Genomic DNA, 57079 nt, shown 5'->3' on the forward strand with positions numbered 1-57079 from the left:
GAAGGCGCCGAAAGCCGGCCAGGACCTCCGCTACGATCTGCCGACCATCGGGCCTCGCACGGTCGAAGGTCTCGCCACAGCCGGGCTCGCCGGCGTCGCCGTCGCATCGGCCCACACCCTGCTGGCCGATCCGCAAGCGACGGTCACGGCCGCCGATCGCGCCGGCGTGTTCATCACGGGCGTCACTGCGTGACGGCGCAGCCGCCGGCAGGCCGGGGCCTCCGCAGGATCTGCCTGGTGGCCACCGAGGAGTCCGGCGATCGCCTCGGCGCGCGGCTGATGAAGGTGCTTCGCCAGCGGCTCGGCGACACCGTCGAATTCACCGGCGTCGGCGGCCGCGACATGACCGGGGAGGGGCTGGCCTCGCTGTTCCCGATCGAGGAGCTCTCGATCATGGGCTTCACCGGCGTGCTGAAGCAGTTGCCGAAGATCCTGCGCCTGCTGCGGCAGACCGTGGACGCCGTGATTGCGGCGCAGCCCGACGTGCTCGTCATCATCGACAGTCCCGACTTCACCCAGCGCGTCGCCAAGCGCGTTCACGCTCGTGACGCCGCGATCCCGATCGTGAACTACGTTGCGCCCACGGTGTGGGCGTGGCGGCCGGGCCGTGCGCGCGCGATGCATTCCTACATCGATCATGTGCTGGGCCTGCTGCCGTTCGAGCCGGAAGCGTTTCGCAAGCTCGGCGGTCCGCCCTGCACCTATGTCGGTCATCCCCTGATCGAGCAGTTGTCGTCGCTGCGCCCCAATGCGGCGGAGCAGGCGCGCCGTGACGCCAAGCCGCCGCGGCTGCTGGTGCTGCCCGGCAGCCGGCGCAGCGAGGTCGCCCGTCATATCGCGGTTTTCGGTGAGACGCTGGCGCGCTTGCAGGCGCAAGGCATCGCGTTCGAAGCGGTGGTGCCGACCACGCCGCATCTCGAAGCTGCCGTCCGGGCAGGGGTGGCGAGCTGGCCCGTGGCACCTCAGATCATCACCGGCGAGGCCGAGAAGCGCGCGGCGTTCAGGAGCGCCCATGCAGCGTTGGCGAAGTCGGGCACGGTCACGCTGGAGCTCGCGCTGTCAGGCGTGCCGATGGTGACGGCCTATCGCGTCGGCGACGTCGAGGCCTTCATCCTGCGCCGGATCATCAACGTGCAATCCGTGATCCTCGCCAACCTCGTGATCGGCGAGAACGTGATCCCGGAATTCCTCCAAGAAGCCTGCACCGCCGACAATCTTGCGCCGGTGCTGGTCGATCTTCTCAGCGACGGCCCGATCCGCACGCGCCAGGTCGCAGCGTTCAATCGCCTCGACGACATCATGGCCACCGGCACCGCCTCGCCAAGCGAGCGCGCTGCTGACGTCGTGCTTGAGACCATGCGCGGTGACTTCCGGCCAAGCTGAGGCGTCCGGCGGGCGTCAGCCGTCCGCCCGAGGCGATCCGCTCCATCCATCTCCCGGAGGCGCCGGCTTGGGACGCCATGCGATCGTGCCCTCGGTGCGGGCGCGCACGTCGGGCGAGGCCAGGCAGCTGACGAGCGCTTCATATCCCCGAGAGCCCGGATAGGGCGCGACCTGGATCGGCGGCGCGTGATTGGCCGGGCAGAGGATCATCGTTTCCTCCGCCACGGTCGATGAGAGGTCGAGCATCGTCGATGAGCGCGTCAGCAGGATCAGCATGCGTTGATCTCCGCTGCTTGCCAATCGGCGCAGCCACGCGCCGAGCGCGTGCTGGGTCGGCGCGTCCAGGCCTTGTTCGATCAAGTCGATCACCAAAGGCGAAGCGGGCGGCTCCTGTACAGCGGTGATCAGCGCGAGCAGCGCATCCGACGACGATGCGCCGTCGGCGAGCAGCGCGCTCGTGGTTTCGTCGACGCGCGACTTCAGCGCGGCGTCCGCACGGAGGCGGGCGCGCTCTGCGGCTGCGCCATCGGCGGATCGATGAAGTCCGAGCCATGACGCATCGGGCAGGATTTCGGCGAGACGCTGGGCCAGCCTGGTCTTGCCGCTCCCGAGCGGCCCTGTGATCCAGGTCAACGGACGCAGCTCGAGCGTCACGGTCTCACCGCCCCAAGGCCATGGCAGGATCAGATCGACCTTGGTGTTCGTCGTCGGTCGGCGCTCATCTGGCCCGTGCGGACGCGCAAGCTCGCGACGAAACTGGCGTAGCCTAGCGAGCGTCTCCACAAGGCCAGCGATCCTCGCCTCGAGCGCGACCTGATGCGCGGCGAGCAGAGAGGTCGATGTTTCGGATCGTCCGCTGAGCAGCGACTGGATCTGCGAGAGACTGAGGCCGAGCGCACGCAGTGCGATGATGTCCGTCACGCGTTCGACTTGGCTCTGATCATAGGCGCGCCATCCCGCCGGCGTTCGGCTTGGAGCGATCAGGCCGCGCTGCTCGTACAGCCGAAGCGCCTTGACGGAAGTGCCGAGCCGACGGGCCAGCTCGGAAGGACTGACATAGCGGATTGGGCAACTCACGATTCGTCTCCGTGGCTCCACGTTTCCGACGCTTATCAGGGCGGTCCCTGGGCACGGATCAAGAGAATTGTGGCCGCGCATGCGCTCAGTGCAGGTGCTTCAGGAAAAAGGCGACCGTCCGCGCGAGCGCGTCGGCACTCTCGGGGCGTTTTGCGTCGAAGTCGAAACCATGGTCCATGCCGGGATAGACGACCAGATCGGCCTCTCCACCATGGGCCTTAGCCTCTTCGACCAGCACCTTGCCCGATGACAGCCGTACGGTGCGATCAGCATCGCCGTGCAGAGCGAGCAGGGGCGGCAGATGAAACGCGCCTGGCTCCGGAACGTCGAGACGCCCGGCGTAGAACACGGCCAGCGCCGAGATGCGTGGATCCGACGCGGCGGTGGCAACGGCGACGAAGCCACCATTGGAGAAGCCGAGAAGCCCGATCCTGCCAGAGAAGCCTTCGCGGCGCGTGAGCAGGGACACCGCGGCGCGGACGCGCTCCGACCATGTCGCAACATGAGCAGAGAAATAGGCCTGCCGGATTGTCCGATCAGCGGAGCTCATCTGGCCGAGGTCGGTGGCGTCGTAGTAGGAGACGAGAGCTGCATCGATGCCGTTTGCGGCCAGCGCCTGGGCATAGCGGGAATACGCGGCGGCATACCGCTCGAGACCCTGTGCGCCATGGAGGATGATCACGGCCGGCCGCGGACCTTCACGCTGACCGGCAAACAGCTTGATCGTGATGGACGCGTCGGCCGCGGTTACGGTCAGCTCTTGCGGGACTATATCCACCGCAGGGGTCGGCGTGGTGTGAACGAAAACCAGCACGATTGCAGCGATCCACCACGTTCCGAAAGTCGCGAGCCGCTTCGCCATCGCTTTTGCCTTATGAGTTGAACGACGAGAGCCGTAGGGTGGGCAAAGGCGCAGCCGTGCTCTCTCCACCCATGAGATCGCAGAGGCGCCGTGCCCACCATCTAGCCGCTGAGTTGCCGAACGACGGTGGGCACGCTGCCGCCTGGCGGCGGCTGCTTTGCCCACCCTACGGCTGCTCACCAGCTTCAGCGGACGCGCATCCGACTGCAACAAAAAAGGCCCGTCCAGCGTGGACGGGCCTTTGATCATTGATCCCTGCTGTTTGATCAGCCGCGCTTGTCGAGGTCGACGTAGCTGCGCGTGGTGACGCCGGTGTAGAGCTGGCGCGGACGGCCGATCTTCTGCTGCGGGTCCTCGATCATCTCGCTCCACTGGCTGATCCAGCCGACGGTGCGGGCGACCGCGAACAGCACGGTGAACATCGAGACCGGGAAGCCCATCGCCTTCAAGGTGATGCCCGAGTAGAAGTCGACGTTCGGATAGAGCTTGCGGTCGATGAAGTACTGATCGCTGAGCGCGATCTTCTCGAGCTCCATCGCGACCTTGAGCATCTGGTCGTCGGCGTGGCCCGTCTCCTTGAGCACCGCGTGACACATCTTCTGCATGATCTTGGCGCGCGGGTCGTAGTTCTTGTAGACGCGATGGCCGAAGCCCATCAGACGCACGTCGCTGTTCTTGTCCTTCACCTTGGCGATGAACTCGGGGATCTTGTCGACGGTGCCGATCTCGGCCAGCATGTTCAGAGCGGCCTCGTTGGCGCCGCCATGCGCCGGGCCCCACAGGCAGGCGATGCCGGCGGCGATGCAGGCGAACGGGTTGGCGCCCGACGAGCCGGCGATGCGCACCGTCGAGGTCGAGGCGTTCTGCTCGTGGTCGGCGTGCAGGATGAAGATCTTGTCGAGCGCGTCGGCGAGCACCGGGTTCGGCTTGTACTCCTCGCACGGCACGGCGAAGCACATGTTGAGGAAGTTCTCGGTGAAGGACAGCGCGTTCTTCGGATAAACGAAAGGCTGGCCGATCGAATATTTGTAGGCCATCGCCGCCAAGGTCGGGATCTTCGCGATCATCCGGATCGAGGCGATCATCCGCTGCTTGGGATCGTTGATGTCCGTGGAGTCGTGATAGAACGCGGCGAGCGCGCCGACCGACGCCACCATGACCGCCATCGGATGGGCGTCGCGGCGGAAGCCCTGGAAGAAGCGGGCCATCTGCTCGTGCACCATCGTGTGATGGGTCACGCGATAGTCGAAATCCTTCTTCTGCGCGACGGTCGGAAGCTCGCCGTACAGCAGCAGATAGCAGGTCTCCAGGAAGTCGCCCTTCTCGGCGAGCTGCTCGATCGGGTAGCCGCGGTATTCCAGGACGCCGGCATCGCCGTCGATATAGGTGATCTTCGACTGGCAGCTGCCGGTCGAGGTGAAGCCGGGGTCATAGGTGAACATCCCGGCCTGGGCGTAGAGCTTGCCGATGTCGATGACGTCGGGACCCACGGTGCCGCTCAGGATCGGAAGATCGAAGTTCTTGTTGCCGACGGTGAGCGTCGCGGTCTTGCTTGCGGAGTTTGCGTCCATCGTTTGTCCCCGATGAGATCGTTAGGCGTGATCGTTAGGCTTTGGCCCTTGTTCTTTGTGAGAGATCGCAGGCGGGTGGACCTTATCTAGTGCGGTAGCTCTGATTTTGCCGTCAGCGTCGTCCGCGGCACTGTTGCCGTGAACATCTTAAGCGAAGGTCAAATCCGAAACCGCACTGGAATCTTATACTTACTAGTGTCCTTCGGCTTTCACATTGGCAAACGCGCCGGCCGCAACGTGTTACTGATGTCAAAGCCCGGGACCCAAGTTTGTGCCGCACAACTGGGTATCGTATTGCCCTGTGCGCTGCAAGATGGGGGTTAATGAGACCTTATGCGATGGTCTGGTCCTTCAGACGACCCAGGGATTCATCACGCCCCAGAATGGCCAGAACGTCGAAAATGCCGGGCGATGTGGTCCGTCCGGTGAGCGCGGCGCGCAGCGGCTGCGCCACCGCGCCCAGCTTGAGATTGTTGCTTTCCGCAAACGCACGCAGCGCGGCTTCCGTGGCCGGTCCGCTCCAGGGCTCGACGGCCGAGAGTGCCTCGTGCAGCCGGCCGATCAAGGCGCGGCTGTCCGGTGTCAGCAGCGCCGCTGCCTTGGCGTCGATCGGCAGCGGCCGGTCGGCGAAGATGAAAGCAGCGCCGTCGATCAGCTCCAGCAGCGTCTTGGCGCGCTCCTTCAGGCTCGGCATGGCCTGGGTGAGCTGCGCGCGCGTGGCATCGTTGAGCTTGGCCTTCAAGGCCGCGCCGTTCGGCACGTAGTTGAGGACGTCCTCGAACTGCCGCACCAGCGCAGCGTCGTCGCTGTGGCGGATATAGTGGCCGTTGAGGTTTTCGAGCTTGGCGAAGTCGAAGCGCGCAGCCGAGCGGCCGATGGCGGGCAAGTCGAACGCCTTGATCATCTCCTCGGTGGAGAAGATCTCCTGGTCGCCATGGCTCCAGCCGAGCCGCACCAGGTAATTGCGCAGCGCGGACGGCAGATATCCCATCGCACGGTAAGCATCGACGCCGAGCGCGCCGTGCCGCTTCGAGAGCTTCGAGCCGTCGGGCCCGTGAATCAACGGGATGTGCGACATCGACGGCACCGTCCATCCCAGCGCATCGTAGATCTGCTTCTGGCGCGCGGCATTGATCAAATGATCGTCACCGCGGATGACGTGGGTGACGCCCATGTCGTGGTCGTCGACGACCACCGCCAGCATGTAGGTCGGATTGCCATCGCCTCGCAGCAGCACGAGATCGTCGAGGTTCTCGTTTTGCCAGACGACGCGGCCCTGCACCTGGTCCTCGATCACGGTCTCGCCGGTCAGCGGCGCGCGCAGCCGGATGGTCGGCTTGACGCCCTCGGGCGCCTCCTTGGGATCGCGGTCGCGCCACATGCCGTCGTATAGGCGCGTGCGCCCTTCGGCGCGCGCCTTCTCGCGCATGGCTGCCAGCTCCTCCGCCGTGGCATAGCAGCGATACGCCATGCCGCTTTCGAGCAACTGCTCGGCGACCTCGCGATGCCGCGCCGCGCGGCTATATTGGTAGATGACCTCGCCGTCCCAATCGAGCTCGAGCCATTTCAGCCCATCCAGGATGGCCGTGATGGCCGCGTCGGTCGAGCGCTCGCGGTCAGTGTCCTCGATCCGAAGCAGCATCTTGCCGCCGCGGCCGCGCGCATACAGCCAGTTGAACAGGGCCGTCCGGGCGCCTCCGATGTGGAGAAAGCCGGTCGGGGAAGGGGCAAAGCGCGTGACGATCGGGGTGGTCATGGGCGGCAGCACGAAATCCAGGCAGGGGGGCGAGAGGGCGGGGGGTGTATAGCAGGCCTATCGCATAACTAAAGCCTTCCTTGGGGCAGGCGGATTTGGCAGATAGGCTGCCAAATTCCGGAGCAGGACATTCTTGATGACCACGACGACAGACAATGCGGCGACGGCAGAGGCAGGGCGCGACTTCATCCGCGACATCGTCCAGGCCGATCTCGAGGGCGGCAAGCACAAGACGGTCGTCACCCGGTTCCCGCCGGAGCCGAACGGCTACCTGCATATCGGCCATGCCAAGTCGATCGGTCTCAACTTCGGCATCGCCCGGGAGTTCGGCGGCCGCTGCAATCTTCGTTTCGACGACACCAACCCGACCAAGGAAGAGCAGGAATATATCGATTCCATCCAGGCCGACGTGCGCTGGCTCGGCTACGATTGGGGCGACAACCTGTTCTATGCCTCGGATTATTTCGAGCGGCTTTACGAGTGGGCCGAAGGCCTGATCAAGGCTGGCCTTGCCTATGTCGACGACCAGACCCAGGAGGAGATCCGGCTGTCGCGCGGCACGCTCACCGAGCCCGGCAAGAACAGCCCGTTCCGCGACCGCACCGTCGAGGAAAATCTCGACCTCTTCCGGCGCATGAAGGCCGGCGAATTCCCGAACGGCGCGCGCGTGCTGCGCGCCAAGATCGACATGGCCGCCGGAAACATCAATCTGCGCGATCCCGTGCTGTACCGGATCCTGCACGCCCATCACCCGCGCACCGGCGACACCTGGAAGATCTATCCGAGCTACGACTACGCCCACGGCCAGTCGGACGCGATCGAGGGCGTGACGCATTCCATCTGCACGCTCGAATTCGAGGATCACCGGCCGCTCTACGAATGGCTCCTCGACAAGCTGCCGGTGCCGTCGCATCCGCGGCAGTACGAGTTCGCGCGCCTCAACCTCACCTACACGCTGCTGTCGAAGCGCGTGCTGACGCGGCTGGTTCAGGACGGTCACGTCTCCGGCTGGAACGATCCGCGCATGCCGACCATCGCCGGCCTGAAGCGCCGCGGCGTGCCGCCGGCCGCGGTGCGCGAGTTCACCAAGCGCATCGGCATCGCCAAGGCCAACAGCATCGTCGATGTCGGCATGCTCGAATTCTGCATCCGCGAGGAGCTGAACCGCACGGCGCAGCGCCGCATGGCGGTGCTGCGTCCCTTGAAGGTCGTGATCGAGAACTATCCGGAAGGCCAGGTCGAGGAGCTCGAGGCGATCAACCATCCGGATGATCCGTCGGCGGGCACGCGCAAGATCGCCTTCGGCCGCGAGCTCTATATCGAGCAGGACGACTTCATGGAGAACCCGCCAAAGAAGTTCTTCCGCCTGTCGCCCGGCAGCGAGGTGCGGCTGCGCTACGCCTATTTCATCAAGTGCCACGAGGTGATCAAGAACGAGGCCGGCGAGATCGTCGAGCTGCGCTGTACCTATGATCCCCAGACCAAGGGCGGCAACGCGCCTGACGGACGCAAGGTCAAGGCAACGATGCATTGGCTCCCCGCGGCGCAGTCGCTGACCGCCGAGATCCGGCTCTACAACCAGCTGTTCGCCAATCCGAGCCCGAACGCCGCCGACTTCACCGCCGACCTCAATCCGAACTCGCTGGAGGTGCTGACCGATGCGCGCATCGAGCCCGCGATAGCGATGAGCAACTCCGCCGAGCCGATGCAGTTCGAGCGCCAGGGCTACTTCGTGCGCGATCCCGACTCGACGCCGGACAAGCTGGTCTTCAACCGCACCATCGGCCTGCGCGACACCTTCGCCAAGGAAGTCGCAAAGGGCTGAGGCAACGCGACACTGCGGGGCGCGTGCGGCTCAGCCGATCGCGTCCTGCCCGGCCTCCGTCAGCGTCGGCACGCCGTCGCTGATGTCGACGAGGCCGCGCTCGGCGAGCAGCGAGAGATCGTCCTCGGCGACCGGAGACAGCGTGAGCCGATGCGCCTTGATGTCCCGCAGCGTCCAGCGCAGGTGAATCGCCTTCTCGAGGGCGAGATCGGCGAACGGGTCGTCCATGTCGTGGGCATCCATACCCCGATAAGCGCGTGCGGTGCGAAAAGTTCCAACGCCCAACCCGTGCAGAAAGTCAGGATTCCCGTTCCGTTCTGCTAGGCGGCCTCGCGCAGCCTCCGGTAGCCTACTCCTCCGGTCGGGTTGCAGGTGGTGTGGGTCATGGCGGAGCCGGTACGGCCGCCAGGGTGGCGTCGCGGGATCGCGGGCGTGATGGCCGATGTCTGGCCGCCGCGCGGCGCGCTGGCCGGCGGCTGGCCCACGGTCGGCGCCGGCGCGTGGCCGCCCTTTGCCGCCAAGCTCCGGAGTTGGGCAAGTGAGGAGGCCGGGGCGGGGCGGCTGCTGCCCTGGGTGCCCGTCGCCTTCGGCGCCGGCATCGCGCTGTACTTCTCCGCCGATCACGAGCCGGTGCTCTGGATCACCGCCGTTACCGCCGGGCTGCTCTGCCTGGTGGCCGTGCTGATGCGGCGCCATCGGCTGTTTCCCGTCGCTGTGATGATGGCGGCCGCGGCATCCGGCTTCGCGGTCGCGACGGTGAGGACAGCGCGCGTGGCGCATCCGGTGCTGGCCCGGCCGCTCTATTCGGTGTCGCTGTCCGGCTTCGTCGAAGCGCGTGACATCCGCGAGCGCAGCGACCGCATCGTGCTGCGCGTGACGGCGATGGAGAGCCAGCGCCACGCGATCACGCTGGCGCGTGTGCGGCTGGCGGTGCGCAAGGGCACGGCGCCCGACGTCGGCAGCTTCGTGCAGCTCAAGGCGCGGCTGCTGCCGCCGCTCGCGCCGGTGCGTCCCGGCTCCTACGACTTCGCCCGCGACATGTTCTTCCAGGGCATCGGCGCGTCCGGCTTCGTGATGGGCGCGATATCAGCGCAGCCGCCGCCGCAGGAGGGCGGGTTCGCCCTGCGCTATGCCGCGACCATGCAGGGCCTGCGCGATGCGATCGATGCCCGCATCCGTGCAAGGCTGAGTGGCGACGAGCGCGCCATCGCCACCGCGCTGCTGACCGGGCGGCGCGACGCCATCACGCCCGATGTCAACGACGCGATGTTCATCTCCGGCCTTGGCCACGTGCTGTCGATCTCCGGCTATCACATGGCGGTCGTCGCCGGCGTCGTGTTCTTCGCGGTGCGCGCGCTGCTCGCGCTGATCCCCGGCCTCACCGTCAGTCATCCGATCAAGAAATGGGCAGCCGCTGCGGCGCTGGTCGCGGCGGCGTTCTATCTCCTACTGTCCGGCGCTGAGGTCGCGACGCAGAGATCGTTTTTCATGACAGCGGTCGTGCTGATCGCCGTGATGGTCGACCGCCGCGCCGTCACCTTCCGCACGCTCGCGGTGGCCGCGATGATCGTGCTGATCGCCGCTCCCGAAGCGCTGGTGCATCCGAGCTTCCAGATGTCGTTCGCCGCAACGCTCGGCCTCGTCGCGCTGGTGCAGTTCGGCCTGCCAAAGCTGTTCGCGACGCCGGACTCATCGACCGCGCAGCGCATCGCGCTGTGGGGCGGCCGTGAGTTGGCCATGCTGCTGCTGGCCTCGCTGATCGCGGGGCTCGCAACCACGCCCTATGCCGCTTTCCATTTCCATCGCATCACGCCCTATGGCGTGCTGGCCAACCTCGCCGCGATGCCGGTGGTCTCGGCGCTGGTGATGCCCGCGGGACTGCTGGGGCTATTGGCGGCGCCGTTCGGGCTCGATGGCGTCTGCTGGACGCTGATGGGCTGGGGCATCGACTGGATGATCGCGGTGACGCGCTGGGTCGCCGCGCTGCCCGGCGCCGTCGGGCGCATGGCCGCGTTCGGCATCGGCCCGCTGATCCTGGCCAGCCTGGGCCTGATCCTGATCGGCCTGCTGAGGACGCCGTTGCGCTGGTCGGGCGCGCTGATGCTGACGGCGGCAACGCTGTGGGCGTTCGTCGCGCCGCTGCCCGACATCCTGATCTCCGGCGACGGACGCGCGGTGGCCGTGCGCGGCGGCGACGGGCGGCTGCATGTGATGCGCAGCGGCAAGGACGTGTTCGCGACCCGCGAGTGGCTCGCGGCCGATGCCGATGCGCGCCTGCCGACCGACTCGTCGCTGGGTGACGGCGTGTCCTGCGACCAGGCGGGCTGCGTCGTGGCGCTGGCCGATGGCCGCCTGGTCGCGATGGCCTTGCGCGCCGATGCGCTGGCCGACGATTGCGCCCGCGCTGCGCTGATCGTGACCATTCGCGCCGCGCCGTCGTCCTGCGCGGCCGGAGTGATCGACCGCCAGCGATTGCAGCAGCAGGGCGCATTGATGCTGACGCGCCAGGGCCGCGGCTTCGCCGTCACGCCTGTCCGCGCCGCCGGCTCCGACCGCCCATGGGCGCCGGCACCACCTGATGCGACCGAGTTCGAGCCGACATTGGCGCCGCGCGCGCCGACGCCGCGCATTCAGGATGCGACGCCGCCCGAGACAGAGCAGGGCGCCGACGATTAGTTCGGTGGATCGGAGATCGCCGAGCGGCGGCCCTCGAGTCCGGCAGAAGCCGGCCGAGGGCCGCCGCAGCGTTGGCGCGCGATCCGAGGAATGCGATCCGTTGGCGATCAGATCGTCAGGTGATGCTGATGCGCCGGATCGATGGGGTCTGCACGGTCGGCCGATCCTCCGCCTGGTCGGGACGGGGCTCGCCGGGCTGCTTGGTGACGGGCAGTTGCAGCACGGTGACGCGCTGGCCCTCGCAGAGCTGTGTGACCAGCACGTGGCGCCCATCGGCGAACTCGATCGCGTCGTGGTGGCGATCGGGAATGTGCTTCTCGATGGTGTTGAACTTGGCGACGCGCTCGCGGATGGTCCGCGTCCACAGCCAGCGGCTGTCGTAGCGGACGTCCTCGGCGAAGGCGAGCTCGGTGCCGGGCAGCATGCACACCGCAACGGTCGGCTCGCTTTCCAGCGCGAAGCCGCGGGTTGCAGTGCCGCGGAACGTCGTCGAGATCAGCGTCTCGCCGACTTTGGCGGGACGGGAGGCAACGGCATGGAGGCTGTAGTCACACATCGGATCGCTCCTCGTTCAGAGATAGCTGACCCACGCTCCCCCCGGACAGGCGCAGGCCTCTATCAGAGTGGACATCAGGAGCGATGTTAGCGCGCGCTTCGCGGCATTTCTGCGCTGATCTGCAGCACGTGCGGCCGCCGACGATCACAAGCGTTTGAGCGTGCCGCGCTGCACATCATAGCGTGCGCTTGCGCGTGACTTGTTCTTGAGCGGCGCGACGAAGCGCGTCCATGCGCCGCCGATCGATTGTGCATCTCGCCCCGCGAGTCGCGATGCATGATCGCGACGGCGCAGCCTGCGTGATCAGTACTTGCGATACAGCCCGACCAGCTTGCCCTGGATCTTCACCCGGTTGGGCGGCAGGATGCGCACCTCATAGGCGGTATTGGCCGGCTCCAGCGCGATCGATGCGCCGCGGCGGCGGAAGCGCTTCAGGGTCGCTTCCTCGTCGTCGATCAGCGCCACCACGATGTCGCCGGTATCGGCCGACTCGTTACGCTGGATCAGCGCCATGTCGCCGTCGAGGATGCCCGCATCAACCATCGAATCACCGCGCACCTCGAGCGCGTAGTGCTCGCCATTGCCGAGCATGTCGGCCGGCACGCTGATGGTGTGGCTGCGCGTCTGCAGCGCCTCGATCGGCGTACCCGCAGCGATCCGGCCCATCACCGGCACGGCCACGGGACGCTCGCCATCGTCCAGCGCCGGTGTCGAGGTGCGGACCTTGCCGAGATTGCCCTCGATCACCGACGGCGTGAAGCCGCGGCGGTTGCCGGCGGCCTGCGACAGCTCGGGCAGCTTGATCACCTCGATGGCGCGGGCACGGTTGGGCAGCCGGCGGATGAAGCCGCGCTCCTCCAAGGCGGTGATCAGGCGGTGAATGCCGGACTTCGAGCGCAGGTCGAGCGCGTCCTTCATCTCGTCGAAGGACGGCGGGACGCCGGCCTCCTTCAGCCGTTCGTTGATGAACCGCAGAAGTTCGTACTGTTTGCGCGTCAGCATCTCGACCTGGTCCCCGGTTTGATGTCGTCCGACTCGCGAGCTCCTCGATCCGAGCGCCTCAATCGGAGCTTCTCGATCTCTCGGCGGGCCGGACGAGCGTCTTCGCGTCGTTCCGCAACATACTAAAAACAAATCATGAACGGACACTATCTGTTCGATGTGTGTTCCGCAATCCTAAAAATATGGTGAACGGACCGGGCTTTGCCGGGGGAGGTTGCTTAGTTCGGCAGGCGCAGGATCTCGCAGGGGCTTCCCGCGGGGGCCTTCGGCGCAAAGGCTGGACGAATGACGAGCGCCTGCGAGAGCGCGAGATTCCCGAGCAGCGATGAATCCTGCTGCGTCACAGGAGTTGCGACCAGCGTGCCGTCGGCGCGCTCCTCGAGCTGCGCGCGCAGATAGTCCTCGCGCGAATCATTTGCGCTAAGCTCGCGGCCGAGCAGGGCGGTCTCGCGCGGCAACCGTGCCTCGCGGCCGAGCAGGCTGCGAATCAGCGGGACCAGAAACAGGATCGCGCAGACATAGGACGACACCGGATTGCCCGGCAGGCCGATCACGCGCATGCCGCCGAGCCGCCCGTGCATCATCGGCTTGCCCGGCCGCATCGCGATCTTCCAGAACGCCATCTCGACGCCTTCGGCCTCGAGCGCCTGCTTGACCAGGTCGTGGTCGCCGACCGAGGCGCCGCCGGTCGTGACCAGAATGTCGGCCTCGGCCTCGCGCGCCCGGCGGATGCCGGCGACCGTCGCCTCGAGCGTGTCGGCGGCGATGCCGAGATCGATCGGCGTCGCGCCCTCGCTGCGCATCAGCGCCCGCAGGCCATAGCCGTTGGAATAGACGATCTGGCCGGGGCCGGGCGCCGAGCCTGGCATCACCAGCTCGTCGCCAGTGGCGAGCAGCGCCACCTTGGGCCTGCGCCGCACCGGCAGCGCCGGATGATTCATGCTGGCCGCGAGCGACAGGTCGCGGTCGCTGAGCCGGCGGCCGGCCTTGAGCAGCACCATGCCTTGATGGAAGTCGACGCCGGCAGGGCGGATGTGCCGGCCCTTGATCGCGGGCTCGTTGATGACGACGTCGCCGGCTTCGGCGCACGTGTCCTCCTGGATCACGACCGCGTCGGCGCCCGCGGGCACGACGCCGCCGGTGAAGATGCGCGCCGCCTCGCCGGGACCGATCACGCGATCGAACGGCCGCCCGGCCGCGACCTCGCCGATCACCCTCAGCCGTGTCCCGCTCGTGGTCGCGTCCGCCGCGCGCAGCGCGTAGCCGTCCATCGCCGACATCGCCTCCGGCGGCTGCGTCCGCAGCGCCGCGAGGTCATACGCCAGCACCCGGTGGAACGCCTCGTCCAGCCCGACCTGCTCCGCGGCCAGCGGCTCGGCGCCGGCGAGCACCGCGGACAACGCATCGGACACCGGCATCAGGGCCATCAGAGTTCCTTTGGACGGAGACGGGCAAATCGACTGAATCGCCTTCTAACCGAACGCGCACAGCGCGGCCAAGGGCCTAAGCCGCTCTCGCGCTTCCGGATCGTCTGAGGCGCCTTGCTCCGGACGCCGCCTCACGATCCCGCGAGACGCTCCCATCAGTCCGATCCATTTCCAAGCCGTTCTATCCCACAGCCAGGCGACAGGCGGCGCGCTCGGTCGTGTGCAGGATGTCGGCCACCATGTTCCGCAGCCAGGCCGATGCAGCATCACGGTCCAGTTGCAGCGGCCATACCATCGAGACGGCAGGCAGCCGCAGCGTCAACGGTGCGGGGCAGAGCGCGAGCCCGAAGCGCGGACCGTAGAGTCGTGCCATCCGGGTCGGTATCGTCGTGATCACCGGCGCTGCGGCCACCGTCGCCAGCACGCTAAGGAAGTCCGAGGAGGCCGAGACCACGTTGAGCTCGGTACCGATCTCATCCAGCGCCGCTTCCAGGCAGCCCTGCAGGCTGTTGGTCAGCGTCACCAGCGCGTGCGGAAGCGACAGGTAGTCGGCGAGGCTGATCGGCGTCTTCATCGCGATACGCGCGGGGTTGTAGACGCAGCTCAGCGCCTACTCGAACAGGAGCTGGGATCTGTGCCGCTGCGCGACGGCCTCGAAGCAGCCGACGGCGACATCCAGGGCGCCCTCGTCGAGCAGACGATGCACCTCGTTGCGTTCCGTCGGCCGGCTCAAAAGCCTTACGCCCGGTGCCGAACGACGCAGCATCGCCGTAAGCTCGGGGATCAGCAGCAGCTCGACCTCGCTCGAGAATCCCAAGCGGATGGTGCGCTGCTCCGTCGCCGGATCGAACTCCGGCGCCGCGTGCAGCGCAGCCTGCATCTGCGCGAGCGCCGCCCGGACAGGTCCGGCGAGCACCGCGGCCTTCGGAGTCGGCTGCATGACGGTGCCGACGCGGACGAACAGCTCGTCCTGCAGCAGCACGCGAAGCGTCGACAGCGTGTGGCTCATCGCGGGCTGCCCGACCTTGAGGTGGGCAGCCGCCCGCGTCACGCTGCGCTCCTGCATCAGTGCGTCGAAGGCGACCAGCAGATTGAGATCGAAGGACCGGAGATCGAAGTGATCGATGGACTGCATGAGTTGGATCGATTTGAGCAATGTCTGACCTAATCGTAGATCTCGGTCCAGACAAGACCCATTGCTCCGATCGAGGCCGCAAGCATGCAGGACATCACGACCTATCGCGTCGGCGACGCGACCATCACCAAGATCTTCGAAATCGGTCTCGACGCCGTCGAAGGCGATTTCCTGTTTCCAGGCGTGGACCCCGCCAGCATCGCTGCAGAGCGCGGCCGGTTTGGGCCGGGATCGATCGATCCGCGCACGGGATCGTTGCGCCTCAGCATCCATAGCTGGCTCGTGCGCACGCCCGAGCGGGTGGTCCTGATCGACACGGCCACGGGCAACGACAAGGAACGGCCAGGTGCGGCAGTTCTACACCGCTTGAACGAACCGTTTCTCGACCGCTTGCGCGCCGCTGGCGTTGCCCCGGCGGATGTCGAGTTCGTCCTGATCACGCATTTGCATGCCGATCACGTGGGTTGGAACACTCAGCTGTCCGATGGCCGTTGGACGCCGGTGTTTCCGAACGCGCGCCACGTGTTCTCGAGCCGTGAGCGCGCCTATGTCGCGGCGCTCTCGGCCGGTGACGGCTCGGACGCCGCGATCAGGGACGCGGCGGGGCTCGGCCCCATGCGGCATCCGCCGCTGCCGGGGGTCTACGAAGACAGCGTGCGGCCAATCATCGAGGCCGGCCTCGCGCGCGAGATCGTGGTCGATGGCAGCGAAGTCGTGGATGGCTTCCGTTTTCTGCCAAGCCCCGGCCACAGCATCGATCACGCCTGCATCAGCTTCAGCTCGCGTGGCGAGCGCGCGCTGTTCTGGGGCGACGTGATGCATCATCCGCTGCAGGTCGCGCGTCCGGATTGGAATTCGGTCTATTGCGAGTTTCCCGAGGCGGCGCGGACCGCGCGCCGGTGGGCGATGAACCATGCTGCGGAGACCGACTCGCTGGTGTTCACCACTCACTTCGCCGAATCCTCGGCCGGGCGCGTCAGCCGCGACGGCGACGGGTTTGCCTGGTCCTTCGCCTGATCGGAGATGGCCATGACCGAGACCGCTCCGTCCTCCTCGCCCGTCATGTCCGAGCGCCGCCTGATCGAAGGACCGGCGCCCGATGTGAAGCTTCAGCTCATCAATAAGCGTCGGCGCGATCTGCAGCGTTTCTCTGCGGAGCGAACCCTCGTGATGATGCACGGCGCCACCTTTTCGTCGGCAAGCCTGTTCGACGTCGCGGTCGGAGGCGCCTCGTTCATGGATGTCCTGGCGCAGGCCGGCTACGACGTCTGGGCCGTCGACGCGCGCGGCTATGGCGGCTCCAGCCGGCCGCCGGAGATGTCGCGCGCCCCGGAGCAAGGACCTCCATTGGTCAACGCGCGGACCGCCTTGGACGATTTCTCCGCCGCGGTGGACTTCATCCGCGGGCACCGCGACATCCCGCGCGTCAACGTGCTCGGAATGTCCTGGGGCGCTACGATCGCGGGCGCGTTCGCGAGCGCGGCGGGCGCCAAGCTCGAGAAGCTCGTCCTGGTGACGCCGCTCTGGCTCTCCTCCGAGCCGTTGCGCATCGACGCCGGCGGCCCGCTCGCCGCTTACCGCATCGTCAGCCCGCGCGCATTCGAGGCGGCCTGGCGGGGCGCTGCTCCGCCGGAGGCGCGCGCCGGGCTCATTCCAGACGGCTGGTTCGACACCTGGGCAGAGGCGACGCTCGCGACCGATCCGGACTCGCCGCACCCCGGCGCGATCCGCGCGCCTTCGGGCGCCGTGCAGGATGTGCGCGAGCACTGGACCGCCGGACGGCCGATCTACGATCCCGGAACGATCGATTGCCCGGTTCTCGTGCTCGCGGCGGAATGGGATGCGGATGTCAGAATCGAGATGGCGCAGGATTTGTTCGTTCGTCTCGTCAGCGCGCCGTACAAGCGCCTGGTCGAGATCGGGCAGGGCACGCACATGATCCTGATGGAGCGGAATCGACGGCAGGCATTCGACGCGGTGATCGAATTTCTGAACGAGCGCGTTGTGCCGGCGAGTTGATCGACGCGCGGACCATCTGCAACCGTCAGACGGCTCGCGTGCCGTTCGTCCGTGCCGACGCGCCAGGCAAACTCACGATCCCCCGAGAAATGCCGTCAGCAGATCTGTGACCTCCGCTGGCCGCTCCAGGCTGGGCAGATGCGCGACGCCGCTCATCGCGTGGCCCGACGCGTTCGGCATGGTCGCCGCCAGCGCGCGGCTCCGCTCCTGGATGTGAGGAAAATCGAGATCGCCCCATATCACCAGGGACGGCACACCGATTTCCGAACGCCGAGGGAAGGCCGCTGCCGTATCGAGGTTGGCGCCGACCGGCGGAGCGCGCAACGCGGCTGCGTTCTTCTGCAGAAACATCGTCCGAAGCGGGCCCGAGATGCGTCCTGCGCGCTGCAACGGACCGTCGAGCCATAGCTGCGCCTTGAGAGCGCTCACGCTGTCCCAATCGCATGCCTGCTCGGCGGCCGCGACCTCGCGCAGCAGCGCTGCGATCGGGGGCGGGTAGATAGGCTCCGGCGCGCCGCTGATCGAGGGTGCGATCAGCACCAGTGCCCGCACCCGTGACGGATGCGCCAATGCGAAATCCAGCGCGATGCGGCCGCCTTGCGAGCAGGCGACCAGCGTTGCCGGCCGGCCGGGCGCGAGCGCCTCGAGCACCGCCAGCAGATCGGCGATCGGCGAGTGATCCTCCGGCTCCGCCTGCGTCTCACCGAAGCCACGCCGGTCGTAGGCAATCGCCATGTGCGTCGCCGCGGCGCCATCGATCTGCGCCCGCCACATCGTGCGGTCGAACACTGCGGCGTGCAGGAAGATCACAGGCTCACCCCGGCCCTTGACCTCGGTCGCGAGATCAGCGCGGCCTGAGATGATCCGATGCATGGCGTCAGTCATGCTGTTTCCCTAGTCGATTCCTTGGTCGCTTTCTTGTCCGAGCCACCGGTGAAATTCTGTTTCTCTTCGTCGCCACGCGCTGGGCTGCGGCCAGCGCCAGGCGTGCCCAACCGACGAATTCCTCGGGATCGTCGAACAGCCGGTCCGGCGCGCGCCAGAACGCCAGGTCGATCGATACGCCTTGTTTGACGTAGCTCAGCGGAGGATGGGACTGCGCCTCGGCGAACGTCGACCGATTGTCGTCATCGACCCGAAAGTAGAGCGTGTTGTCGGCGACCATGCCCAGCATCGCGCCATCGATGAAGACGCCCGTCTTGCCGAACATCCGCCGCGTGGCAATCGGGCCCAGCGGAGCGAGCTGCTCGCGCAGGAAATCGATGTAGTCGGGCGTGGCGACCATGGTGAAGGCCTGAGAGCCATGAGAGGCGGACCGCCGAGGTCGCCGGCACGAGCCTAGTACAATCGCCGGAACGTGCCAATCGGAGCGATCGGATGATCGTTCGCAGCAGCAGAAAATTCGCGGTCCGCGGCGCGCGAGGAAGGACGAGGTCGACCGGAAGCCAGCGCTGCTCACGGCTCGTAGCGCCGATCGGCGCGGGCCTGGCAACGCCTCAGACCGGATGGCGAATCCAGACGTTGGGCTCGACATACGCTGCATGGTCATGCTCGGTCGACACGAGCACGGGCACCAGCGCGCCGGGAATCTCGATCTCGCCCGACCGATCGAACGGCACGCTTGTCCATTGCGACCACTCCGCGAGCGTGCCGACAATGGTCATCGAGCACGGCGCAATCTTGACGATCTCGCCGCCGATGCCGAGATGGGTGCGCAGCCAGGAATCCGCGAGCTGGCCGTCGGCGCGCCGCTGTTCGAGATAGGCGCGCATCGGCATGCGCGGCACCAGATGCTTCTGGTTCGGCCGCACCGGCGCGTACAGCTCGGCAAAACCCTTTGCACGCGCGCAGCCCTTCAGCGCATCGAGCATCGCGCGCGAGGAGCCGGACACACGCGCCTTCGGCAGCAGCGCGATCTCCAGCGCGCTCATCGTCGTTGGCCGTCGGCCCAGCATGCGGTCCTCATGACCCCAGCGGATCACCTCGTCCCAGCCCGCATCCGGCAGCGTCGTGCGGTCGTCGACGCCGAATGCAAAGGGAACGGCGAAGGCGCGCCCTACCACCTCGTCGCCATCGAGCGCTGCGAAGGCGCAGTCCGCGAAGTGCCCGAATGCAGCTTCGCCGTAGTACAACATCGCCGTACGGTCCTGCCGCATGAACTCCGGCCAGAGGCCTTCGAGCTCGGGCGCGAATACGCGCGGGATCAGGTCCGGCCGGTCGCGCAGGGAGATAATATCGATTTTCATTTGGTCTCCGTCGAGCGCGCCCGGCCAGACCCGTGCCGGTGGTCGATGGGCGCTAGACTAACGTTCAGCATCCGGGCAAACGTCAGCCGTTCGGTGCTGAACTCTGCCACGGATCGATAATGCGGATGCGGCATCCATCGAAATCAGCAACGTTTCGCGTGGCCAGGGCAGCACCTGCGACCTGTGCGATCGCCGCAATCTGGCAATCAGCCTCCATGATGGGTCGACCGACGACGCGACGGCTTGCAGCAATCGCCGCGTAGGCCTTTGCCGCGGAACTGTCGAACGGCAAGATTCGGCCGGCGAAGTCCTCATCAACCATGGCATCGATCGTTGCCATCAGAGCCTCGCGACGCTTGCCGCTCGGCATAATGGCCACTCCGACCCGCAGCTCGGCCTCGCTTACCGCGGTCAAATAAAGGTCGCTCGCATGTTCAGCGGCGAACCAATCCAGCACCGCCGAGGCCGGCACAGGCCTCATCAGCTCGGAGATGACGTTGGTGTCGATGATGATCAAGGCTTTCTCACGCAAGGCGAGGCGGCTCGCGCATCGGTTTGCGCTCTGGAAGGTCGAGCTCAACACCGCCCAGCGCAGCAAAACGAGCGTGAATCCGCTGGCCGAGGTTTTTTGCCGGGGCGGTGTCACCGACCGCCTGCCGCAGTATCTCGCGGGCCTCGTCCTCGAGCGATCGGCCGTGCCGAGCTGCACGAAGCTCGAGGTTGCTCCTCAGCCTGTCGTTCACATTGCCGATTGTAATGCTCGCCATGACTGCCTCTGATGCTCAAATCGAAGACTAAGCGCTGATTGCAGGGCAATCAAGCCGCTGGCGCTCGGCTTCGGTGCTCTCGGAGGTCGGCTCGGCATCGCGTTTGGGATGGTCAGAGTGCCAATTCTGAGCAAAGAAAGTGCTTCTAAATTTCCGAATAGTCTGCTATGCTGATTTGATCCCGTGCTCGACAGGAGGGGCGCTTCGCGATCGTCACGGACGTGGAGTGCGGGATGCGGTGGCCGCAGGCTTGTCGCAGCATGCCTTGATGGTGTGCGGACGAACGGCAGCTTGCGGACGCGAAGTCGCGTGGTCCTGGCATCCCGACGCCGATGCCAAGCCGGCGGGTGATGATTCCGACGGCGACGGTGGCCAACAAGCCGGGCACCGGGGAGATCGCGTATAAGCGTGAAGACCATCGCGCAGGGAATGCCGGATGTCGGCTGGACCTGTGGTGACTGCCGCCTGCTTTTCTTGTTGCAGGCGGGCCATGGGTTGCGGCCAGCAGCCCGGCATTCCCTGCGCCCTCCGTTCGGAGGAGGGCGAAAGAGACAGCATCACTCGGGCATGTCATGCCGCGAGAACGAGTTTGCATGATTGAAGGTCAGGGAGCGTGGGCCTTCGCGATCAGTTCACACGCGTGTCATGCGTACTCCGCCGTCGCGCCGCCCTCCGCTGTCGTCCCTGCGAACGCAGGGACCCATACCCCCAGGGAGCAGTTGTTTTGCGCGATGCCCCACCAGTCCTGCTTCATCGCCATCTATGGTGGTTATGGGTGCCTGCGTTCGCAGGGACGACAGTGGTGTCTTTGGTGACGTCACGGGCAGCTCCGACAACTATAGCAGTTGTTCGACTTGTCCCGGCGAACGCATCAGAGCCCCAGCGCGGCCATCGCCTCCGCCACATCGTCCGTCGAGCTCACCAGCACCGCTTTCAATCCGCTGGCCCGCGCGCCCTCGACGTTCTCCGCGAGGTCGTCGAAGAACACGATCCGCTCCGCCGGCACGCCGATCGCCTGCACCACGTGCTCATACGCCTCGACATCCGGTTTGCGCAGGCCGATCGACGAGGACAGGAAGATCTCGCGGAAGTGACCGAGCAGGTCGGCATAGACAGGCGAGAAGTGATCGATATGCGGCTGGTTGGTGTTGGAGAACGCATAGAGCGGCAGCCGCGACGCCGCGCGCGCGAGCAGGGGGGCGATGCCGGGCATCGGGCCGACGAAGATCGCGTTCCAGCCGTCGAGAAACTGCGCGTCGCTGATGTCGATGCCGAGCTGGCTGCGCAGATTCGCGAAGAACGCGGCGTCGGAGACGGTGCCGCGCTCATGACCTTGGTAGACCTCGTCGCGCACGAAGCGGGCCGCGAGATCCTGCGGCGCGCACCCCGCATGCCCCGCCCAGCGCGAGACCACCTGGCCGAAATCGATGTCGATGACGACGCGGCCGAGATCGAACAGCAGCGCATCGGCCGCGCCGGGGCGGAGATCGGAGGGAAGCATCGCGACGCGCGTCTTTGCCAAAGTGGAAGCCGAACCAATGTTCCCTCAATAGCGGTATGGCTCGATATCGACCAGCGGAAACGCGCTCATCACGCTCGGCAGGTTGGTCGCGGATGCCGGGTGCAGATAGGAGCCGTTCAACTCGCCGAACGAGGTGACGCCGAGCAGGCCGAGGGCGCGGATGACCTCGTCCTCCAGCAGCTCCAGCATGCGCAGGATGCCGTCCTCGCCGGCGGCGGCGAGCGCCCAGCATTGCAGCCGGCCGAAGCCGACGAGGTCGGCGCCGGAGGCGATCGCCTTGACGATGTCGGTGCCGCGCGAGATGCTGCCGTCGACCATGATCTTGGCGCGGCCCCTCACGGCCGCGACGACCTCCGGCAGCACATGCATCGCGCCCCGGCCATGATCGAGCTGGCGGCCGCCATGGTTGGAGACGTAGATCCAGTCGACGCCGTGATCGACAGCGATCTCGGCGTCCTCGGCGGTCGCGATGCCCTTGATGATCAGCGGCAGCTTGAACGTGCTCTTGATCAACTTCACCGTGTGCCAGCTCAGCGCCTTCTGGTAGTCGCCGCCGGTGGCGCGCAGCCGACTTTCGCGCACGTAACGCTTGGCGATGTCGCGCTCGCGCCGGCTGTAATGGGCGGTGTCGACGGTGAGGCAGAACGCGGAGTAGCTGTTTGCGACGGCGCGGCTCACATAGTCCTCGACGAAGGCGTCGTCGCCGCGGACATAGAGCTGGAAGATGCGCAACGCGTCGGGAGCCGCCTCCGCCGTCTTTTCCAGGCCCGGCTCCGACACCGAGCTCAGCATATGCGCGGCTCCGAATCGACCGGCGCCGCGCGCGACGCTTGCCGCCCCCGCCGGATCGAAGACTTCGAGCGCGCCGACCGGGGCCAGCACCACCGGCAGGCGCAGCCTGCGCCCGAAGTTCTCGACCGAGGCGTCGACCTTGGAGACATCGCGCAGCACGCGGGGACGGAACGCGATCTCGTCGAGCGCCATTCGGTTCCGGCGCAAAGTGGTCTCGGTCTCGGCGCCGCCGATGATGTAGTCCCAGGCATTCTGGTTGAGCTGGGCGCGCGCCTTGCGGATGAATTCGTGCAGATTCTGGAACTTCTCATCGCTGGCGCCGAGCTCGACGTTCCGCCACGCGGGCTCGATCGGGGTCTGTTGATTCATGCCTGCCTCCCAGCATCGATCATTATCATTTGTTATCCAACATCGCCCATCCGGGCACCCCTGTGCAAGCCGTCCGAACTGCCGTCGCCCACACAGCATCCATGCGCGGCGAACATTGATTCGAGGCATGGGCGCCGTTCATTCAGTTGTGATCACCGGGTGACCGTGAAACCCCGGATAATGCAATCAGGCGGCGATGATCTTGAATTCGGCTCGCCAGCGGCCATTTCCGGTGCAGGCCCATGGACGTGGCATGGTAGACTGCCACGGCGCGGCGGAGCTTCGGCCTTTTCTTCGGCCTTGAAGAAACCGGAAATGTGGTGTGAGTTCATGGTCCAATCACGCCGCTGACGCGTTCGAAAACGTGTGATCGGACGGCCATCAAACCAAGCTCGGGAAGCAAAACAATGCGGAAAAACTGGCTGTTCTTGGCGGGCACGATGACCGGCGTCTGTCTGACCCTGATGGTTTCGGGGCCGGAGGGCGCGCAGCTCATCGCCAGGGCCAAGGCAGCGGCCGGCATGGCCGACACCTACACGCAGCTCAATCTGTTCGGCGCGGTGTTCGAGCGCGTTCGCGCCGACTACGTCGAGAAGCCGAACGATCCCGCGCTGATCGAAGGCGCGATCAACGGCATGGTGTCCTCGCTCGATCCGCACTCGCGCTACATGAACGACAAGTCCTGGCGCGACATGCAGGAGACGACCTCCGGCGAGTTCGGCGGCCTCGGCATCGAGGTCACGATGGAGGACGGTCTGGTCAAGGTCGTCGCCCCGATCGACGATACGCCGGCCTCGAAGGCCGGCATCCTCTCCGGCGATCTCATCGCCAAGATCGATGGCGACGCGGTGCAGGGCCTGACGCTCGAGCAGGCGGTGGCCAAGATGAAGGGCGGGGTCAACACCAAGACCAAGCTGACGATCATCCGCAAGGGCAAGGATGCTCCGCTCGACGTGACGCTCAATCGCGAGATCATCCGCGTGCGTCCGGTGCGCTATCACACCGAGGGCGGCGACATCGGCTACATCCGCATCACCTCCTTCAACGAGCAGACCACCGAGAGCCTGCGCAAGGCGATCGCCAGCATCTCCAAGGACATTCCGCAGGAGAAGCTCGCGGGCTACGTCGTCGATCTGCGCAACAATCCGGGCGGCCTGCTCGATCAGGCGGTGTCGGTCTCCAGCACCTTCTTGTCGCGGGGCGAGGTGGTGTCGACCCGTGGCCGCAATCCCGAGGAGACGCAGCGCTTCACGGCGCGTGGCGGCGATCTCATCAAGGGCAAGCCGCTCGTCGTGCTGATCAATGGTGGCTCGGCCTCGGCGTCCGAGATCGTGGCGGGCGCGCTGCATGACCACAAGCGCGCGACCTTGATCGGCACGCGCTCGTTCGGCAAGGGCTCAGTGCAGACCATCATTCCGCTCGGCGCCGGCAATGGCGCGCTGGCCCTGACCACCGCGCGCTACTACACGCCGTCGGGCCGCTCGATCCAGGCGCAAGGCATCGCGCCTGACATCGAGGTCAAGCAGGACGTGCCTGACGATCTGAAGGACCGCACCGACATCAAGGGCGAGGCCTCGATGCGCGGCCATCTCTCGGCGGCCGACGGCACCGAGCAGACCGGCTCGCAGTCCTACGTGCCGCCGGACGAGAAGGACGACAAGGCGCTGCACGCCGCGTTCAACGTGCTGCGCGGCGTCACCGTCAATGCCGATGTCCGCGCCAAGGCGGCGGTGCCGAACTGAGTTGTTAGGGGCGAGGAGCTGGTTGCGCCTTGCCGACGCTCACACCCGACGGGGCGGCTTTGCAGCCGTCCCGTCGTGGTTTTCGACCAGCGTGTACAGGCGGACACGGAGTATGTCCGTCTGTGTCCGGTAGATCATGCTGACAGACGCGGGTTCAAGCGGGCGAATGGTAGCATCGGACGACAGAGTTTGAATTTGGCTGACGGAAACGGCTCAAATTGTAGCGGTATTTATCGATCAGCCCTCAGGCCGCGTCGGAACGCGTGCGTCGCTTGGACGAGCCGCCGGCGCGGTGGCTGGCGAACAGGCTTCGCACCTCGGCCGCGGGCTTCGGAGGGCTGAACAGATAGCCCTGCATCTCCGAGCAGCCGAGCCGCTTCAGCACCTGGCGCTGCGCCTCGGTCTCGACGCCCTCGGCTGTAGTCGACATGTTGCGGATCGCGGCGATGTTGACCACCGCCTGCACGATGCTCGCGGATCCCTCGGATTCCGAGATGTCCTTGACGAAGCAGCGGTCGATCTTGATCTTGTCGAACGGAATCCGCTGCAGATAGCTGAGGCTGGAATAGCCGGTGCCGAAATCATCGAGCGCGATGCGCACGCCGAGCGCGCGCAGCTCGTGCAAGGTGTCCAGCGCGTCATCGTCGCGGATCAGTACGGCCTCGGTGATCTCGAGCTCCAGCCGGCGCGGCGACAGGCCGGAGGCGGCGAGCGCGTTGGCGACCTTGAGCGCCAAGGTGCCGCTCTTGAACTGCACCGGCGACACGTTGACCGCGAGCCGGATGTCGTCCGGCCAGGTCGCAGCCTCCGTGCAGGCGACGTGGAGGACGCGCTCGCCGAGCTGGTTGATGAGACCGGTCTCCTCGGCGATCGGGATGAATTCCGCCGGCGAGACATTGCCGCGCGTCGGATGCCTCCAGCGCACCAAGGCCTCGCAGCCGACGATGCGATCGTCCTGCAGGCTCAGGCAGGGCTGGTAGTAGACCTCGAGCTGATCGTCGGCGATCGCCTGGCGCAGGTCGACCTCGAGCTGATGGCGGGCCTTGACCTGGGCGTCCATCTCCGGCTCGAAGAAGCGCCAGGTGCGGCGTCCCGCCGCCTTCGCGGCGTACATCGCGAGGTCGGCATTCTTCATGATCTGATCGAGATCGGTGCCGTGCTGCGGAATCAGCGCCACGCCGATCGAGGCGTCCGCGGTCAGCTGGTGGCCGAGGCAATCGCGGGGCGCGCGGATCGCGGCGAGCATGTCGTCGACCAGGCAGCTGACGTCTTCGCGGCTCTTGATCGTGGTCTGCACGACGGCGAACTCATCGCCGCCCAGCCGCGCCACGAAGCCGGCGGTTCCGACGCACGTCTGCAGGCTGGTGGCGACGGACTTCAACAGCTCGTCGCCGATCAGATGGCCGAGCGAGTCGTTGACGCCCTTGAACTCGTCGATGTCGATATAGTGCAGCGCCATCTGCCGGCCATCGGCGACAGCAGCCATTTCCGTCTTCAGGCGCTCGTGGAACAGGGTGCGGTTCGGCAGCTCGGTGAGCGCATCGTAATGCGCCAGATGAGTGATCTGCTGCTCCGCGCGCCTGCGCTCGGTGATGTCCTCATGGGTGGCGAGCCAGCCGCCGCCGACGATCGGCTCGTTGACGATCTGGATCGAGCGACCGTCGGGCGTCTCGATGATCTGCGACTTCTTGCGGCCGATGTCGCGCAGCACGGCATTGGCGTATTCACTGTCATCGCCTGCGAGCGACCCGCTGGCCTTGCGGTGGGCGATCAGCTCGCGGAACGTGCAGCCCGGCTTCACGACATCGGCGGAGAGGCCGTACATGTCGATATAGCGCTGATTGCTGATGACGAGGTGCTCGGATGCGTCGAACAGCAACAGCCCCTGGGTCATGTTGTTGACGGCCTTGTCGAGCCGTTCCTTCTCCAGGGTCAGGCGCTTGCTGGACGCCTCGTGATCGCGGATCAGCCGGCGTACGACCACCGTCAGCATGCCCGCGATCAGCAGCACGGAGGTCACGCCGACGGCGATCAGAAAGCGCATCTGCTCGCGCCAATCGGTCAGCGCGGCCGCGACGGTCGTCGTCGCGGTGACGATCAACGGGTAGCTCGTGAGCCGGTGCGAGGCGCCCACGCGCTGCTCGCCGTCGACCGGGCTGCTGAAGATGCCGGTGGTGTTGCCGTCACCGGCCAGGATCTGGCGGAAGATTGGCGCGTCCCGGTAGTTCCGGTGCAGCATGCCATCGTGGTGAGGATGGCGGGCCAGCAACGTCCCGTCGCGATGCATCATGGAGATCGCAGCCTCGGGGCCGAGCGCAACCGAAGCGAAGAAACGTTCGATGTTGATGGGTTCGAGACTGCGGCTGATGACGCCGAGGAACTGGCCGTTGGGACTTGTGACCTTCAGGGCGAACACCGCGACAAAGGTGCCGCTGACCCGGCCGAACACCGGTTCGATCAGCAATTGAGGCGCGGTAGGATCGGACTTCAACCGCTGGAAGAAGGAACGGTCGGCGATGTTGATCGGCGGCACCGGCCAGGATGCGGCGGAGTTGATCAGGTTGCCGTCGGAGTCGAAGATGTTCAGGCCGCCGAGATAAGAGGTCGCGCTCAGCTTACCGTTCAGCATGGCGTTGATGGCGGCGGTCCCCATCTGCTCCTTGAAGCGGGCGCTGGTGTCGATGCGGTTCTGCCGGACGTAGTTGGCGAGATCACGCTGGATGGCGCCGAGGTCCTCCATCTGCTGGTCAAAATGGCGCGCGAGGAGCAGCACCGTGTTCTCCAGCTCGCGGGTCGCGCTGTCGAGCGCGCGCTGCCGGAAACTGTCGGCCATGATGGTGGCGCCGATCGCGATCGCGGCAATCAGCACGAGGCCTCCGCCGACCAGCCAGCCGATCGGGCCACTGCGGTCGGTCGGGGCTTTGAGGACATCCGGGGGACTGGTGTTGGTCGTCATCGGTCCTGAATACGCTTGCGATAGGCGCTTCGGGATGGCCGTTACGACGTCCCTCCCACAACCATGGCTACATGTCGGCGATGGAAGTGAGGTTAGGAAGTTGAGTTAGCGAACGATTAATTTGAAGTTGTATTTAGCTTGATAATACCCTCAGGCGCGATAATGGCCGGACTTGCCGCCGATCTTCTCGGTCAGATGGATGCCTTCGATCCGCACGCCGCGCTCGGCCGCCTTGATCATGTCGTAGATGGTCAGGCAGGCGACGGAGACGGCCGTGAGCGCCTCCATCTCGACGCCAGTCGGTCCCGTGACCTTGACGGTGGCGCTGACGATGCAGCCGGGCAGGGCGGCATCCGGCGTGATGTCGACGGTCACCTTGGACAGCGCCAGCGGATGGCACAGCGGAATGAGCTCCGAGGTCCGCTTCGCGGCCATGATGCCGGCGATCCGCGCTGTGCCCAGCACGTCGCCTTTCTTGGCGTTGCCGGAGACGATCAGCTCCAGCGTGGCCGGGCTCATCACGACCCGCCCCTCTGCCGTCGCGGTCCGTTCCGTCGCTGCCTTGTCGGAGACGTCGACCATGCGGGCTTCGCCGCGCGCGTCGATGTGGGTGAGGGACGGCTTGTCGCTCATGACTGGCTACTCGGCCGCGCTGGCAGAGGCAGAATCGTGGGCGAGCAGGGCGCGTGTCGCCGCGGTCACGTCGGCCTGCCGCATCAGGCTTTCGCCGACCAGGAACGTCTGGATGTCGACGCGCGCCAGACGCGCCAGATCCGCGGATGTGAAGATGCCGCTTTCGCCGACCAGCAGGCGGTCCTTCGGCACCAGCGGCGCCAGAGTTTCGGACGTGGCGAGAGTGGTCTCGAAGGTGCGCAGGTTGCGGTTGTTGATGCCGATCATCGGCGAGCGCAGCTTCAGCGCGCGATCGAGCTCGGTGCGATCGTGGATCTCGATCAGCACGTCCATGCCCTGGGCGAGCGCGGCCGCCTCGATATCGGCAGCGGCGGCATCATCGAGCGCCGCCATGATGATCAGGATGCAGTCGGCGCCATGCGCGCGCGCCTCGACCACCTGATAGGTGTCGAACATGAAGTCCTTGCGCAGCACGGGCAGGGCGGTCGCCGCGCGCGCCGCGACCATGAAGTCGAGATGGCCCTGGAACGACGGCGTGTCGGTCAGCACCGACAGGCAGGCCGCGCCGCCGGCCTCGTAGGCCTTGGCGAGAACCGGCGGATCGAAATCGGCGCGGATCAGGCCCTTGGACGGCGAGGCCTTCTTGATCTCGGCGATCAGCGCATAGTCGCCGTTCGCATGCTTGGCCCGGATGGCGTTGACGAAGCCGCGCGGCGGCGAGGCCGCGCGCGCACGCGCCTCGAGCTCCGGCAGCGGGCACGTCCGCTTGGCGGCCGCGATCTCCTCGCGCTTATAGGCTTCGATCTTGGCCAGGATGTCGGACATGGCGCCCTCCACGGATCAGCTGTTCGAGATGGCGACCAGCTGCTTGAGCCGTGCGGCAGCCGCGCCGCTGTCGAGCGAGTCCTTGCCGATCGCGACGCCCTCTTGAAGCGTCTTGGCGCGGCCCGCAACAACCAATGCCGCAGCCGCATTCAACACCGCGACATCGCGATAGGGGCTCGGCAGACCGTCCAGCACGCTCTGCAGCGCCACCGCATTGGCCGCGGCGTCTCCGCCCTTCAGCCCGTCGCTGCCGCACAGGCCCAGCCCGGCTTGCTCCGGCGAGATCTCGAAGGTGCGGATGTGGCCATTCTCCAATGCGGCGACGAAGGTCGGGCCGGTCAAGGTGATTTCGTCCAGCCCGTCGGAGCCATGGACGACCCAGGCCGCTTCCGAGCCGAGATTCTTCAGCACCTGGGCCAATGGCTCGACCCATTGCCTAGAGAACACGCCGACCATCTGGCGCTTGACGCCGGCGGGGTTCGACAGCGGTCCAAGCAGGTTGAAGATCGTGCGGGTCGCGAGTTCGACGCGGGTCGGACCGACGTTCTTCATCGCCGGATGATGCGCGGGGGCGAACATGAAGCCGATGCCGGCCTCGCGCACGCAACGTCCGACCTGGTCGGGCTTGAGATCGATCTTGACGCCGAGTGCGGCGAGCACGTCGGCGGCGCCGGAGCGCGACGACAGCGCGCGGTTGCCGTGCTTGGCGACCGGCACGCCGGCGCCGGCCACGATGAACGAGGCGCAGGTCGAGACATTGACCGAGCCGGAGCCGTCACCACCGGTGCCGACGATATCGACCGCGCTGGCCGGCGCGTCGACACGCAGCATCTTGGCACGCATCACGCTGACGGCGCCGGTGATCTCCTCCACCGTCTCGCCGCGCACGCGAAGCGCCATCAGCAGCGCGCCCATCTGCGACGGCGTCGCCTCACCGGACATCATTCGGTCGAAGGCGGACGCAGCCTCCTCGCGGGACAGAGGCGCACCTGTGGCCACCTTGCCAATGATCGACTTGAGATCGTCCAGCACGCGCTTACCCCCGGCGAGCGATTATTGGTTGCTGCCGCCGCCGACCACCTGGGCCACGGCTGCCTCGTTGATCGTGGTCCCGATGTCCTTTTCGAGCTTCAGGACATACGACGTGCCCTGCTCGTCGGCCAGAGCGCGTTGCAGCTGATCCTTCAGCTTCTTGACGTCCTCGGAGGCGAGGTCGACCTTGGGATCGACGATGTCGGTGACACGGAAGACGATCCACTGCTTTCCGCCGTCAGCCTCGGTCTGGCCGACGCCATCCTTCGCCGTGCGGAAGGCTGCTGCGATGGCTCCGGTCGGGACGCCCGGCAGGCTCGCATCACGCTTGAACGCGGTCGCATTCTCCAGCTTCACGCCGAGCGTAGTCGCCTCGTCCGCGAGCTTGCCGCCGTCGTTGAGCTTCTTGACCAGCTCGGTGGCCTTGGCGCGCAGCTTGGCTGCGACCTCGTCGTCGCGCCATTTGGCTGCGACCTGGTCCTTGACCTCGTCCAGGGCGCGATCGCGCGGCGGAGTGATGCCGAGCACTTCGAACCAGACATAGCCGCCGCGGAACGAGATCGGCTCGTTGTCGACGCCGACATCGCTGTTGAAGGCCTGGGAGACGACGTCGAGGCCGAGCGGAATGTTCGGAACGGGCTGACCGTTGGGCTGCTTGCCGGAGCGGTCCACGGCTTCGACCGTCACGGCATTCAGGCCGAGCTTCTTGGCGGCTTCGGCGACGCTCGCGCCACCACCGCGCTCGTCTTCCATCTTGTCGCGGAGATTGGCGACCTGCGACTTGGCGCGGTCGGCGGCGATCTCCTTCTTGATGTCGGCAGCGACGCTCTCATAGGCCGGCTCCTGGCCGGGCTGGATCGCGCTCACCTTCACCAGCGCCACGTTGAACGCGCCCTTGACCGGCTGGCTGACCTCGCCGGTCGGCAGCGAGAAGGCGGTATCGGCGACCGCGGGATCGAGGATCGCCGACTTCGTCACCAGTCCGAGATCGAGGTCGGACGGGTTCAGGTTGCGCTCCTTGGCAAGCTCGTCGAACGTGACCTCACCCGCGGCAATCCGCGCCCGTGCCGCCTGCGCCTCTTCCATGTTGGGGAAGGTCATCTGCTGGACCTGACGCTTCTCCGGCGTGCCCATCAAGCCCTTGCGCTGGTCGAACAGCTTCCGGGCATCCTCGTCCGACACCTCGGTCGACTTGCCGATCTCCTCGGGGGTCACCACGACGAACGAGATCTTGCGATATTCCGGCGCCTTGAACTGAGCCTTGTGCTCGTCGAAGTACGATGCGAGGACCTCCGGAGAGGGCGCCTCGATGGTGCCGGCCTGCGCTGCATCGAGCTTGATGTAGTCGATCGAGCGCTGCTCGTTCTGAAAGCGGCTGAGCGCGTCGAGCATGAGGGTGGACGGCTCGAGCCCGGCCGCGATCGTGCCGGTGATCTGCCGCCGCAGCGACTGCCGGCGCTGGTCAGCCAGATAGCGCTGCTCGGTGAAGCCGAAATTGCGGATGATGGCCTGGAAGCGCTGCGGGTCGAAGGCCCCGTTCGGACCCTTGAAGTTGGGATCGCTGAGGATCACCCGCATCGTCTCCGCATCGGATTGGCCGAGACCGAGTCGGCGGGCCTGCTCGTCGAGCGCAGCTTCCGCAACGGTCTGCTGCAGCACCGAGCGATCGAGCCCGAACATGCGGGCCTGCTCCTGGGTCAGCGGCCGGCCGATCTGGCGGCCGATCTGCTGCAGGCGGTCGGTATAGATCTGCCGGAACTCGTTGATCGAGATCTCGGTGCGTCCCACGGTTGCAGCCGTCGATTGCCCGAAGCCGCGGAAGATGTCGGCGATGCCCCAGATGCCGAAGCTGACGATCAAAACGCCCATGACCACCGCCATGATGGTCTTGCCGAGCCAGTTTGATGAGGCCTTGCGTAATCCTCGAAGCATGGGTCCAATCTGTCTGCAGGAAAAAGGATGAGACGGACGCGCCTTGAAGCAGATTCTGCAAAAGGCCGTCACCGCGTTGAAACGGCTTATAAAGAGGCAGCCCGCCGGTCGCAACCTCGGCCCTGAGGCGGATTGAAGCGGTGGGAAGGCTGCGCCCGCTCTGGTACTCCCGGCCGGGCTCTGCTAGCCGATCCCGGTCACAATGTTTGCTGGAATCCTGTCATGACCGACCACATCCGTCCGCTGATCGCCGGCAATTGGAAAATGAACGGCCTGAAGGCCTCGACCGCCGAATTCGACGCGATGCTGGCGGGCGCTGCCGAGGTGTCGGCGAAGGCCGACCTGCTGGTCTGTCCGCCCGCCACCCTTGTGGCCGCTTTTGCCGACAAGGCGCGCGGCAACAAGGCGATCGCCGTCGGTGCGCAGGATTGCCACGCCAAGGCCTCGGGTGCCCATACCGGCGATCTCTCGGCGGAGATGCTGGCTGATGCCGGGGCGAGCGCCATCATCGTTGGCCATTCCGAGCGTCGGGCAGACCATGGTGAAAGCGATGTCGTGGTGCACCAGAAGACCGAGGCGGTGTGGCGCGCCGGGCTGGTGGCGATCGTCTGTGTCGGGGAGACCCAGCAGCAGCGCGATGCCGGGCAGACGCTCGACATTCTGCGCGGCCAGCTCAACCTCAGCCTTCCCGAGGGCTCGCGGGCCGACAATCTGGTCGTGGCCTATGAGCCGGTCTGGGCGATCGGCACCGGGCTGACGCCAACGGCTGGGGATGTCGAGCAGATTCATGGCTTTATCCGGCAACTGCTGATCGATCGCTTCAAGGGGGAGGGCGCGAAGATGCGCATTCTCTACGGCGGTTCGGTGAAGCCCTCCAATGCCGCCGAGCTGATGGCGGTCGCGAACGTGAATGGCGCGCTGGTGGGCGGTGCCAGCCTGAAGGCTGCGGATTTTCTCGCGATTGCGAAGGGATGTTGAAGCAGCGCTCGAACATCGCGCGAGGACCCGCGGTTCACGCTGCTTCTCCGACCCGCTTCCAGTAGATCATTGTCCCCGTGAGGCCGCCATGCGGCTTCACCGCGTAGTCCGGAATGATTCCGGACAACTGGAAGCCGAGACCCTCATAGAGCCCCGCGGCGCCGCCGTCTTCGGCGGTGTCCAGCACCAGCATCGTCCGTCCATGCTGGCGAGCCAGGACTTCGGCCGCGCGCAGCAGGGCGGTGGCGATCCCGCGCTTGCGATGGCTGACGCGCGTCATCATCTTCGCGATCTCCGCCCGATGCGGCTGGTTCGGCGGCAGCTTGAGCTGCAAGGTCACGGTGCCCACCACCGCATCACCGTCGAGCGCGCCGAGCACGATCCGCTCGCCGCGCGCCGCGCTCGTCAGCGACTCGCGCCAGAACGCGTCGGCATCGTGCTGGCTGAGCGGATGCATGAAGCTGACCGAGCCGCCATTCGCGACCGTCTCGATCAACATCTCATTGAGCCCCGCGCGAAGGGCCGGGGTGTCGGACAGCGCTGCAATTCGAATCGCGGACATTCTCAACTCCGGGCAAGCGCCACCACATAGGTGCAGGGCGCGTCGGTCTCATTGGCGAAGGTGGTATCGATCGGCGGGCCGAAGCCGAGGCAGTCGCCGGGGCCAAGCTCATGGCGCTCGGCACCTTCGATGATCGTCAGGCGTCCGCTCTGCACCCAGAGCAGTTGGCGGATGTGGATGTAGGACGAGGCCGGTAGCGTCACACTGCGGCGAGCGGGCATCTCCACCGACACGAGCTCGACCGGATGGTCCGGGCGCAGGAATACCTGGCGCCTGAGATAGCCGGTGTCGGGGTCGCGCCAGACCGGCTGCTCGCTGGCCCTGGACACGCGCTCCGGCTGGGCTTCCGCGCGCAGCATCAGGCCCGCCAGCGTCAGCTCGAAGGCGCTGGCGAGCTTGACGAGCACCACGGCCGTCGGGCTCACTTCCGCGCGCTCGATCTTGCTGATCGTGGCCTTCGAGACGCCCGAGCGCTCGGCGAGGTCGGCCAGCGACCAGCCGCGGCCGTCGCGCTCCAGTTGGAGACGCCGGGCGAGCCGTTGGCTGAAATCGTCTATTATTTGATCCATTCGTCTCCAATAATGGATGGTGCCTTGGAATTCAAGAGGGACGATTGCCGCCCGCGTCTGCGCTTGTGAGAAGCGCCGTTGCGATTATCTGCGGGGTGGCGTTGCCCGATTTGATCGTGTAACACCGCGCAAATTTCCGAATAGCCCGCGAAGCTTTCGCGATCCCGGCCTCCGGTCGGGGCCAGCGAGGGCTTGTGACGGAAGGTCACCATGCAGACTGTCTTGATCGTCATCCACCTCATGATCGTCGCCGTCCTGATCGGCGCGGTGCTCCTGCAGAAGTCCGAAGGCGGCGGCCTCGGCATGGGCGGCGGCGCCGGCTTCATGTCGAGCCGCGGCACGGCGAACCTGCTGACGCGCACCACGGCGATCCTGGCGGTCGGTTTCTTCGTGACCAGCCTGCTGCTGACCTGGCTCGCGGGCCTGGAGCGCAAGCCGACCTCGATTCTCGGCACCGTGCCCGGCCAGACGCAGTCCGGCGGCGCGACGCCGGTGGCGCCAGGCAGCGGTGGCGTGCTCGACCAGCTCAAGAAGGCGGACGAGCAGCAGGCACCGGCGGCGCCGAGCGCTCCGTCCGCCCCGCAATCGCAGTAACGCGGGGAAGCCATGCAGGAACGCAATTGGCGTCCTGCATCAGAAGGCGGTCTCAAGCTTCTGAGACCATTCATATTTTGACGTAACCCACAGGCCCGCGACCGCGTTGCGGGCCGACCACGATTCGTTTTGGCGAATCGCATCAGCGGCATTAAAGGTAGGGTCCCATGGCGCGGTACATCTTCATCACCGGCGGCGTGGTTTCCTCGCTCGGAAAGGGTCTGGCTTCAGCCGCGTTAGGCGCGCTGCTGCAGGCCCGCGGCTACAAGGTCCGGCTTCGCAAGCTCGACCCCTATCTCAACCTCGATCCAGGCACGATGTCGCCGTATCAGCACGGCGAAGTCTTCGTTACGGATGACGGCGCCGAGACCGATCTCGATCTCGGCCATTACGAACGTTTCACCGGGCGGCCCGCGACCAAGGCCGACAACATCACCACCGGGCGCATCTACCAGGACATCCTGACCAAGGAGCGCCGCGGCGATTATCTCGGCGCGACCATCCAGGTGGTCCCGCACGTCACCAACGCGATCAAGGATTTCGTGCTGTCGGGCAATGACGAGTACGATTTCGTGCTGGTCGAGATCGGCGGCACCGTCGGCGACATCGAGGGGCTACCGTTCTTCGAGGCGATCCGGCAGCTGAAGAACGATCTGCCCCGCGACCACGCGATCTACATCCATCTCACTTTGCTGCCCTACATCCCGAGCGCCGGCGAGCTGAAGACCAAGCCGACGCAGCACTCGGTGAAGGAGCTGCGCTCGATCGGCATCCAGCCGGACATCCTGCTGTGCCGCACCGACCGCGAGATCCCGAAGGAGGAGCGGCGCAAGCTCGGCCTGTTCTGCAACGTGCGTGAAAGCGCCGTGATCGAGGCGCGCGACGTCGACAACATCTACGCGGTGCCGGAGGCCTATCACGCCGCCGGGCTCGACGACGAGGTGCTGGCCGCGTTCGGCATCGAGCCGCGAATCCCGCCGGCGCTCGCCAGCTGGCACACGATCAACGAGCGCGTCCGCAATCCTGAAGGCGACGTGACGATCGCGATCGTTGGCAAGTACACGGGCATGAAGGATGCCTACAAGTCGCTGATCGAGGCGCTGTCGCATGGCGGCATTGCCAACAAAGTCCGCGTCAAGCTCGACTGGATCGAGAGCGAGGTGTTCGAGAACGAGGACCCCGCGCCGTTCCTCGAGCACGTCAACGGCATCCTGGTGCCCGGCGGCTTCGGCCAGCGTGGCGCGGAAGGAAAGATTCGCGCGGCGCAGTTCGCCAGGGAGCGCGACGTGCCGTATTTCGGCATCTGCTTCGGCATGCAGATGGCGGTCATCGAGGCTGCGCGCAATCTGGTCGGGATCACCGAGGCCAACTCGACCGAGTTCGGCCCGACCAGGGAGCCGCTGGTCGGCCTGATGACCGAGTGGCTGCGCGGCAACGAGCTGGAGAAGCGCTCGCAGAGCGGCGATCTCGGCGGCACGATGCGGCTCGGCGCGTACCCCGCGGCGCTCAAGCGCGGCAGCCGCGTGTCCGAGGTGTATGGCGGCGCGACCGAGATTTCCGAGCGGCATCGGCATCGCTACGAGGTCAACACCGCCTACAAGGACCGGCTCGAGCAGCACGGCTTGAAGTTCTCTGGTCTCTCGCCGGACGGCGTGCTGCCGGAGATCGTTGAGTACGAGGACCACCCCTGGTTCATCGGCGTTCAATTCCACCCCGAGCTGAAGTCTCGCCCGTTCGAGCCGCACCCGCTGTTCGCGTCGTTCATCCAGGCCGCGGTGGTGCAGTCGCGGCTGGTCTAGGCCGTTCAGGGCAGGGGCTTTGCCGCGGGCGCCGCGGCGGCGCCTGCGCTCTCCTTGGCGAGCCGCTGCAATTCGAAGCCGGCGGCGATGTGCTCGGTGTAGAGAAGCACGCCCTGCTCGCGTGACTTCTCGAAGCTGAGCTTCGCCGCTTGTTTGTCGCCGCGCATCATGGCGTGCTGGCCGATGTAGAAATAGGCCTCTGAGAGCAGCATCTTGCGCTCGTCGCCCTTCTTGTCGTCGAACGTCTTGAGCAGCTCGTCCGGCGACAGCGCGCCGGTCATCATCGCCAAGGCCGGCAGCGGCCACGGTCCGTTGGCGGTCGCGCGTGCGCGTTGCGCGATGGCGTCCGGCACCGGCTTGCCGGCGCGGCCGAGGACGGCCAGCAGCCACAGCTCGCAATAGATCTTGTTTTCGCCCTCAGCCAGCTCGACCGCGCGTGCGAAATCGGCGCCGGCCTGTTCGATCTGTCCGGCATAGAGCCGGGCCGCGCCGCGGGAGCGGTAGTTCGCTGCGGTGATCGCGCCGAGCGAGATCGACTTCGAAAGATCGGCGATGCTGCTCTCGAACTGACCGGACTCGTACAGGGCGCCGCCACGGCAGCCGTACGCGTCGCTGGTATTGGGGATCAGGCGGAATGCCTCGTTGACGTCGCGCATCGCCTCGTCGACGCGCCCGAGCTCGACCAGCGAGCTGGCACGCTGGCACAGCGCATCGGCGAGGTCAGCCCCCGCGAGCTTGCCGCTCGAAATGGTGTCGGTCGTCTTCTGGACGCCATCCAGCAACATCCGGCGGAAGCGGTCGGTGGCCGGATCCGCTCCGGCCTCGCTGGATTTGATGTCGGACTTGCCGAACGCAAAATAGCCGACGATGGCGCGGTTCGCCGCGCGCAGGTCATCGGCATATTTGGGATAGGCGTTGCCTTCCACGAACGGCCTGAGCGTCGTGAGCTCGACCTGACTGCGGGCGACATTGCCGCGGAAATAGCGCGAGCTGGTCAGGTTGAAATGATCGTTGGCCACCGTCTCGGTGTAGGGATCGGCCACGACGCTGACCTCGTCGGGCAGCGTGATCTCGATCTGATAGCGCGCGTGATAGGGATGGGCGATGATGCCCAGCGGCATGGCTCGGGTGGCCGAGGGGGGCAGCGGCAGCGTGCCCGACTGGTTGTCCGGCTTGTAGCGGATCAGCCAGGTCCCGTTGCGCTCGGTCGCGATCTTGGGAACGCGAAAGGTGGCCTCGAGCGAGAGGATGTTCTGCTCCTGGTCGTCATGCACAGCGGGATCGGCGATCAGCACCGCGCCCGGATATCTGTCCTCGAGCATGTCGCCGACCCGCTTGGCGGTCATCTCGCGCGTCATCTGCTCGAAGGCCAGACGCAGCCGCTCGGCGCTCAGTCCGGACCACACGCGCTTCAGCGACAATTGCGCGTCGTCGCCGAGCTTCGCCACCGTCACGCGCTCCGTGAGGTCGTCGTCGAGCTGATCGGCCACGCGCAACGGAATCATGGAGGGGCGCTCGGTGTCAGGCGCGACCGTGAGGATCTGAGCCCCTTCATGCGCCTGTCCCATGCGGTCGAGGCGACCAACCTGCCCGAGCCGCGTCGGATCGAGAAAGTAGGATTTGCCGTCGACGACGGCTTCGACGATGACGTGATCGAAGAATTCGGGAGTCGGCAGCACCTCTTCCAGGCCGCGGCGGCGACCGATCTGCAGCAGGACCGGGCGGCTCTGGATGCCGAGCCGCTGCAGCAGCGTGACGAGCAGATACGACTTGTCCTTGCAATCACCGTAGCGCCGGCGCAGCACCGTCTCCGGCGAGGCGGGCCGGTGCGAGCTCTCGCCGAGCGAGACCGAGAAGTAGCGGATCTGCGACTGCACGATGTGCAGCGCCGCCCTGACGCGGTCGCCGTTCGACTCCAGCGTGCCGATCGTCTTGGCGAGACCATCGATCTCCTCGCTCGGGGCGCTGTTGACCTCGAACAAGGTGGTGGCCCATTGCGCGACTTCGTTCCAGCTTCCGAACTCCGAAAATTGCAGGAAGCGGAACGCGAAATAGTCCTGCGGCGTCTGCGGGTCGACGACGGCCTCGCGCAGCCCGCGCTCGTCGAAGTCGAGCGTGCGCAATCCGTCGCGCAATGTTTCGGTCGGCACGAGAGGCGAGCCGGTGCGGTCACCGATCATCCGCCATGCGATGGGCCGGCTGGCCGGATGGCTGAAGATCACATGGCGACGGAGCGTCGGATGGGATTGATCCCAGCTGGTCAGGCCGATGAACTTGCCGGCGAACACCGGGTTCTGGCCGTGATGCGTGTAGGCCATGTCGATCGTGTCGCCGACGCGCAGATCGTCGATCAGGATCGAGGCCGTCACGTCGCCGCTATAGACGCCCTGTTCGAGCCCTTGCTCGCGTTGCAGAAAGCGGAGCTTGGACGTCTTGGTGCGGTCGATCTGCTCCTGTCCGCGTTGAATCCGGATCCAGTGCAGCTGAACCCGCTCGTAGTCCTGAGCGAAGGAGATCGCGATATGGCCGGCCGCGGCCAGCGAGGCCGCATCGTTGATGGCGGTGACGCGGCGGACGAACACCTCCGGCTCGCGATCGACCAGATATTGCGTCTCGGCCAGGCGAATGACGATCGGCGCTGGCGCGCTGACCTCCGGGGCGGTGGTCTCGACGACCCAGGAGGGAACGGGATCGGCCAGGGTGAAGGCGTTGGCCTGCGGCTTGATCTCGGCGAGATTGGGAGCGGCCGCTTGCTGCGCCGCTGACGGGTACGCCGCCAGAATGCACGCGATGACAATGACGACCCGGACGAACCCTGAAAGAAACATGCCCCACCTCGATGCCGCTGAGATTGTGCAAGCGCGTTGCGCTTTGCGCAAGATGCGGAACCGCCGCGACGCGTGCCGGCCCTGCCGGAGCGGCTTTGACGGCGCCGGCAATTGTTGCCAAAAGACGGCATCGTCCGCGCAACAATCAGGAAGGGGAGGCCCATTGCCATGATCTATGAGAGCCGCATCTATCGCTGCATTCCCGGCCGGCTGCCGGCGCTGCTGAAGCGCTTCGAAAACACGACGCTGAAGCTGTGGGAGACGCACGGCATCCGCCCGGTGGGCTTCTTCACCACCCTGATCGGCGAATCCAACCAGGACCTGACCTATTTCCTCGCCTGGGAGTCGCTCGCCGAGCGCGAGACCAAATGGACCGCGTTCATGACCAATCCGGAGTGGATCGCGGCGCGCGCCAAGAGCGAGGAGGACGGCCAGATCGTCGCCAACATCACCAGCCAGTTCCTGGTGCCGACGGCGTTCTCGGCGCTGAAATAGGCCCGGGCGAGGGGCGGGGATGACCGGTCCCCGCAACCCTGCCATTCCCGGGGGCGAATGCGCCTTGATCCCACGGGCCATGCTGGGCATGGTCCGGCGCAACCCGAGGGGATCGTGACCATGACCACAGCCACCACTGCCGCCCCGATCGTGACCGCCGGCTCGGTTCGCTTCGGCAATGACCTGCCGCTCGCCGTGATCGCGGGCCCCTGTCAGCTCGAGAGCCGGGGCCACGCGCTCGAGGTTGCCTCGGCGCTGAAGGAGATCGCGGAGCGACTCGGCATCGGCCTCGTCTATAAGACCTCGTTCGACAAGGCCAACCGCACCAGCGGCTCGGCGGCCCGCGGGCTTGGGCTCGCCCAGTCGCTGCCGATCTTCGCCGAGATCCGATCGTCGCTTGGGCTCCCCGTGCTGACGGACGTTCACGACGCCAGCCAGTGCGCCGAGGTTGCGCAAGCCGTCGACATCCTGCAGACGCCAGCCTTCATGTGTCGCCAGACCGACCTGCTGCTCGCGGCGGCTGCGACCGGCAAGGTCGTCAACGTCAAGAAGGGCCAGTTCCTGGCGCCCTGGGACATGGCGAACGTCGTCGCCAAGATCACCGGCGCCGGCAATCCCAATGTGCTGGCGACCGAGCGCGGCGTCTCGTTCGGCTACAACACGCTCATCTCGGACATGCGGTCGCTGCCGATCATGGCGAAGACGACCGGCGCGCCGGTCATCTTCGATGCGACGCATTCGGTGCAGCAGCCGGGCGGGCAGGGCACCTCGTCGGGCGGCCAGCGCGAATTCGTCCCCGTGCTCGCACGCGCGGCCGTGGCGGTCGGCGTGGCCGGCGTGTTCATCGAGACCCATCCCGATCCCGATCATGCGCCCTCCGACGGGCCGAACATGGTGCCGCTGGCGCAGTTCGAAGGATTGCTGCGGACGTTGATGTCGTTCGACGCGCTGGCCAAGGGGCAGGCGGCGGACGCCGCGTCCTGATGCACCAGCCCGTCGCCAAGGCGTCTGACCACAAGCCGTCCGACAACAAGTTTCCGCCGGCCGTCAACATCATCGCGCTGGCGGGTTTCTCGGCGGCGCTGTCGACGCGCGCGCTCGATCCGGTGCTGCCGCACGTCGCCGAGGATTTTGCGATCAGCATCGCCACCGCGGCGGGCATCGCCGCCGGCTACGCGCTGATCTACGCGCTGATCCAGCCGGCGATCGGCGCCGCCGCCGACCTGTTCGGCAAGGCGCGGCTGATGACCCTGTGTCTCGCGCTGCTCGGCGTCGCCAGCGTGCTCGGCGCGCTCGCGACCTCGTTTCCGCTGCTGTTCGCCACCCGCATCCTCGCCGGCATCGCCTCCGGCGGCGTGTTTCCGGTGGCGCTGGGGCTGACCGCCGATCTCGTCGCGCCCGACAAGCGCCAGGTCGCGATCGGCCGTACCTTGGCGGGCTCGATGGCCGGCAATCTGCTCGGCGCCACCGCGTCCGGCATCATCGGCGATTTCATTGGCTGGCGCGGCGTGCTCGCGATCCTCGGCGCGCTCGGGCTGATCGCCTCCTTCGCAGTCGCCGCCGGCTTCCGCGGCGCCAAGGTCACGCACGCGGCGACCACCGATCTCGCCACCTTGAAGAAGGGCTACGGCATCATCTTCAGGAACCCGAACACGCGATTCTGCTACTCGGCGGTGTTCGTCGAAGGCTGCTGCGTGTTCGGCCTGTTTCCGTTCATCGCCTCGTTCCTGTTCGATCTCGGCGAGACCTCGCTGTCGATCGCCGGCATCGTCATCGCGGGCTTCGCGGTCGGCGGCCTGTTCTACACGGCCACCGTCTCGAACTTCCTGCCGCGGCTCGGCGTCAAGGGCATGATGATCGTCGGCGCCGCGCTGGTCGGCGTGCAGCTCGCCGCATTGTCGTTCGGCCCGTCCTGGAAGCTGCAATTCGCCTGCATGCTGATGATGGGCTGGGGCTTCTACATGATCCATGGCTGCCTGCAGGTGTTCGCCAGCGAGCTGTCGATCGGCGCCCGCGCCACCGCGATGTCGCTGCACTCGTTCTTCTTCTTCCTCGGCCAGACCGTCGGCCCGATCGCCTACGGCTTCGGCGTCGTGCATGGCGGCAAGCAGCCGACCCTGTTCATCGCCGGCGCCCTGATGGTCGCCCTCGGCTTCGCCTGCGCCGCGCTGCTGCGGCAGCGCCCGCCGGCGGATGCGGCGTAGAACGTCCGATCGAGCCCGGATCTGAGCGGCGCAGTTGGTCGTCGTCCGCGGTGCTGGGCCGGCGGGGCTGAAACAAGATCCGGGGGCACTTTCGTTGCTGGCCGACCCGATGCCGTCTCGCGGCGCATGTGCATTCGAAGTTTGCTCCGGCGTCATTGCGAGCGAAGCCATCCAGAGTCCCACCCGAGCCCCTGGATTGCTTCCGCCGTCGCCCTTCGGGCTATGGCGGACACGTCGCTTCGCTCGCAATGACGGCTGTGAGACATGAACTCACCTTCTCGCGGCGCATCGGCGTCCGAGCTTTGCCTTTGGACATGCCCTCTTCCTAAGAAGAGGGCACGGGGAATGCCGGGAGCTGGCCGCCCCCATGGCCCGCCTGCGGAAAAAAATGCAGGCGGCGAGAACCACAGGTTCAGCCGAGACATCCCGGCATTCCCCGCGCGATGGTTGGGCGGCTTATACGTACTCTCCCCGGGGACCGGGCTGTCTTGCCCCCGTGACCGGCGGATCATCACCGCCAGCGTAGCCTCAGCGTCGGGAGGCCAGGACCATACGACTTCGCCGGCGCATTAGGCCCGTTCGTCCGCATGACAGATCACGCTGCGAACCCGACACACCCACCGCATCCCGCCTCAACGTCCGTGACGACCGCGAAGCGCCCCTCTGATCGAGACGGGATGAGAGCAGTCAATCACATATTCTGATAAAACGAAAGAGAAATTTTTCTCCGGGAGGTCTGACCGGGGTCATGGGCCTGAATGCGCGGTACAAATTAGTTTCCTAGAGCAGCGGTTTGCCAGTCGCATGAAACAAGAACGTCGAGCGGGAGCGCGCCCGTCGGGCAACTCAGGGCAACCGGGGCAGGCCCGAATGAGGTGTTCCGTGGTGCGGTGCAGGGCTGGGACCAAGCAAGAACTGCTCAGCTGAAATCACTGAGCCTACGGCGTGAAAGCCAGAACGAGGAGAGATATTCCTGCCCAATTCGCAATGCCGCAAATTAGGACCACCGTGCTCCAGAGTCGAGCGCGGTTTATGCGCTTGATCCCCGCAAGCAAGACCAGCAGCACGAAGGTCAGCGGCGAGAAGCAGAGAAAGATAAAAGGGACGCTGGCATTTTGCGACGTTGGATAGGTGAGCGTCCCAATCGTGACGGTTAGAAATGTCAGGCAGCCGCCGATGATTCCGGCCGACAATGACAGCCTGTAGGTCAGGGGGCGAACAGCGACGAAATAGGTGGGCACGACGAACGCAACAGCAACAATCGTGGACAGATTGTTGATGGTGGGTACGGCGCTGTAAATCTGAGAAGCGTCCACGTAACTATCTCCGTCACGTTGTCCGGCAATGTCCAGGACGATTACGTTGACAGTGCCGGGCTATACGCCCAAGGGAGGTGCAACAATCTCAGCGACATGGTGTGAAGGTGACGGTGCACCCATCAGCGGGGCCGGTCGCGATTTAAGTACGTTCATGGTCATCCTGTCGAGCAGCTACCACAACCTTAGGTTATATCGACTTGCGTTTCTAATTTGTTCTCGCTAGAGTCGCTTCGCAGCAGGGGGAGCAGCAGTGAAGCAGTCCTGGCGTTGGTTGTTGGTTGTCGCGATCTTGGCGGGGAGTTTCCATCAGGCGCTGGCGCAGCCGACGGCCGGATCCGAAGGCAGGTCCGAAGGTCCGCGTAGCGCCGCCGGCGCGCCGGCCAAGATCCTGCTCAGCTCGCACCGGGGGGATGCGACCATTCTGACCCTCTCCGATCCGTACAGCGACAAAGCGGAGGTCACGTTCCGGATCGAGCTCGACGACGCGATCGAGAGGTGCCTGCGCGAGCCGCCGCCTGACGACATCAAGCCGGCGGAAGTGGCGCGCTGCGCCAAGCAGGTCATGGACCGCAATGACGGCAAGCCGTCCAAGCGGCGGGCGCTGTGCTCGAAGAACACGGTCTACACCGAGTTCGGCAACTACTCGCTGGTCGGCACCGGCGAGCCCGAGCCGAACGGCGAAGGCAACAAGAAGTCGATCCGGACCGACTGGAAGGACCATCGCAACGAAAAGATCGTCGGCAATTGCAGCGCCTGCCGGACGCCCGAGATCATCAACACGTTCGAGGTGCTGTGCCCGGCGCTCTACAAGGCGAAGTTCGACGGCTTTGTCGCTTATTGAGACTTGGCGGAGCGACCGCTCGCTCACCCCCGCCCGCGATACGGCGCCACGCCCTGGTCCGGCACCCACAGGCCCTTCGGCAGCTTTCCCGTCTGCCAGAACACGTCGATCGGGATGCCGCCGCGGGGGTACCAGTAGCCGCCGATGCGCAGCCATTTCGGCTTGATCTCTGACGCCAGGCGCTTGCCGATGGCCACGGTGCAGTCCTCGTGGAAGGCGCCGTGGTTGCGGAAGCTCGCGAGGTAGAGCTTGAGTGACTTGGATTCCACCAGCCAGGGGCCGGGGGCGTAATCGATCACGAGATGGGCGAAGTCCGGTTGTCCCGTCACCGGGCACAGCGAGGTGAACTCCGGCACGGTGAAGCGCGCCAGATAATCGGTGTCCTTCTGTGGGTTGGGGACGCGGTCGAGCCTGGCCGCCTCCGGACTGTCGGGAGCCGCCACCTCGCGGCCGAGCTGAAGGCCGGTCGACGTCAGGGATGGGGTGGATTTTTTCGCCATGTGTTTTTGGCCTTGTCGTGTCATCCGTCGCAATTGGCGCCCCTTTAGCCAATCGCCGGCCGGGCGTCATCCGGTTCGTGATTTCGGCGCGAGTTCTGACCGACTTCTGGCCCACTTGCCCTTTTCGCCCCCGTGACCTTGCGGTAGAAGCGGCGCAGCAAAGCCCACCCAGAAACGTCTCACGAGGACCCCATGACCGCCATCGTCGACATCATCGGCCGCGAAATCCTGGACAGCCGCGGCAATCCCACGGTCGAGGTCGACGTCGTACTGGAGGACGGCTCGGTCGGCCGCGCCGCGGTTCCCTCCGGCGCCTCGACCGGCGCGCATGAGGCGGTCGAGCTGCGCGACGGTGACAAGCACCGCTATCTCGGCAAGGGCGTCCAGAAGGCGGTCGAAGCGGTCAACGACGAGATCTATGAGGCGCTGGCCGACATGTCGGTGCAGGACCAGGTCCAGATCGACCAGATCCTGATCGAGCTCGACGGCACGGAGAACAAGAGCCGGATCGGCGCCAACGCCATCCTCGGCGTCTCGCTCGCCTGCGCCAAGGCGGCGGCGATCTCCTACGACATGCCGCTGTATCGTTACGTCGGCGGCACCTCGGCGCGCACGCTGCCGGTGCCGATGATGAACATCGTCAATGGCGGCGTCCACGCCGACAACCCGATCGACTTCCAGGAATTCATGATCATGCCGGTGGGCGCGCCGACCTTTGCGGAGGCGCTGCGCTGCGGCTCGGAGATCTTCCACACGTTGAAGGGCGAGCTGAAGAAGGCCGGCCACAACACCAATGTCGGTGACGAAGGCGGCTTCGCGCCGAACCTGCCGTCGGCGGACGCGGCGCTCGACTTCGTCATGGCCGCGATCGGCAAGGCCGGCTACACTGCCGGCGAGGACGTGATGCTGGCGCTGGACTGCGCCGCGACCGAGTTCTTCAAGGACGGCAAGTATGTCTATGAGGGCGAGAACAAGTCCCGCTCGCGCTCGGAGCAGGCCAAGTATCTCGCCGACCTCGTCGCGCGCTACCCGATCTGCTCGATCGAGGACGGTATGTCCGAGGACGACATGGACGGCTGGAAGGAGCTGACCGACCTGATCGGATCCAAGTGCCAGCTGGTCGGCGACGATTTGTTCGTCACCAATGTGAACCGTCTCGAAGACGGCATCCGCAACGGCCGCGCCAACTCGATCCTGATCAAGGTCAACCAGATCGGCACGCTGACCGAGACGCTCGCCGCGGTCGAGATGGCCTACAAGGCCGGCTACACCGCCGTGATGTCGCACCGCTCCGGCGAGACCGAGGACTCCACCATCGCCGATCTCGCGGTCGCCACCAATTGCGGGCAGATCAAGACCGGCTCGCTGGCGCGCGCCGATCGCACCGCCAAGTACAACCAGCTGCTGCGCATCGAGCAGGAGCTGGATTCGCAGGCGAAGTATGCCGGCCGCGCGGCGCTGAAGGCGCTGGCCTGAGCCTGAGCTAGAGCGCCATGTGTTCTTGTTGAATCGAAACGCCTGCCGTGATGTCAGCTCACCTCTCCCCGCCGGGGAGAGGTCGGCGCGAAGCGCCGGGTGAGGGGCTGCCAGATCAATTGTCACCCCTCACCCGGATTGCATCTGGCGATGCAATCCGACCTCTCCCTTCGGGAGAGGTGAACGGAGACCGCGGTTGGCTCTTCGACCAACAAAACGGATCGTTCTGTAACAGAGAAAGAAAGGGAGGCACAGATGAGTGGCGAGACCGGCCTGCAACTGCGGACATTGATCAAGCGCAGCGGTGAGCTCGAATTGTCGCTGGTCGACGTGCCGACCCCTGAGCCGGGGCCGGACGAGGTCGTGGTGCGCATCGAGGCGGCGCCGATCAATCCGTCCGATCTCGGCCTGCTCGTCGGTGCGGCCGACCTCTCGACCGTCAGGGCGTCAGGGACCAAGGAGCGCCCCGTCATCACGGCGAAGGTGCCGGAGGCCGGCATGCGAGCGATGGCCGGGCGGCTCGACGAGTCCTTGCCGATCGGCAATGAGGGCGCCGGCGTCGTCGTGAGGACCGGCTCGTCGGACGCCGCCAAGGCGCTGATGGGCCGCACGGTGGCTGCGATCGGCGGCGCGATGTACAGCCAGTATCGCTGCCTCAGGGTTTCCGAGTGCCTGCCGCTGCCGGACGGCACGACGCCGGAGGAGGGCGCGTCCTGCTTCGTCAATCCGCTGACCTCGCTCGGCATGACCGAGACGATGAAGCGCGAGGGCCATACCGCCCTGGTGCACACCGCGGCCGCCTCCAATCTCGGGCAGATGCTGAACAAGATCTGCCTCAAGGACGGCATCCCGCTGGTCAACATCGTGCGCAGCCAGGCGCAGGCCGAGCTGCTGCGCGGCATCGGCGCGAAATATGTCGTCGACTCCACGTCGCCCACCTTCATGGACGAGCTGACCACCGCGTTGGTCGAGACCGGCGCGACCATCGCGTTCGATGCGATCGGCGGCGGCAAGCTCGCGGGCCAGATCCTCAATGCGATGGAAGCGGCGATCAACAAATCGGGGAAGTATCCTTACAGCCGCTACGGCTCGGCCGTGCACAAGCAGGTCTACATCTACGGCAGCCTCGATACACGCCCGACCGAGATCACGCGCGGCTTCGGCATGACCTGGAGCGTCGGTGGCTGGCTGCTGTTTCCGTTCCTGATGAAGATCGGCAAGACGGATTCCGAGCGGTTGCGCCAGCGCGTCGTCGACGAGCTCAAGACCACCTTCGCCAGCCACTACACCAAGACGGTCTCGCTGACCGAGGCGCTCGATCCGGCCAACCTCGCCGTGTACGCCAAACGGGCCACCGGCGAAAAATTCCTCATCGACCCCAACAAAGATAAGTGACCTAACGCCGCGCCTCGGACGTTGCGGACGGGCTTGCCTTTGGCCTGCGGCCGAAGACAATCCGCGCCGTCTTGGTCTGGGGCGGTGTGGGCCGCTGACACCTCTGAGGAGAGACTTCTCATGACACAATTGGATCGCCGTCGATTCCTGGCCGGTGCCGCGCTCGCGGGTGCCGCCGGCACGTTGCCGTCGCTCGCCGTTAACGACGCCCGCGCGGCTGCGGCCCCGGCCGCCGCCCAGGCGCCAGGCTTCTATCGCTACAAGGTCGGCGACTACGAGTGCACCTCGATCAATGACGGCGCGCGCACCTTCCCGATGCCCGACAAGTTCGTCGTCAACACGCCGAAGGACGAGGCGCTCGCGGCGGCCGAGAGCGCCTACATGCCGAAGGGCATGATCACCATCCCCTTCAATCCGCAGCTGATCAACACCGGCTCCAAGCTGATCCTGATCGACACCGGCAATGGCGCTGCTGCCTTCGAGGCCAGCAAGGGCGCCGTCGGCCGCCTGCAGCAGAACCTCGCCGCCGCCGGCATCGATCCGAAGGCTATCGATGTCGTCGTGCTCTCGCACATGCATGGCGACCACATCAACGGCCTGAAGCTCGCCGACGGCTCGCTGGCGTTCCCGAACGCCGAGCTCAAGGTGCCCTCAGTGGAGTGGGCGTTCTGGAACAGCGACGAGAACGCCGCCAAGGCGCAGTCCGAGCTGATGAAGGGCAACTTCGCCAACTTCAAGAAGGTGTTCGGCGGGCTGGAGAACAAGGTGACCCAGTACGAGTGGGACAAGGAGGTCGCGCCCGGGATCACCGCGCTGGCGACGCCTGGTCACACGCCGGGCCACACCTCGTTCGCGGTCGCCTCGGGCAACGCCAAGGTGTTCATCCAGTCCGACGTCACCAACGTGCCGGAGCTGTTCCTGCGCAACCCGGACTGGCACGTGATGTTCGACACCGACGCGGCGCAGGCCCAGGAGACGCGGCACAAGTTCTACGACATGGTCGCCGCCGAAAAGGCGAGGGTGATCGGCTTCCACTTCTCGTTCCCGTCGGTCGGCTATGTCGAGAAGGACGGCGCGAAGTACCGGCTGATCCCGGCGCCGTGGAATCCGGTGCTCTGATCAGCGAGAGCGTTCGTGCAACAGGCCGCCTCCGGGCGGCCTGTTCGTTTTTGCATATGCGGTATTTCGGGCTTTCCCCCGTCGCCATGACCGCCTATGTCGGACGCTTCGCAGTCCGCAGGGCCTCGCATGCCGACCGATCCGTCTCCCGCCACCCCAGACCTCTCCAACTGGCGCACCGCGCCGTACAGCCGCTGGGCGTTTCACAACGTCCGTTCCATCCTCCCGGTCGCGGATATCGCGAGCGCGCCGGGCAGTGCCTGGCCGCTGCCGGCGAGCCCTGTTTCCTTCGAGGATTTCCGCCTCAAGCTGCCGAAGGGCGGCACGCTCGATCTCGATGGTTTCATGAAGGCGACGGCGACCGACGGGCTGCTGATCCTGCATGACGGCCGTATCGTCTTCGAGCACTATGAAGGCGGCAACGATCGCGACACGCCGCACATCCTGATGTCGGCGACCAAGTCGATCACCGGCCTGATGCTCGGCATCCTCGCCGACCGCGGCGAGATCGACATCGATGCCGAGGTGACGCGCTACGTGCCGGAGGTCGCAGGCACGGCCTATCGCGGCGCGACGATCCGTCAGCTCACCGACATGCGCGCCGGCATCGTGTTCGATGCCGCGGGTCTCCAGGCCTATGCCGACGCCGCCGGCTGGGAGCCGGTGGCCTCGGGCACGACGCCGAACCTGCACGACTTCTTCGCGACGATGCGGGCGCAGGCCCAGCCTCATGGCGGCGCCTTCAGCTATGTCTCGTCGAACACCGATCTCCTGGGCTGGGCGATCGAGCGGGCCACCGGCCGCAGCTTCGCGAGCCTGGTCAGCACCCTGCTGTGGCAACCGATGGGAGCGAGCGGCGAGGCGTTCATTACGGTGGATCGCAAGGGCGCGCCGCGATGCACCGGCGGCTTCTGTGCCACCTTGCGCGATGTCGCCCGGCTGGGCCAGCTCGTGCTGTCGGGCGGCCGCCGCGGCTCGCATGCGATCATCCCGCAAGCCTGGCTCGATGACATCAGGCAGAATGGGGATGTCCAGGCTTGGCGGGACGGGCAGTGGCGCGACAGCTTTGCCGCGATCAGCCGCAACATGCATTATCGCAGCGGCTGGTACGTCATCAACGATCAGCCGCAGCTGATGTTCGCGATGGGCATCCACGGCCAGAACCTGTTCGTCGATGCCGCCAACGCAATCGTGATCGCAAAGGTCTCGAGCTGGGCGCAGCCGGTCGACGGCCAGGCGATCTGGCTGACGCATCAGGCGGTGGCCGAATTCACCCGCTGCATCAAGGCGGCGCGTTGATCTCACTGCACGGGACGAGGCGCGGGAACGTTCGGGCGTGTCCCGCGCTGAAACGCTGAGTTTCGCATCGCGCCATTTTCATGCACTTGCATGTTCATGGCGGAGCGGTCTAACTGCCAGCCATCTGTTCCCTTGCAAAGGATCTATCCCATGCCCGCCCCGTATTCCATCGTCGCGCTCGTCGGCAGCCTCCGCAAGGAGAGCTTCACGCTCAAGATCGCCAAGGCGATGGCCAAGCTCGCGCCCTCAAGCCTCAAGATCGAGGTGGTCACGCCCGAAGGCCTGTCGTTCTTCAACCAGGATGTCGAAGCCAATCCGCCGGCCGAGTGGCTCGCGTTCCGCGACAAGCTCAAGGCCTCGAACGGCGTGCTGATCCTGACGCCGGAGTACAACCGCTCGATTCCCGGCGTGCTGAAGAACGCGATCGACATCGCCTCGCGCCCCTATGGCCAGAGCTCGTTCCTCGGCAAGCCGGTCGGCCTGATCTCCAACTCGCCAGGCCCGCTCGGCGGCATCGCAGCCGCGAAGCATCTGCAGAATATCATGCCGGGCATCTCGGGTCCGGTGATGGGCCAGCCGGAGATCTATCTGAACGGCGTCGGCGATGCGTTCGACGACAAGGGTGAGCTGGTCAAGGACTCGCTGAAGACCGTGCTGCAGCAATATCTCGAGGCGTTCGTGGCGTTCGTGGCCAAGCAGAACGGCTGACGTCACGCTCATCTGTCGGCGACTGAATGGTGCGGTCGCCCAGGGCATAAAAGGGTATGCCCAGGGCATAACGGGTATAACGGGCAGGGCGTTGACGCGCCTTGCCCGATCCGTTTTCAAGGCGTGGTCGGTGACCTGCGCAACGATGCGCGACCTCGAGGACATGCCATGGCCCATTCCTTCACGCCCGCCAGCTCCTCGAAGCCGGGACCGAACCAGCCGACATTCGACAGCGAGGCGGTCTGGCAGGCGCGGGTGGATCTCGCCGCCTGCTTCCGGATGGCTGCACGGCACGGGCTGGAGGAGGGCATCTGCAACCACTTCTCGGCGCTCGTGCCCGGCTATGACGACCTCTTCATCGTCAATCCCTATGGCTATGCTTTCCGCGAACTGACCGCCTCGAAGCTGCTGGTATGCGACCTCGACGGCCATGTCGTCTCCGGCGACGGCCAGCCCGAAGCGACCGCCTTCTACATCCACGCCCGCATCCACAAGGCCTTGCCGCGGGCCAAGGTCGCGTTCCACACCCACATGCCCTACGCCACGGCGCTGTCGATGACCGAGGGGCCGCCGCTGATCTTCGCCGGCCAGACCGCGCTGAAGTTCTACGGCCGCACCGCGGTCGACGAGAACTACAACGGGCTGGCGCTCGACAACCGCGAGGGCGACCGCATCGCGGCGGCGATCGGTGACGCCGACATCGTCTTCATGAAGCATCACGGCGTGATGGTGCTGGCCCCGACCATCGCCGAGGCCTGGGACGATCTCTATTACCTCGAGCGCGCCTGCGAGGTGCAGTGCCTGGCGCTGTCGACCGGCCGCAAGGTGATGCCGGTCGCCCCCGAGATCGCCGCGGCGGCCGCTCGCCAGATGCGTGAGGGCGACGGGGAATCAGCCCGGCTGCATCTGGAGGCGATCAAGCGGATGCTGGATGCAGAGGAGCCGGCCTACCGGACGTGAGCGTGGCGTGGGACGCGCAGGGTTAGCGTTTCCTTAACCGGCGCGCAGCATTCTCCCGGCCATGGTCTCCCGCGCACGCCTGAAATCCTTTCTCACCGGGCTCGCCCTCTACACGATGGCGGCGGCCATCATCGGCTATTTCGGCATCAACGCCTATACCGGCCGCTATGGCCTCAATGCCCGGCAGGAGCTCGACCAGGAGATCATCTCGCTGACCTCCGAGCTGATGCGGCTGAAGCAGGAGCGGGCCGAGGGCGAGAAGCGGGTGTCGCTGCTGCGCTCCGACCGGGTCGATCCCGACATGCTCGACGAGCGCGCGCGATTTCAGCTCGGCTATGCCAATCCGCACGACCTGATCCGGATCAATCGTCCGTAGCGACCAGCCGTTCCAAGCGGCCTCGCCGAACAGCCGGCCCGCTGCCGGGCCGGCTTTCGGAGATCCCTCCGCTAAGCGGCGCGCACCGACGCCAGGAAACGGCTGACCTCGAGCTTGAGACGCTGGCTGTCCTGCGACAGGCACTGCACGGAATTGAGCACCTGCGATGAGGCCGATCCGGTCTCGCTCGCCTCGCGCTGCACCTGGGCGATGTTGGCCGAGACTTGGCGCGTGCCCTGCGCGGCCTGCTGGATGTTGCGCGAGATCTCCTGCGTCGCCGCGCCTTGTTCCTCGACGGCCGCCGCGATGGTCGAGGCGATCTCGGACATGCGCCCGATGGTGTCACCGATGTCCCTGATGGCCGTGACCGAATGCTGCGTGGCCGACTGGATCGCGCCGATCTGCTGGCTGATCTCGTCGGTCGCCTTGGCGGTCTGCTCGGCCAGCGCCTTGACCTCGGAGGCGACCACCGCAAAGCCGCGGCCGGCATCGCCGGCGCGCGCCGCCTCGATCGTCGCATTCAGCGCCAGCAGGTTGGTCTGGCCGGCGATGGTGTTGATCAGCTCCACGACGTCGCCGATGCGGGCTGCGGCCTGCGACAATTCGCCGACGCGCTCGTTGGTGCGCCGTGCCTGTGCAACCGCTTCGTTCGCGATCGCCGCCGATTGCTGCACCTGCCGGCTGATCTCGTTGACGGAGGACGACATCTCCTCGGTCGAGGCCGCCACCGACTGCACGTTGTTCGATGCGTCGCCGGAGGCGTTGGCGACCACGGTCGCCAGCCCCTGAGACCTGTCCGCGGTCGAGGTGAGGGACTTGGCCGAGGTCTCGAGCGCGGATGCCGCCGAGGAGACGGTGTCGATGATGCTGCCGACCGAGCTTTCGAACTCGTTGGCGAGGCGTTCGGTGTCGGCCTTGCGCTGCGCGGCGAGCCGGCCTTCCTGCTCCTTCTGCTCGGCTTCGAGCCGCTGGCGCGCTTCGGCATTGACCTTGAACACCTCGACCGCCCGCGCCATCTCGCCGAGCTCGTCGCGCCGCTCCGCGCCGGGGACCTGCACGGCGAGATTGCCGGTGGCGAGCTCGGTCATTACTCGGGTGATGGCCTGTAGCGGACGGACGAGGCCGCGCGCGATGGTCAGGGCGATCACGCAGAGCAGCGCGATCAATCCGGCGGCCCAGACGAGTGCGGTCTTCACGGACGCATAGAACATCTCGTCGAGGTCATCGACATAGACGCCGGTGCCGACGATCCAATTCCACGGGTCTGCCTTCAGCGTATAGCCGAGCTTGGCGACTGGAATGCTGCTGCCGGCGCGGGCAAACATGTAGTCCGTGAAGCCACCGCCGTCGCGCAGGCCCGAGGCGACCAGTTCGCGGACGAACAAGAGTCCATTGGCGTCCTTCTCGTTGCTGAGGTTCTTTCCTTCCCAATCCGGGCGGGGACCGAGAACGATATTCTCTCCATCCGGCTTGTAGACGAAGATGTAGTCGTTCTTGCCGTAGCGGATGTTGCGCAGCGTCGCCTTGGCGCGGCTCTGCGCCTCCGCCTCGGTCAACGTGCCCTTCTGAGCCTCGGCAGCCAGCGCCTTGACGATCGACACGGCCGACTGAACCTGACCGATGATCGCCGTCTTGCGCTCGTCCAGAAGCGCAGAGCGGGCGCTCAACAACTGACTGGCGATGGCCGCGATGCAGATCGCGATTGAAACGGTGACAAGGACGCCGAACCGGCGGGGGATCGTCAGGACCATGGTTGCATTCCAAGCGGCGCGCAGCGCCATTGCTGCGCAGCAGAAGAGTGCGGACCGATGGTTGAAGCCGGATAAACTTATCTCCGTAGGACTACGCAGCCGGCCGGCCAAAATGGTCGCCCGTCCAAGCAGCCCGTCAGCGCCAGTGTCGCGGTGTTGCTTCCGCCTCCGTTCAGCCGGATCGCCTCGGCGAGCCCCGGTCAAACGCATATCGGCTCGTAGCGCCGGGCTTGTCCTGGCCGAGGGGGGACGCCTCTGCGCTTTTCGTGGGCAGACCCTACACCGGCTCCACCGAGGAATGGCTCGCTCGCCATCTTCGTTTCAAAAATCCCGCCATTCGATGTCTAAAATTTCGCGTGCGTTGCACTGCGGCAAGAGCAAAGTGAACCGCGGTTCACGCGGTCCTTTTACGTCTCCGGGACTTGAGCTAGAGAGGGCTACTTTTTCTCGCAATCCGGAATTGCCATGGCCGCACCGAAGAAAACCGCCGCAAAGGAACAAGGGCAGGACAGAGACAACGGCCCGCCGCCGGAATTCACCAGGGAGCAGGAGCTGGCTGCGTTGCGCGACATGCTGCTGATCCGCCGCTTTGAGGAGAAGGCGGGTCAACTTTATGGCATGGGTGCGATCGGCGGCTTCTGCCATCTCTATATCGGCCAGGAGGCCGTGGTGGTCGGCATGCAGATGGCGCTGAAGGACGGCGACCAGGTCATCACCGGCTATCGCGACCACGGCCACATGCTGGCCTGCGGCATGGAAGCCAAGGGCGTCATGGCCGAGCTCACGGGGCGCCGCGGCGGCTACTCCAAGGGCAAGGGCGGCTCCATGCACATGTTCAGCATGGAGAAGAACTTCTTCGGCGGCCACGGCATCGTCGGCGCGCAGGTCTCGCTCGGCACCGGTCTGGCGCTCGCCAACCGCTACCGCGGCAATGATTCGGTCAGCGTCGCCTATTTCGGCGACGGCGCGGCCAACCAAGGCCAGGTCTATGAGAGCTTCAACATGGCGGAGCTCTGGAAGCTGCCGGTGATCTACGTCATCGAGAACAACCGCTACGCCATGGGCACGGCGGTGTCGCGCGCTTCGGCGCAGACCGACTTCTCCAAGCGCGGCCTCTCCTTCAACATTCCGGGCGAGCAGGTCGACGGCATGGATGTCCGCGCCGTGAAGGCCGCGGCCGAGAAGGCGGTCGCCTGGTGCCGCGAGGGCAAGGGCCCGTACATTCTGGAAATGCAGACCTACCGCTATCGCGGCCACTCGATGTCCGACCCGGCGAAGTATCGCACGCGTGAGGAGGTCGAGAAGGTCCGTCACGACCAGGATCCGATCGAGCAGGTGCGCAACCGCCTGCTGGCGGCCAAGGTCAGCGAGCAGGACCTCAAGGCGATCGATGCCGACGTGCGCAAGATCGTCAACGAGGCCGCCGATTTCGCGCAGGCCGATCCCGAGCCGGATCCCGCCGAGCTCTACACCGACGTCTATCGCTAATCGCGCGCGCAAGCTGATTTCTCTGGAGCTGATATGCCTATTCAAGTTTTGATGCCTGCGCTGTCGCCCACGATGGAGAAGGGCAACCTCGCCAAATGGCTGAAAAAGGAAGGCGAGGCGATCAAGTCGGGTGACGTGATCGCCGAGATCGAGACCGACAAGGCGACGATGGAGGTCGAGGCCACCGACGAGGGCACGCTCGGCAAGATCCTCATTCCCGAAGGCACCGCCGACGTCGCGGTGAATACGCCGATCGCGACCATCCTCGCCGATGGCGAGACGGCTGCCGATCTCGGCAAGGCCTCGGCGCCCGCCGCCGAGATGAAGGCCGCGCAATCGGCGCCGCCGGCGGAGGCCGGCGTCTCCGTGCAGGCCTCGCCCGCGCCGACCGGCGTGGCCACGCCGCAGAGCGTCGCCGAGCCCGATCCGGAAGTCCCCGCCGGCACCGAGATGGTGACGCAGACCATCCGCGAGGCGCTGCGCGACGCGATGGCCGAGGAGATGCGCCGCGACGGCGACGTCTTCATCATGGGCGAAGAGGTCGCCGAATATCAGGGCGCCTACAAGGTGACCCAGGGCCTGCTGCAGGAGTTCGGCGCCCGCCGCGTGATGGACACGCCGATCACCGAGCACGGCTTTGCCGGCATCGGCGTCGGCGCGGCGATGGCCGGCCTGAAGCCGATCGTCGAGTTCATGACCTTCAACTTCGCCATGCAGGCGATCGACCAGATCATCAACTCCGCCGCCAAGACGCTGTACATGTCCGGCGGCCAGATGGGCTGCTCGATCGTGTTCCGCGGTCCGAACGGCGCTGCGGCCCGCGTCGCCGCGCAGCACAGCCAGGACTACTCGTCCTGGTATTCGCACATCCCGGGCCTCAAGGTCGTCGCGCCGTATTCCGCCGCCGATGCCAAGGGCCTGTTGAAGGCCGCGATCCGCGATCCGAACCCGGTGATCTTCCTCGAGAACGAGGTGCTCTACGGTCACTCCGGCGATGTGCCGAAGCTCGACGACTACATCATCCCGATCGGAAAGGCGCGCATCGCCCGCACCGGCAAGGACGTCACGATCATCTCCTGGTCGAACGGCATGACCTACGCGTTGAAGGCCGCCGATGAGCTCGCCAAGGAGGGCATCGAGGCCGAGGTGATCGACCTGCGCACCTTGCGTCCGATGGACACCGACACCATCATCGCCTCGGTCAAGAAGACCGGCCGCGCGGTCACGGTGGAGGAGGGCTGGGCGCAGAGCGGCGTCGGCGCCGAGATCGCCGCGCGCATCATGGAGCACGCCTTCGACTATCTCGATGCGCCTGTCACCCGCGTGTCGGGCAAGGACGTGCCGATGCCGTATGCCGCGAACCTCGAGAAGCTCGCGCTGCCGTCGGCGGCGGAGGTCGTGCAGGCCGCCAAGTCCGTCTGCTACCGCTAAAAGGAAATCCCAGATGGCCGGACCAAAGGAGCAGCCGCTGCCGCCCGACGTCGTCGGCCGCGAGGACGCCACCGAAGTGTTGCGCGCCTTCGTGCTCGACGGCGGGCTCTCGATCGCGTTTCAGCGCGCCTTCGAGGAGCCCGACGTGTGGGGGCTGCTCCTGGTCGACGTCGCCCGTCATGCTGCGCGCGCCTATGCGCGCGAGAGCGATTATTCCGAAGACGAGGCGCTGCAGCGCATCGTCGAGATGTTCGAAGCCGAGCTGGCTCGGCCGACTGATAT

Annotated in this window: 50 protein-coding genes and 2 pseudogenes (2 of these 52 only partly in view); 24 read left to right on the forward strand and 28 right to left on the reverse strand. The window is 66.1% G+C overall.

What is annotated here, in order from left to right; translation table 11 throughout:
• Together ACVILH_RS22935 and lpxB are read left to right on the forward strand one after the other, a co-directional pair.
• Positions 1-193, forward strand: partial view of an LpxI family protein gene (locus ACVILH_RS22935; protein WP_456714910.1) — the end only. The gene continues 665 nt to the left of window position 1, outside the view; 193 of the gene's 858 nt are visible here — the last part of the coding sequence; its start codon lies beyond the left edge, outside the window; the stop codon is at positions 191-193.
• Positions 190-1383 (forward strand): lipid-A-disaccharide synthase, encoded by a 1194-nt coding sequence (gene lpxB, locus ACVILH_RS22940; RefSeq protein ID WP_456714911.1) that lies wholly within the window; start codon positions 190-192, stop codon positions 1381-1383. Before ACVILH_RS22935 ends, lpxB begins: the two co-directional genes overlap by 4 nt.
• Before the next feature lie 15 nt (positions 1384-1398).
• Here lpxB and ACVILH_RS22945 read toward each other — a convergent pair whose 3' ends face one another.
• The 5 genes and pseudogenes from ACVILH_RS22945 to gltX form a co-directional block, all read right to left on the reverse strand.
• A complete protein-coding gene (locus ACVILH_RS22945) occupies positions 1399-2037 on the reverse strand; it encodes a hypothetical protein (RefSeq protein WP_456717169.1) in 639 nt (212 codons plus the stop codon).
• A 114-nt stretch (positions 2038-2151) separates the two neighbouring features.
• Positions 2152-2541, reverse strand: a pseudogene (locus ACVILH_RS22950) (MerR family transcriptional regulator); the annotation flags it as partial.
• Between the two features lie 4 nt (positions 2542-2545).
• The gene (locus ACVILH_RS22955) at positions 2546-3322 is read right to left on the reverse strand and encodes a dienelactone hydrolase family protein (protein ID WP_456714912.1); all 777 of its coding nucleotides are present in this window, start codon (positions 3320-3322) and stop codon (positions 2546-2548) included.
• A 266-nt stretch (positions 3323-3588) separates the two neighbouring features.
• Positions 3589-4893, reverse strand: a complete 1305-nt coding sequence (gene gltA, locus ACVILH_RS22960; protein WP_456714913.1) for a citrate synthase — start codon at positions 4891-4893, stop codon at positions 3589-3591.
• Positions 4894-5224: 331 nt separating this feature from the next.
• Positions 5225-6649: a glutamate--tRNA ligase gene (gene gltX / locus ACVILH_RS22965; protein WP_456714914.1), complete on the reverse strand. Its 1425-nt coding sequence runs from the start codon at positions 6647-6649 to the stop codon at positions 5225-5227.
• A gap of 136 nt (positions 6650-6785) precedes the next feature.
• On the opposite strand from gltX, the gene ACVILH_RS22970 reads away from it, so the two are divergent.
• Positions 6786-8474: a glutamine--tRNA ligase/YqeY domain fusion protein gene (locus ACVILH_RS22970; RefSeq protein WP_456714915.1), complete on the forward strand. Its 1689-nt coding sequence runs from the start codon at positions 6786-6788 to the stop codon at positions 8472-8474.
• A 30-nt stretch (positions 8475-8504) separates the two neighbouring features.
• Here ACVILH_RS22970 and ACVILH_RS22975 read toward each other — a convergent pair whose 3' ends face one another.
• The gene (locus tag ACVILH_RS22975; RefSeq protein WP_456714916.1) at positions 8505-8717 is read right to left on the reverse strand and encodes a hypothetical protein; all 213 of its coding nucleotides are present in this window, start codon (positions 8715-8717) and stop codon (positions 8505-8507) included.
• Positions 8718-8858: 141 nt separating this feature from the next.
• Between ACVILH_RS22975 and ACVILH_RS22980 the strand changes: the two genes are divergently transcribed.
• Positions 8859-11150: a ComEC/Rec2 family competence protein gene (locus tag ACVILH_RS22980; protein ID WP_456714917.1), complete on the forward strand. Its 2292-nt coding sequence runs from the start codon at positions 8859-8861 to the stop codon at positions 11148-11150.
• 115 nt (positions 11151-11265) lie between these two features.
• Here ACVILH_RS22980 and ACVILH_RS22985 read toward each other — a convergent pair whose 3' ends face one another.
• From ACVILH_RS22985 to ACVILH_RS23000, 4 genes and pseudogenes are all read right to left on the reverse strand, one after another.
• Positions 11266-11706, reverse strand: a complete 441-nt coding sequence (locus ACVILH_RS22985; RefSeq protein WP_456714918.1) for a hypothetical protein — start codon at positions 11704-11706, stop codon at positions 11266-11268.
• Positions 11707-12009: 303 nt separating this feature from the next.
• Positions 12010-12708, reverse strand: coding sequence for a transcriptional repressor LexA (gene lexA / locus ACVILH_RS22990; protein ID WP_407160178.1), 699 nt, complete (start codon positions 12706-12708; stop codon positions 12010-12012).
• A gap of 218 nt (positions 12709-12926) precedes the next feature.
• Positions 12927-14135: a molybdopterin molybdotransferase MoeA gene (locus ACVILH_RS22995; RefSeq protein WP_456714919.1), complete on the reverse strand. Its 1209-nt coding sequence runs from the start codon at positions 14133-14135 to the stop codon at positions 12927-12929.
• Positions 14136-14316: 181 nt separating this feature from the next.
• A pseudogene (locus ACVILH_RS23000) lies at positions 14317-15270 on the reverse strand (LysR family transcriptional regulator).
• A gap of 84 nt (positions 15271-15354) precedes the next feature.
• Here ACVILH_RS23000 and ACVILH_RS23005 point away from each other — a divergent pair.
• Together ACVILH_RS23005 and ACVILH_RS23010 are read left to right on the forward strand one after the other, a co-directional pair.
• Positions 15355-16287 (forward strand): MBL fold metallo-hydrolase, encoded by a 933-nt coding sequence (locus ACVILH_RS23005; protein ID WP_456714920.1) that lies wholly within the window; start codon positions 15355-15357, stop codon positions 16285-16287.
• Positions 16288-16299: 12 nt separating this feature from the next.
• Positions 16300-17289 (forward strand): alpha/beta hydrolase, encoded by a 990-nt coding sequence (locus ACVILH_RS23010; protein ID WP_456714921.1) that lies wholly within the window; start codon positions 16300-16302, stop codon positions 17287-17289.
• A gap of 72 nt (positions 17290-17361) precedes the next feature.
• Here ACVILH_RS23010 and ACVILH_RS23015 read toward each other — a convergent pair whose 3' ends face one another.
• The 7 genes from ACVILH_RS23015 to ACVILH_RS23045 form a co-directional block, all read right to left on the reverse strand.
• A complete protein-coding gene (locus ACVILH_RS23015; protein ID WP_456714922.1) occupies positions 17362-18174 on the reverse strand; it encodes an alpha/beta fold hydrolase in 813 nt (270 codons plus the stop codon).
• Positions 18167-18574, reverse strand: a complete 408-nt coding sequence (locus ACVILH_RS23020) for a TfoX/Sxy family protein (protein ID WP_456714923.1) — start codon at positions 18572-18574, stop codon at positions 18167-18169. The genes ACVILH_RS23015 and ACVILH_RS23020 overlap by 8 nt, the downstream gene beginning before the upstream one ends.
• Before the next feature lie 211 nt (positions 18575-18785).
• Positions 18786-19445, reverse strand: a complete 660-nt coding sequence (locus tag ACVILH_RS23025) for a hypothetical protein (protein ID WP_456717051.1) — start codon at positions 19443-19445, stop codon at positions 18786-18788.
• 172 nt (positions 19446-19617) lie between these two features.
• Positions 19618-20052 carry a PIN domain-containing protein gene (locus tag ACVILH_RS23030; RefSeq protein WP_456714924.1) on the reverse strand — a complete coding sequence of 145 codons (435 nt, stop codon included), beginning with the start codon at positions 20050-20052 and terminating at the stop codon, positions 19618-19620.
• Between the two features lie 7 nt (positions 20053-20059).
• Positions 20060-20302, reverse strand: a complete 243-nt coding sequence (locus tag ACVILH_RS23035) for a FitA-like ribbon-helix-helix domain-containing protein (RefSeq protein WP_456714925.1) — start codon at positions 20300-20302, stop codon at positions 20060-20062.
• Positions 20303-21173: 871 nt separating this feature from the next.
• The gene (locus ACVILH_RS23040; RefSeq protein ID WP_456714926.1) at positions 21174-21803 is read right to left on the reverse strand and encodes an HAD family hydrolase; all 630 of its coding nucleotides are present in this window, start codon (positions 21801-21803) and stop codon (positions 21174-21176) included.
• 45 nt (positions 21804-21848) lie between these two features.
• Positions 21849-22985 (reverse strand): alpha-hydroxy acid oxidase, encoded by a 1137-nt coding sequence (locus ACVILH_RS23045; protein WP_456714927.1) that lies wholly within the window; start codon positions 22983-22985, stop codon positions 21849-21851.
• A gap of 407 nt (positions 22986-23392) precedes the next feature.
• Between ACVILH_RS23045 and ACVILH_RS23050 the strand changes: the two genes are divergently transcribed.
• Positions 23393-24727, forward strand: coding sequence for a S41 family peptidase (locus tag ACVILH_RS23050; RefSeq protein ID WP_456714928.1), 1335 nt, complete (start codon positions 23393-23395; stop codon positions 24725-24727).
• 244 nt (positions 24728-24971) lie between these two features.
• On the opposite strand, the gene ACVILH_RS23055 is transcribed toward ACVILH_RS23050, so the two are convergent.
• The 5 genes from ACVILH_RS23055 to ACVILH_RS23075 form a co-directional block, all read right to left on the reverse strand.
• Complete coding sequence (locus ACVILH_RS23055; RefSeq protein WP_456714929.1) at positions 24972-27683, reverse strand: bifunctional diguanylate cyclase/phosphodiesterase; 2712 nt, start codon at positions 27681-27683, stop codon at positions 24972-24974.
• Positions 27684-27833: 150 nt separating this feature from the next.
• Positions 27834-28316: a cyclic pyranopterin monophosphate synthase MoaC gene (moaC, locus tag ACVILH_RS23060; RefSeq protein ID WP_456714930.1), complete on the reverse strand. Its 483-nt coding sequence runs from the start codon at positions 28314-28316 to the stop codon at positions 27834-27836.
• Positions 28317-28322: 6 nt separating this feature from the next.
• The gene (gene trpC / locus ACVILH_RS23065; protein ID WP_456714931.1) at positions 28323-29141 is read right to left on the reverse strand and encodes an indole-3-glycerol phosphate synthase TrpC; all 819 of its coding nucleotides are present in this window, start codon (positions 29139-29141) and stop codon (positions 28323-28325) included.
• Positions 29142-29156: 15 nt separating this feature from the next.
• The gene (trpD, locus tag ACVILH_RS23070) at positions 29157-30170 is read right to left on the reverse strand and encodes an anthranilate phosphoribosyltransferase (RefSeq protein WP_456717052.1); all 1014 of its coding nucleotides are present in this window, start codon (positions 30168-30170) and stop codon (positions 29157-29159) included.
• 24 nt (positions 30171-30194) lie between these two features.
• A complete protein-coding gene (locus tag ACVILH_RS23075) occupies positions 30195-32105 on the reverse strand; it encodes a SurA N-terminal domain-containing protein (protein ID WP_456714932.1) in 1911 nt (636 codons plus the stop codon).
• A 222-nt stretch (positions 32106-32327) separates the two neighbouring features.
• Between ACVILH_RS23075 and tpiA the strand changes: the two genes are divergently transcribed.
• Entirely contained in the window at positions 32328-33083 is a 756-nt protein-coding gene (gene tpiA / locus ACVILH_RS23080) for a triose-phosphate isomerase (protein WP_456714933.1), read from the forward strand.
• 34 nt (positions 33084-33117) lie between these two features.
• On the opposite strand, the gene ACVILH_RS23085 is transcribed toward tpiA, so the two are convergent.
• Together ACVILH_RS23085 and ACVILH_RS23090 are read right to left on the reverse strand one after the other, a co-directional pair.
• Positions 33118-33645 (reverse strand): N-acetyltransferase family protein, encoded by a 528-nt coding sequence (locus tag ACVILH_RS23085; RefSeq protein ID WP_456714934.1) that lies wholly within the window; start codon positions 33643-33645, stop codon positions 33118-33120.
• Between the two features lie 2 nt (positions 33646-33647).
• Positions 33648-34214 (reverse strand): helix-turn-helix domain-containing protein, encoded by a 567-nt coding sequence (locus ACVILH_RS23090; protein WP_456714935.1) that lies wholly within the window; start codon positions 34212-34214, stop codon positions 33648-33650.
• A 210-nt stretch (positions 34215-34424) separates the two neighbouring features.
• Between ACVILH_RS23090 and secG the strand changes: the two genes are divergently transcribed.
• Together secG and ACVILH_RS23100 are read left to right on the forward strand one after the other, a co-directional pair.
• Positions 34425-34808 carry a preprotein translocase subunit SecG gene (gene secG / locus ACVILH_RS23095; RefSeq protein ID WP_456714936.1) on the forward strand — a complete coding sequence of 128 codons (384 nt, stop codon included), beginning with the start codon at positions 34425-34427 and terminating at the stop codon, positions 34806-34808.
• Positions 34809-34975: 167 nt separating this feature from the next.
• Positions 34976-36607, forward strand: coding sequence for a CTP synthase (locus tag ACVILH_RS23100; RefSeq protein WP_456714937.1), 1632 nt, complete (start codon positions 34976-34978; stop codon positions 36605-36607).
• A 5-nt stretch (positions 36608-36612) separates the two neighbouring features.
• Here ACVILH_RS23100 and ACVILH_RS23105 read toward each other — a convergent pair whose 3' ends face one another.
• The gene (locus ACVILH_RS23105) at positions 36613-39435 is read right to left on the reverse strand and encodes a DUF3857 domain-containing protein (protein WP_456714938.1); all 2823 of its coding nucleotides are present in this window, start codon (positions 39433-39435) and stop codon (positions 36613-36615) included.
• A gap of 168 nt (positions 39436-39603) precedes the next feature.
• On the opposite strand from ACVILH_RS23105, the gene ACVILH_RS23110 reads away from it, so the two are divergent.
• The 3 genes from ACVILH_RS23110 (at position 39604) to ACVILH_RS23120 (ending at position 42134) form a co-directional block, all read left to right on the forward strand.
• Positions 39604-39930, forward strand: a complete 327-nt coding sequence (locus tag ACVILH_RS23110) for an NIPSNAP family protein (RefSeq protein ID WP_006611072.1) — start codon at positions 39604-39606, stop codon at positions 39928-39930.
• A gap of 120 nt (positions 39931-40050) precedes the next feature.
• A complete protein-coding gene (gene kdsA, locus ACVILH_RS23115; RefSeq protein ID WP_456714939.1) occupies positions 40051-40914 on the forward strand; it encodes a 3-deoxy-8-phosphooctulonate synthase in 864 nt (287 codons plus the stop codon).
• Complete coding sequence (locus ACVILH_RS23120; protein WP_456714940.1) at positions 40914-42134, forward strand: MFS transporter; 1221 nt, start codon at positions 40914-40916, stop codon at positions 42132-42134. Before kdsA ends, ACVILH_RS23120 begins: the two co-directional genes overlap by 1 nt.
• Before the next feature lie 938 nt (positions 42135-43072).
• Here ACVILH_RS23120 and ACVILH_RS23125 read toward each other — a convergent pair.
• A complete protein-coding gene (locus ACVILH_RS23125; protein WP_456714941.1) occupies positions 43073-43450 on the reverse strand; it encodes a hypothetical protein in 378 nt (125 codons plus the stop codon).
• 292 nt (positions 43451-43742) lie between these two features.
• Here ACVILH_RS23125 and ACVILH_RS23130 point away from each other — a divergent pair, with 292 nt between their 5' ends.
• On the forward strand, positions 43743-44294 hold the full coding sequence (locus ACVILH_RS23130) for a hypothetical protein (protein WP_456714942.1): 552 nt from the start codon (positions 43743-43745) through the stop codon (positions 44292-44294).
• Between the two features lie 23 nt (positions 44295-44317).
• On the opposite strand, the gene queF is transcribed toward ACVILH_RS23130, so the two are convergent.
• Positions 44318-44794: a preQ(1) synthase gene (gene queF / locus ACVILH_RS23135; RefSeq protein ID WP_456714943.1), complete on the reverse strand. Its 477-nt coding sequence runs from the start codon at positions 44792-44794 to the stop codon at positions 44318-44320.
• Positions 44795-44986: 192 nt separating this feature from the next.
• Here queF and eno point away from each other — a divergent pair, with 192 nt between their 5' ends.
• The 7 genes from eno (at position 44987) to ACVILH_RS23170 (ending at position 52127) form a co-directional block, all read left to right on the forward strand.
• On the forward strand, positions 44987-46270 hold the full coding sequence (gene eno / locus ACVILH_RS23140; protein WP_456714944.1) for a phosphopyruvate hydratase: 1284 nt from the start codon (positions 44987-44989) through the stop codon (positions 46268-46270).
• 255 nt (positions 46271-46525) lie between these two features.
• A complete protein-coding gene (locus tag ACVILH_RS23145) occupies positions 46526-47665 on the forward strand; it encodes a zinc-binding dehydrogenase (RefSeq protein ID WP_456714945.1) in 1140 nt (379 codons plus the stop codon).
• Between the two features lie 120 nt (positions 47666-47785).
• Complete coding sequence (locus ACVILH_RS23150; RefSeq protein WP_456714946.1) at positions 47786-48784, forward strand: MBL fold metallo-hydrolase; 999 nt, start codon at positions 47786-47788, stop codon at positions 48782-48784.
• Positions 48785-48913: 129 nt separating this feature from the next.
• Positions 48914-50083 carry a serine hydrolase domain-containing protein gene (locus ACVILH_RS23155; protein ID WP_456714947.1) on the forward strand — a complete coding sequence of 390 codons (1170 nt, stop codon included), beginning with the start codon at positions 48914-48916 and terminating at the stop codon, positions 50081-50083.
• Between the two features lie 150 nt (positions 50084-50233).
• Positions 50234-50791, forward strand: a complete 558-nt coding sequence (locus ACVILH_RS23160) for an NADPH-dependent FMN reductase (RefSeq protein ID WP_456714948.1) — start codon at positions 50234-50236, stop codon at positions 50789-50791.
• Between the two features lie 168 nt (positions 50792-50959).
• Complete coding sequence (locus ACVILH_RS23165; RefSeq protein ID WP_456714949.1) at positions 50960-51751, forward strand: aldolase; 792 nt, start codon at positions 50960-50962, stop codon at positions 51749-51751.
• Between the two features lie 61 nt (positions 51752-51812).
• Entirely contained in the window at positions 51813-52127 is a 315-nt protein-coding gene (locus ACVILH_RS23170; protein WP_006614390.1) for an FtsB family cell division protein, read from the forward strand.
• Between the two features lie 71 nt (positions 52128-52198).
• Here the strand turns inward: ACVILH_RS23170 and ACVILH_RS23175 are convergent, their stop codons facing one another.
• Positions 52199-53878: a methyl-accepting chemotaxis protein gene (locus ACVILH_RS23175; protein ID WP_456714950.1), complete on the reverse strand. Its 1680-nt coding sequence runs from the start codon at positions 53876-53878 to the stop codon at positions 52199-52201.
• A gap of 465 nt (positions 53879-54343) precedes the next feature.
• Between ACVILH_RS23175 and pdhA the strand changes: the two genes are divergently transcribed.
• The 3 genes in view from pdhA to ACVILH_RS23190 are tightly spaced (at most 33 nt apart) and all read left to right on the forward strand, a layout consistent with a single transcriptional unit that may run on beyond the window.
• Positions 54344-55366: a pyruvate dehydrogenase (acetyl-transferring) E1 component subunit alpha gene (gene pdhA, locus ACVILH_RS23180; RefSeq protein ID WP_456714951.1), complete on the forward strand. Its 1023-nt coding sequence runs from the start codon at positions 54344-54346 to the stop codon at positions 55364-55366.
• 33 nt (positions 55367-55399) lie between these two features.
• Positions 55400-56797: a pyruvate dehydrogenase complex E1 component subunit beta gene (locus ACVILH_RS23185; RefSeq protein ID WP_456714952.1), complete on the forward strand. Its 1398-nt coding sequence runs from the start codon at positions 55400-55402 to the stop codon at positions 56795-56797.
• A 13-nt stretch (positions 56798-56810) separates the two neighbouring features.
• Positions 56811-57079, forward strand: the 5' portion of a protein-coding gene (locus ACVILH_RS23190) for a DUF5076 domain-containing protein (protein ID WP_008963957.1). 37 nt of this gene lie beyond the right edge of the window; 269 of the gene's 306 nt are visible here — the first part of the coding sequence; its start codon is at positions 56811-56813; the stop codon falls past the right edge of the window.

The sequence above is a fragment of the Bradyrhizobium sp. USDA 4353 genome (genome assembly GCF_054063215.1).

Coding starts and splice junctions, on each gene's coding strand:
- ACVILH_RS23160 (WP_456714948.1), top strand. CDS start 50,234: ATGCCCGCCCCGTATTCCATCGTCGCGCTCGTCGGCAGCCTCCGCAAG.
- moaC (WP_456714930.1), bottom strand. CDS start 28,316: ATGAGCGACAAGCCGTCCCTCACCCACATCGACGCGCGCGGCGAAGCC.
- trpC (WP_456714931.1), bottom strand. CDS start 29,141: ATGTCCGACATCCTGGCCAAGATCGAAGCCTATAAGCGCGAGGAGATC.
- ACVILH_RS22955 (WP_456714912.1), bottom strand. CDS start 3,322: ATGGCGAAGCGGCTCGCGACTTTCGGAACGTGGTGGATCGCTGCAATC.
- ACVILH_RS23105 (WP_456714938.1), bottom strand. CDS start 39,435: ATGTTTCTTTCAGGGTTCGTCCGGGTCGTCATTGTCATCGCGTGCATT.
- ACVILH_RS22995 (WP_456714919.1), bottom strand. CDS start 14,135: ATGGCCCTGATGCCGGTGTCCGATGCGTTGTCCGCGGTGCTCGCCGGC.
- ACVILH_RS23075 (WP_456714932.1), bottom strand. CDS start 32,105: ATGCTTCGAGGATTACGCAAGGCCTCATCAAACTGGCTCGGCAAGACC.
- ACVILH_RS23020 (WP_456714923.1), bottom strand. CDS start 18,574: ATGGTCGCCACGCCCGACTACATCGATTTCCTGCGCGAGCAGCTCGCT.
- ACVILH_RS23145 (WP_456714945.1), top strand. CDS start 46,526: ATGAGTGGCGAGACCGGCCTGCAACTGCGGACATTGATCAAGCGCAGC.
- ACVILH_RS22980 (WP_456714917.1), top strand. CDS start 8,859: ATGGCGGAGCCGGTACGGCCGCCAGGGTGGCGTCGCGGGATCGCGGGC.
- ACVILH_RS22985 (WP_456714918.1), bottom strand. CDS start 11,706: ATGTGTGACTACAGCCTCCATGCCGTTGCCTCCCGTCCCGCCAAAGTC.
- ACVILH_RS23165 (WP_456714949.1), top strand. CDS start 50,960: ATGGCCCATTCCTTCACGCCCGCCAGCTCCTCGAAGCCGGGACCGAAC.
- ACVILH_RS23185 (WP_456714952.1), top strand. CDS start 55,400: ATGCCTATTCAAGTTTTGATGCCTGCGCTGTCGCCCACGATGGAGAAG.
- ACVILH_RS23005 (WP_456714920.1), top strand. CDS start 15,355: ATGCAGGACATCACGACCTATCGCGTCGGCGACGCGACCATCACCAAG.
- ACVILH_RS23085 (WP_456714934.1), bottom strand. CDS start 33,645: ATGTCCGCGATTCGAATTGCAGCGCTGTCCGACACCCCGGCCCTTCGC.
- ACVILH_RS23015 (WP_456714922.1), bottom strand. CDS start 18,174: ATGACTGACGCCATGCATCGGATCATCTCAGGCCGCGCTGATCTCGCG.
- ACVILH_RS23025 (WP_456717051.1), bottom strand. CDS start 19,445: ATGCGGCAGGACCGTACGGCGATGTTGTACTACGGCGAAGCTGCATTC.
- ACVILH_RS23110 (WP_006611072.1), top strand. CDS start 39,604: ATGATCTATGAGAGCCGCATCTATCGCTGCATTCCCGGCCGGCTGCCG.
- ACVILH_RS22970 (WP_456714915.1), top strand. CDS start 6,786: ATGACCACGACGACAGACAATGCGGCGACGGCAGAGGCAGGGCGCGAC.
- lexA (WP_407160178.1), bottom strand. CDS start 12,708: ATGCTGACGCGCAAACAGTACGAACTTCTGCGGTTCATCAACGAACGG.
- ACVILH_RS23010 (WP_456714921.1), top strand. CDS start 16,300: ATGACCGAGACCGCTCCGTCCTCCTCGCCCGTCATGTCCGAGCGCCGC.
- gltX (WP_456714914.1), bottom strand. CDS start 6,649: ATGACCACCCCGATCGTCACGCGCTTTGCCCCTTCCCCGACCGGCTTT.
- queF (WP_456714943.1), bottom strand. CDS start 44,794: ATGGCGAAAAAATCCACCCCATCCCTGACGTCGACCGGCCTTCAGCTC.
- ACVILH_RS23175 (WP_456714950.1), bottom strand. CDS start 53,878: ATGGTCCTGACGATCCCCCGCCGGTTCGGCGTCCTTGTCACCGTTTCA.
- ACVILH_RS23055 (WP_456714929.1), bottom strand. CDS start 27,683: ATGACGACCAACACCAGTCCCCCGGATGTCCTCAAAGCCCCGACCGAC.
- ACVILH_RS23155 (WP_456714947.1), top strand. CDS start 48,914: ATGCCGACCGATCCGTCTCCCGCCACCCCAGACCTCTCCAACTGGCGC.
- ACVILH_RS23170 (WP_006614390.1), top strand. CDS start 51,813: ATGGTCTCCCGCGCACGCCTGAAATCCTTTCTCACCGGGCTCGCCCTC.
- ACVILH_RS23040 (WP_456714926.1), bottom strand. CDS start 21,803: ATGCTTCCCTCCGATCTCCGCCCCGGCGCGGCCGATGCGCTGCTGTTC.
- ACVILH_RS22975 (WP_456714916.1), bottom strand. CDS start 8,717: ATGGATGCCCACGACATGGACGACCCGTTCGCCGATCTCGCCCTCGAG.
- eno (WP_456714944.1), top strand. CDS start 44,987: ATGACCGCCATCGTCGACATCATCGGCCGCGAAATCCTGGACAGCCGC.
- secG (WP_456714936.1), top strand. CDS start 34,425: ATGCAGACTGTCTTGATCGTCATCCACCTCATGATCGTCGCCGTCCTG.
- ACVILH_RS23090 (WP_456714935.1), bottom strand. CDS start 34,214: ATGGATCAAATAATAGACGATTTCAGCCAACGGCTCGCCCGGCGTCTC.
- ACVILH_RS23100 (WP_456714937.1), top strand. CDS start 34,976: ATGGCGCGGTACATCTTCATCACCGGCGGCGTGGTTTCCTCGCTCGGA.
- ACVILH_RS23150 (WP_456714946.1), top strand. CDS start 47,786: ATGACACAATTGGATCGCCGTCGATTCCTGGCCGGTGCCGCGCTCGCG.
- ACVILH_RS23050 (WP_456714928.1), top strand. CDS start 23,393: ATGCGGAAAAACTGGCTGTTCTTGGCGGGCACGATGACCGGCGTCTGT.
- ACVILH_RS23120 (WP_456714940.1), top strand. CDS start 40,914: ATGCACCAGCCCGTCGCCAAGGCGTCTGACCACAAGCCGTCCGACAAC.
- pdhA (WP_456714951.1), top strand. CDS start 54,344: ATGGCCGCACCGAAGAAAACCGCCGCAAAGGAACAAGGGCAGGACAGA.
- gltA (WP_456714913.1), bottom strand. CDS start 4,893: ATGGACGCAAACTCCGCAAGCAAGACCGCGACGCTCACCGTCGGCAAC.
- ACVILH_RS23035 (WP_456714925.1), bottom strand. CDS start 20,302: ATGGCGAGCATTACAATCGGCAATGTGAACGACAGGCTGAGGAGCAAC.
- kdsA (WP_456714939.1), top strand. CDS start 40,051: ATGACCACAGCCACCACTGCCGCCCCGATCGTGACCGCCGGCTCGGTT.
- tpiA (WP_456714933.1), top strand. CDS start 32,328: ATGACCGACCACATCCGTCCGCTGATCGCCGGCAATTGGAAAATGAAC.
- ACVILH_RS23045 (WP_456714927.1), bottom strand. CDS start 22,985: ATGAATCAACAGACCCCGATCGAGCCCGCGTGGCGGAACGTCGAGCTC.